This is a genomic window from Fusibacter tunisiensis (assembly GCF_016908355.1).
Taxonomy (GTDB): domain Bacteria; phylum Bacillota; class Clostridia; order Peptostreptococcales; family Acidaminobacteraceae; genus Fusibacter_D; species Fusibacter_D tunisiensis.
Window position 1 is genome coordinate 1 of sequence record NZ_JAFBDT010000010.1, and the last position, 57,671, is coordinate 57,671.

Below are 57,671 nucleotides of genomic sequence, written 5' to 3' on the forward strand. Positions count from 1 at the left end.
ATGTTAAAATGTAGGAGTAACTACTTGAATTCTTCGTAGGTTCAGCGAAAATATCGATTTTTAATGGTTTTCGTAAAACGACGTAGAATTTAGGGTATACTAAATGAAACGGAGATAAAGGCATGAATAGGGGTGACAAACTGGTACTTTGGGGCAACTATTTTGGTTTTGTGGTAATGGGAATGATTGTTGTGTCATTTGGGGCAACAATGCCCTTTATACGTGAGTCTTTTAATTTAGATTACGAACAAGGGGGAACCATGTTGGCCCTGTTTTCAGCCAGTTATCTTGTCAATGGGTTTTTAGGCGGAACACTATCGGATCGTTTCGGTATTCAAAAAACCATAGTACTGGGCAATCTTTTGTATGTGATGGGCTTATTAACCATGGCTTTTACACCTTATGCAATGGGACTCTTTATTGGTGTGGTAATTACTGGAATGGGATGGGGATTTTGCAACACAGGAATCAATGTGCGGGTTGCCCTTGAAACAAATGGAGATGGAAATGCAATGAGCTTATTGCATATGAGTTATGGCATTGGTGCATTTATCATACCACTTGTATTTAGCGGTTTCACAAAATGGGGATTGACCTGGCAACATACACTCGTCTTTTTAGGTGGGCTTGCAACGATTTCCCTAATACTGTCCATTAAAATGAAAGCCCCTCTTAGAATAGAAAAGAAAAAACAAAAAAATAAACCGATTCAGAGACGTCGGTTTATTGTAATCCTTACAGTTGCCTTAATTTTGTTTTTTTATGTTGGGTCTGAAAATAGTTTTAGCAATTGGTTGGTAACTTATTTAATTGATGAACTGGCATTTTCAGAATCATTTTCACAAAATGTCCTATCCACCTTGTGGTTGACAGTAATTGTCAGTCGATTTTTTGTAGGCAGAATCAGTCGGTTTATTAAGCCTTCTAAATTGATTTTTATAATGGGTCTGGGTGGCATAATAGGTCTGGCAGCTTTCAACGCAGCTGGAACACCCGTAACCGTTGTGGGGGCTGTTGTAATTATTGGCCTAATGTTTGCGGGCATTTATCCGATGACAATGACTGCTGCCCAACCTTCAATAGCTGGATCGGCAACGATAAGTGCCATTATTATATCTGGTGGTGGACTCGGGTCTACAATTCTACCGTATGTTACTGGTATTTTAGCGGGTCGATATGGAACGCCAATTATATTTACAACGGTTTGGATTACAATTGCAGCAATGAGTGTGTTTGCTGGCTTACATTATTTACTCGTTAAAAATCAAGACGCATGAAAGATTGCATTAATATAGGTTGAAAGTTCATGATACATGGGATGGTCTTTAATGGGTTCAAGTGCTTGTAAGACGGATTCATAGTACCATTTTTGCTGGTCATAACCCGCGTTAAACTGGTCCCAAATGGCCGCATTTAAATTTCTATAAATGGTTTTAATGTTTGAAATTTTGTCGGCACATATAATGTAGAGTACTTCTAAAGGGGATTCTTTCATCGCCTCTAAATAATTGACCTTCCGCTCTTTCCACGAAAGGGACTTGTTGGACTCGGAACACATAAACACATACTGGGCAACACGATTTCCAAAAACCTGCTCAATCTCGCTAAAAGTAGTAGACGTATCTTCTAAAGTATCATGCAAAATTCCCGCGATTATAACGGAATCGTCAAAGCCATTTTTGGCAAGCAATAGACCAACCTCCAATGGGTGGGTTGCATAGATAGCGTTGTCAATTTTACGTCGTTGTTGGTCATGTGCTTCTATAGCCATATGTATGGCGTGATATAAGTCCATAAGCGCCTCCTTTTGTATATAGATTTATTGTATCAAAACATGAATCGGATTTACAGATTAGTTTTTCCAATCTATAATGAGAATAGCATGAGTTTAGGAGGCCTTAAATGTTGGAATCGGGTGTCGATATTCTGGAAATTGCACGAATTGATGCGCTAATTCAGAAAAATCCAAGGTTTTTACAGCGTTTTTTTACTGAAAATGAACGCGAATTGTTTGAAAAAAGGCAGAATCGGGTTGAGACAATTGCAGGGAGTTTTGCTGTGAAGGAAGCGGTTTCAAAAGTTTTTGGGACTGGCATTCGAGGCTTTGAATTCCGGGATATTGAAGTGCTTAGAGATGCACTTGGAAAACCATATGTGGTTTTACACAATGACGCATTGGCACTTTTTAATTCAAAAGGGTTTGGAGCGCTTTCTGTTTCAATTTCACATTCTAAAAATTTGGCAATTGCCTTTGCAGTTGCATTGAAGGGGTGACTTTATGCAGTTCGACGGCAGTACAAGACCTGTATGGGCAGAAGTCAATCTAGATCATCTGGCCCACAATATACGCGAAGTGAAACGCAGTGTTCTTGAAACAACACTTGTAACAGCTGTAATTAAAGCAGATGGTTATGGGCACGGCGCAGTAGAGATTGGTCAAACTTTGCTGGACAATGGGGCAGACCGATTTGCTGTGGCAACTTTATCTGAAGCAATTCAATTAAGACATCACTTTAGAGATGTTCCAATCATGGTTTTGGGGTACACTCCTATAACTCTACATAAGCAGATTTTAGACCACCAAATTATTCAGACGATATATGCCTATGAACAAGCGGAATCTTTGAATAAAGTGGCAACGGCCTTAAAGTCTCTGGCACGGGTTCATATAAAGATTGATACAGGGATGCGTCGCCTTGGGATGCCTGTTGATGAGACGACTGTGAAAACGATTTTAAAAATGAATGCGTTAAAGAATCTTGAAATTGAAGGTATTTTTACCCATTTTGCAGTTGCGGATGAAAGGGATAAATCTTTTACAAACCTTCAGGTAAGCCGCTTTATGGAAGTTGTATCTGAACTTGAAAAAGCAGGCCTTGCAATCCCAATTAAGCATGTATCCAATAGTGCTGGTATTATAGACTGTCCAGAATATCAATTTGATATGGTTAGAGCTGGTATTATGTTATATGGACTCTATCCATCCAAGGAAGTGGACCACACACGCATTCGGCTGAAGGAAGTGATGTCTCTAAAAGCAGAAATCGCTCAAGTTAAGTGGGTTGAGTCTGGTGAAGGGATAAGTTATGGGTTGAAGTATAAGGTCGGGGGGCCGTCACAAATTGCAACCCTGCCACTGGGTTATGCAGATGGTTACAGCAGGCTTTTGTCGTTTAAGGCTCAGGCAATTGTCAAAGGACAGGTAAAACCTATTGTAGGTAGAATTTGCATGGATCAATGTATGATGGAAGTAAATGGACTTGATGTGGCTTCTGGCGATTGTGTCACCTTGTTTGGAAAAGTAGGCGCTCTTGAAATTTCAATAGATACTGTGGCTCAATGGCTTGGAACAATTAATTATGAAGTGGTGTGCATGATAGGAAAGCGTGTTCCAAGAAGGTATATTTCGCAAGGTCAAGTTGTTCATAACGTGGATTATAATTTAAAGAATATGGTATGATTACAGTGTAGAGAATTTGATCATGAGAAGTGGGGGATTTCTATGAAAAATCATTCTCGTTATTTGAATTCCATAACGAAAGCGTATGCCAATGCGTTTAAAACACATGGTGTTTCAAATCATGTCAAGGAATCCATAAATGTGTATCGGGCAGAAGATGTTATGAGAAGAGGATACGAAATCATGGCACAAATTAATTTGGACTTTTGTGAATTTGGACTGGTGGACTGTCTTTCGTCCATTGATCTGGCTGAAAAAAAATTGAATGGAGATGATAATTGAAGTGACTATTAAAAGAGGTGACGTTTATTTTGCGGATCTATCACCTGTTAGGGGGTCGGAACAAGGTGGGCAAAGACCGGTTCTGATCATACAAAATGATGTTGGAAACAAGTACAGTCCTACGGTTATAATTGCTGCTATTACGGCTAAAATAGATAAGGCGAAGTTGCCAACACACGTTGAAATTGAAGCATCCAAGGTGGGCTTGCTTCGAGATTCGGTTGTTTTGTTGGAGCAAGTTCGAACAATAGACAAAACGCGTTTGATTCAGAGGTTGGGAAACCTTGAGAAAGAAGATATGGTTTTAGTAGACAAAGCTTTAATGATAAGTCTCGGCCTTTATGACGAAGCGCAGTGAGGTGGCTATGATGAAATTAAAAAAACTGATTTATTTGGCTTTGATCGTGTTGGGGTTATGGATGGCTGTGTCCTTTATGATTCAAGGCATTTGGTCGCTTGTGCTGCCAGGACATGAAGTGCTTAAAAGTGTGGACTGGATGGGCATTAGTTTGGTGATTTTAACAGTTGTTTTAATGAAAGTAGCATTTGACCCTTCATTAAAGGTGGAACTTTTTATTTTGATATCCGGATTGATTGGACATGTGATTTTATTTTTGCTTGAGTCACAGATCTTAACCCAAATAAATTGGTACCTGTTGCATATGATTTTTGTATTGGGTGTCGTTGGTGTTTATATTGAGTTTTTAAAGGACCTGCTTTCAAGCGATTGGGTTTTTACGATTCGAAGTATTGTTTTAAAGGGAATTGGCTTTATAATAACATTTTCAATCCTACTGGGCATTGGACTTGTTTATCGATACGCTTTTATTGCATCTGTTGAAAGTCAATTGCCAAACCCTTTCGAACTGTGGACTTTTTTAGTTTATGTCCCAATGGTAGGCTTTATATATCTCCATAAATTAGGATTTAGAAGGTCAATTAGAGACCTTCAAGAAAAAGGTTATTTTATTGATGACTTAAGGGCAGCCTTTAAAAGTCAATTCCGTCATGGGGATTTGATGCTTTACGCCCTTTATGGTATGATTATATTTGGTTTTTTGTCAAATAGGATTTCTTATTTGATGTTGTACCCAATCATGGTAGCAGGTATATATTTTGCTGCTAGAGGGTATAAAAATTGGATGTTTCCTTTTGTATTTGCCGTTGCTTTTGCAGCTATGGCATATCTGAATGAAATGCATTTGATACTTTTTAGTTTAGAACATGCCCTAAATGAACTGGGATGGTTTGTTTTAAAGTGTTTTGCAGTAAGTTTTGCATTTCCATATGTGTTGGATATTGTGACACGTTTTGGAGTTGCAACATTCAGTAGCACAAATGGAGACTGATAATGGAGGGTCTATGGAGAGCAATCAAGAGAGTCGTATCGTTAAAATTTTTGGTGTTAAATTTGATCAACTGACTTTTGACGAAGCTTATGCTAAGTTTGTTCAGTATATGGCGGATGATACGACGCAGTCAATTTTTACACCGAATTCTGAAATTGTTATGAAAGCAGATGAAGATTCTGAGTTCAAAGCGGTTTTAAATTCAGGTGATTTGGTCATACCAGATGGCATTGGTGTCATTTTGGCGTCGAAAATTAATGGATTGGGATTGACAGAAAGAGTTCCGGGCATTGAAATGATGGGCCGAATATTAGAATATTGCAATTTGGCAGGAAAGTCTATTTACTTATTTGGTGGGAAACCAGGTGTTGCAGAAATTGCAGCAGAGAACATTCAAAAGAGTTTTCCAAATTTAAAAGTAGTGGGTTACAGGGATGGCTATTTTGAGGCTAAAGAGTCACCTAAAATATTGGATGCGATTAATGAAGTGAAACCAGATGTTTTATTTGTCGCTTTAGGCGCTCCAAAGCAAGAACTGTGGATTCATAAAAATCAGAAACTGCTAAATACCAAGGTGGCCATGGGTGTTGGTGGTGCTTTAGATGTATACGCCGGTGTTGTGAAACGTGCACCTGCAGTTTTTAGAAAAATTGGGTTGGAATGGTTTTATCGGTTGATAATTCAACCCTCGAGAATTGGAAGAATGATGGTGCTACCCAAATTTTTAATTAAAGCAATTCTCGCAAGATTTTTTAATTGAGGAGAAGTTATATGACAGATCATGTATCAATGAACGATTGGCTTGAAAAGTATGATGGTACTGAAAGAATATCCAAAGGGGATGTTCTTGAAGGCGAAGTGATTTCAGTTAATTCTGATGAAATTTTAGTCAATATTAATTTTATGGCAGATGGCATCGTTCCGAAAACAGAGATTCCTGAAGAGAACCCATTGGCTTATGCGCCTGGTCAAAAAGTATCCGTTTATGTTATAAAGGTTGATGACGGAGAGGGTAATGTGAGATTGTCTTTAACAAGGGCAGAAGGCTTGATTGTTTGGGATGAACTTTTAGAAATATTTAATCAAAATAAAACTTTTGAAATTAAAATTAAAGAAGCCGTAAAAGGTGGTGTTATTGCCATCTATAAAACAGCACGGATTTTCGTTCCTGCATCTCAATTGAGCATTGCTTATGTGTCTGACTTGAGTGATTATGTGGGCAGTAAACTTAAGGTTCGGTTGGTGGAATGCGTACCGGGCGATAAAAAAGCCGTGGCGTCTCATAAAGTTATTGAACTTGAAACCCGTCAAGTGGCGCGAAAAGATTTTTTATCGAGGGTATCTATTGGCGATCAATTAAGTGGCAAGGTTGTACGCCTTGCATCCTATGGTGCCTTTGTTGATTTAGGGGAGATAGACGGTTTAATCCATGTTTCTCAAATGTCATGGCGGCATGTAAAGCACCCTTCAGAAGTTATGAAGGAAGGCGATGTGGTGGATGTAATTGTGGTTCAAGTGGATCGCGATTCTGAACGTGTTGGCTTAAAGTTGGCTAAAGTGATGGAAAATCCTTGGGACACGATTTACACCATTTATCAAGTGGACGATGTTGTACCTGCTAAAATTACGCGGGTGACTCAGTTTGGTGCATTTGCAGAGTTGGAAGAAGGTATTGAAGGCTTGATTCACATTTCAGAATTGTCTGAATCTCATGTTTCTAGTGTTTCTGAGGTTGTAAAGGTTGGCGATTCGGTTGAAGTCTTAATTTTGGACATTGATGCTGACGCTCAAAAAATTGCACTAAGTCTTAAGGCGGTAGATTCTGAGCCGGAGACAGATTTTGCGGAATTTGTAGACGAAACAGATACAAAAGCGACTTTAAGTGATTTGTTTGCAGATAAATTAAAAAACTTAAAATTGTAATTTGAATCCAGAGTGTGCACACTCTGGATTTTTTTTGCTTGATTCAGTGACTATTCGGGTATTAAATGCGTATAAAGATTATACTAAAATAGGTACTTGTGGAGGCGGCATATGGAAAATTTAAAATTAAAATCGGACCAATTGATTAATCGATGTAATGAAAATAAGTTTCTATTTAAAACCACTGAAGAATTAGTGCCTATAAGGGGCATTATTGGACAAGAGCGGGCTAAGAAAGCCATGCAATTTGGGCTTACAGTGCCACAAAAAGGCTATAATATTTATGTTGCAGGTCAGTGGGGGTCAGGACGTAATAGCTTTGTAAATATGCTGACTGAAGAACAGGCAATCAAGCGACCAGCCCCTAGCGACTGGGTGTATGTCAATAATTTTAATGACCCTTATCAACCCATTGCAATAAAAGTTGAAAATGGCCAAGGCAAAAACTTCATCAGTCAAGTGGAGCGTGCAATCCGGTTTTTAAGACGGGGAATTGTTGAAATTTTTTCCAGCCGTGACTATGAAAATGCACGTCAAAAATTGGTTGACGCTTACAATGAAAAGTCTAACACGATCGTTGAGATGCTAAATCAACTGGGGGAAAAATTCGGGTTCGTATTTTCTTTAACTGAAAAAGGCATTGTCAGCATCCCTTTGAAGGATGGACAACCCATGAGTGAAGAAGCTTATAATGCCATTTCACAAGAAGAATATGAAATTTTGGTTGAGAATTCTCAAAAATTAAGTCTTGAGACAATTGATTTGTTCAACAAGTTGAGAATTGAAGAAGAAAATTTAAGACTCCGCCTTAAAAGTTTGGATGAACAAATGGGGCGTCACTTGGTAAAGTTTCATTTGGACAGCATTAAAGAAAAACACAAGGACAATGATGAAATCAAAGGGTACATTGAATTGCTTGAAAACGATATTGTTGAAAATTTGGATCAATTTAAGGATACTGAAGAAGAAGAGGATACAGCCAATCCACTTGCAATGTTTGCCCTTAAAGCAGAAAATCCAGAGTCATTTTTTGAACGCTATCGAATTAACCTTCTTGTGGACAATAGTTCTGTAAAAAGTGCCCCAGTTGTTTTTGAGTCAAACCCGACGTATTATAACTTGGCAGGGAGCATTGAATACGTCAATGAAATGGGCGTTATGAAAACCGATTTTACGATGATTAAGCCCGGTGCTTTGCATAAGGCCAACGGTGGGTACTTAATTTTATTGGCAAAAGATATTTTGATGAACTCTTTTTCTTGGAAAAGTTTAAAGAGAAGTTTGCTGGATGAAGCGGTAAGTATTGACTCAAAAGCTACTTTTTCAGGAGCCTTAATTTCTCAAACATTGAAACCGGAGCCGATCCCGCTGGATGTTAAAGTCATAATTATTGGTGATTATTATACGTATTCAATTTTAAGTGAATACGATGAGGAGTTTCAGAAACTTTTTAAGGTTATGGCAGATTTTGATGGGGAACTTATTCGAAATGAGGATACGTTAAATCACTTTTCAAGATTTGTTTCAACAAAGTGTCAGATGGAAGGCCTCAATCATTTTGAACCCGGTGCCGTGGCAAAGTTGGTGGATTATGCAACGCGTTTATCAGATGATCAAGGAAAATTAACTGCCCATCTGAAAACCATTGGCGATATTATCATAGAATCCGATACGTGGGCCAGATATTACAAAAGCCAAGTGGTAACACGTAGCCATGTTCAAAAAGCTTTGGATGAACGTATATCCAGATCAGATAAATACGAAAGACAGACTTTAGAATTGTTTGAGGAGGGTGTCTACCTTATTGATTTAGAAGGCTTTAAAATTGGAGAAATTAATGGACTCGCTGTCGTTGGTATGGGCCAGTATGCCTTTGGCAAGCCAAGTAAAATTACGGTTTCCACTTATCAAGGGCGTCAGGGCATTATTAACATCGAAAGAGAGGCCAGAACAAGCGGTAAAATCCACGATAAAGGGGTTATGATTCTAACGGGGTACTTAGGGCGCATGTTTGCACAAGACAAGCCTTTGGCTTTAACAGCCAGTATTGTTTTTGAGCAACTCTACTCTGGTGTGGATGGTGACAGTGCTTCAAGTACGGAACTTTATGCATTAATTTCCGATTTGTCCGGCGTCCCAATAAATCAAGCGATTGCTGTAACGGGCTCCATTAACCAACGTGGTTTTATCCAACCGATAGGGGGCGTCAATGAAAAGATTGAAGGGTATTTTAAAGTGTGCCATCAAAGAGGCCTGACAGGTGATCAGGGGGTTATTATTCCAAAGCAAAATATGAAGAATCTCATGTTGGATGAAAAGGTCATAGAAGCGGTTAAATCTGATAAGTTTCACATTTGGGCTATAGACCATGTGGACCAGGGACTCGAAATACTAACAGGAAGGAAATCTGGGAAACGCATGAAAAACGGTAAATTTGAAGCGGGCTCTATCTATGCTTTAGTTGATGAACGGTTGAGCAAACTCGCTAAAGAAGCTCAAAAAGAATAGGGGAAACCCCCATTGCATCTTGTTTTTTAAAGAGATGCAGTGGGGGTTTTAAAGTTTTTAAGTCCGTTTTCTGTAACTAAGGCATGCACGGGCTGATCATAGGTGTCTGTTGGTATATTCGGAACGCTTTGAATGGCAAATGCGACGCCAATTCTAGGCACTTTTTCAGATATTGAAGCAAACAAGCGATCGTAATACCCACCTCCGTAGCCAATTCGATAACCAGAATTGTCAAAGGCCACACCAGGTGTTAAGACCAAATCAATTGCATGTGAGGGGTGGTGTGGGTGAATTAACGGGTTTGGTTCTCTTATGCCGTACGGACTTACAATCAATTGGTTTAAATCTGTTACTTGATAAAATTGCATTATTTTACGAGAGGGATCAATTCTAGGCAGTAATAGAATTTTATTTAAGTCTAATAGCCATTGATTTATGGCATCTGTTTGAACTTCACTTTTGAAGTTAACAAATGAAGCCACACAGGTTGTTTCTTTTATGAAAGCTAGATTTTTAATGCTTTCAAAGATTGCCTCACTTTTAAGACATTGGGCTTCATGGCTTAAATTATTTCTTTTTCCTAGAACGCTTTTTCGGATTTCATTTTTTTCCATCGTATACACTCCAGATGTAATATTCTTTTAATAATTATACACTTAAAAAGCATGAAATGTACAGGTATAATAAGGAATAGGGTTTACGGTTTACGCCCAATTATATATAATTAGGAAAACACTTTGAATGGGAGAGTTTTATGATAGAATTTAGCAACGTCTCGAAAAGATATGACAACGGTGTTATGGCGTTGGATAATGTGAGTGTACAAATTGAAAAAGGCGAATTTGTCTTTCTTGTAGGACCAAGTGGCGCAGGAAAATCCACTTTTATTAAGGCCATTTTAAAAGAAGTTGAAATTACAACTGGAAAAGTTTTTGTAGATGATTTGCACGTTACGCGATTGCACCGAAGGCGCGTTCCTTTTTTAAGGCGAAAAGTTGGTGTGGTTTTTCAAGATTTTAGACTTTTACCCAATAAAACGGTTTATGAAAATATTGCTTTTGCAATGGAAATTGTTGGGACACCTCAGAGAAATATTCGTAAGCAAGTGCCCCTAATCCTTGCCTTAGTAGGCTTGTCTGGAAAGGGCAATTTTTATCCGAATCAATTATCAGGTGGCGAACAACAACGTGTATCCATAGCGCGGTCTATGATTAACAATCCGCCAATACTAATCGCAGATGAGCCAACAGGAAATTTAGATCCAGACACGTCGTGGGAAATCATGAAGGTCTTAAGAACCATTAACAGACGTGGAACAACAATTTTAATGGCGACACATGACCGAGAAATAGTAGACATTATGAAAAAACGCGTAATTGCACTTGAAGCGGGTAAAGTTGCGCGGGATGACAAAGTGGGAGTATATAGCTATGACGATTAAACCAATTTTTACATTAAAGGAAGCGATCAAAGGACTTTGGCGAAATCGTATGATGAGTGTTGCCTCTGTATCATCTGTTGCTGCGACGCTTATAATATTGGGGATTATTTTTGCACTGATTATAAATATTAATTCTGTCTCACAATCTGCAAAAGATCAGTTTGATTCCATACAAGCTTACCTTGATGATTCTGTGGAAGCGGCGCAAATAGAGGGTTTGAAAGAAGAACTTGAAGCGATAGAAGGTGTGTCACGTGTCCTTTATGAAAGTAAGACGGATGCCTTAAATCGAATGATGGAATCTTGGGATGAAAATGCCTATCTACTTGAGGGGTTGGAAGAAAACCCACTTCCCAATTCTCTAATTGTTTATTTGACAGATATTTACTATGCGGAATCTGTCCTTGAACTGATGGCTTCTCTTGAAGGGATAGAAGAAATAAAATCCTATCAGGATATAGTGGAAACCTTGCTATCTGTCACCGAGATGGTGCGCAAAGCAGGCATGCTTGTTATTTTTGTTTTAATTGCCATTTCCACATTTATCATTCACAATACGATTAAGTTAACGGTGAACAGCCGAAAAAGAGAAATCAATATAATGAAATACGTTGGCGCTACGAATTGGTTTATTAGATGGCCATTCTTGATGGAAGGGACTCTCCTCGGCCTTTTGGGGGCAGGTGTAGCAGCCGGTATTGTGAAATTGGGCTACGATTACCTATATCAAATTTTAGGCACTGATTTCTACGCCATTATTTCAGTATATATTATAAGACCAGAAGTGATGATGCCGGACGTGATTTTTCTGTTTGTGGTGATTGGTGCTGGTATCGGTGCCCTTGGAAGTATTTGGTCAATGAGAAAGTACTTGAATGTTTAGGGGGCGAAGGATGAAACAAATAAAAATATACAGTGTGTTTCTATTGATTGTAACCCTACTGTTTTCAGGCACGGTTTTTGCCAATGATGAATTAAAGCGTAGGGAACGTGAACTGGAAGAGTTGAAAGAGAAGATGGAAGCTTTAGATGCTGAATTGGACGCCAACGAATCCATGCAATCTGAAACCAATCGAAAAATAAAAAATCTTAATGTTGAAATTAAAGGACTGGAAAAAGAAATAGATGGTCTAGATGCAGAAATTGCCCTAACAGAAGATCGAATTGTTGAAAAAACAGGTGAAATTGAAGTTGCGGAAGATAAGATTTCTGACAAGAACATTTTATTAAACGAGAGACTACGGGTTATGTATAAAACTGGGTCAATCGGGTATTTGGAAGTTCTTTTTGGTGCGGAAGATTTTAATGACCTTTTGTCACGCATTGACATGATTCAAAAAGTTTTAATGCATGATCAGAATTTAATTCAGACATTAAAAGCCCAGCGAGATGATCTGGCTCAAAAAAAGTTAGACCTTGAGCACGTTAAAGATGAACTCTTGTCCTTGTTTCAAGATAAAGTTTCTAAACAAGACAGTTTGGAAATCGCCCTCAACAATTTGGTTGGCTATAAGGCGCAATTGCTTGAAGATGAAGTTGCCATGAAAGAAGTAGAAGAACAATTTCTAAAAGAGGCTAACGATCTTACTGAAATTATTAAAAATTTGGAACTTGCACCTGTCTATGTAGGTGGTGAAATGCTCTGGCCGGTACCGGGTGAGTACACCATTACATCCCCATTTGGGAATAGACTTCACCCTATAACCAAGCAATATAAAATGCACACTGGAATCGATATAGGTGCACCTATGAACACATCTATTGTGGCCGCCCAGACAGGTACCATTGTTTATGCCAATTGGTATGGTGGGTATGGAAAAACAATTATTGTAGATCATGGTGGGGGACACACAACACTGTATGCCCATTTGAATCAAATTTTAGGCGATGTTGGTTCTGTGGTGAAAAAAGGTGATATGATTGGAAAAATGGGAACTACAGGTGTTTCAACAGGATCCCATTTGCATTTTGAAGTGCGGATTAATGGGGACTACGTGGATCCGTATCCCTATATAACTGGAAATTGAGGTGTGAGATTTGAAAAAAAAGACGGCAATTTTAATAGGGTTGTTATTGGTAATAACAACGGCAGCAACAACATTTTTCGTAACAACATTTATACAAATTGACCTTGGAGATAAAGTCGTTATTAGTCGCAAGGATTTGGAAGATTTTCGAAGTTTTTATGGCACTTATGAATCTGTTGAGGATTTAAAGTCTTATATTGAAGAAAATTATTATTTGGAAGTAGAAGAATCCCTTTTAATCGATGGGATGAAGCAAGGGCTTTTTGACGTTTTAGAAGATCCTTATTCGCTTTATATGGATTCAGAAGAATTCCAAAGTTATATGGAGTCCAGCACTGGAGAATATGCTGGAATAGGTTTGTATTTGACGCCAAATGATAAAGATCAAATTGAAGTTGTATCCCCAATTGAAGACACACCTGCGGATTCTGTGGGTTTGTTGGCAAAAGATGTAATTACAGGGGTTAACGGGGTTTCCTATACCGCTGAACAAATGGATGAAGCCATCAAACAAATCAAAGGGGAGCCTGGAACTTCAATCACGTTAACGATTTATAGACCAAGTCAAAATAAATCTTTTGATGTGGAAATTGAACGGGCATGGATAGACATTAAGGTGGTTAAAGCTAGAATGCTCGATTCGGAGATTGGTTACTTAAGATTGACGACATTTGACGAAAATTCTGCCAGGGAATTTGATGAGAATGCCAAGGATTTAATTTCTCAAGGTGCAAAAGGAATTGTTTTAGACTTGAGGCAGAATCCGGGTGGCTATTTGAGCCAGACTGTAAAAATTGCCGATGCCATGTTGGGAAAGGCTTTAATTGTCTATACTGAAGGGCGTAATGGCGACAATGGAACATATGAGTCAGATGCAAGAAAATATGATGTTAATTGGGTGGTTCTAATTGATCAAGGGTCAGCGAGTGCTTCTGAAATATTAACAGGTGCCCTTAAAGATCATGGTCAAGCGACAATTGTTGGAACGACAACTTTTGGTAAAGGTGTTGTTCAAGTGGTTGTACCCCATGAAGGCGATTCTGGATTTAAACTTACAACATCCCAGTATTTTACCCCAAGTGGCGCCTATATTCACGGTGTGGGAATTGAACCAGATGTGTTTATTGAGTTGGATGAAGGGTATTATGAGATAGAAGAACCGACAGACGAAGATGACAATCAATTGATGAAGGCACTTGAAATCATAAAAGAGCAACTGGAATAGATCGGGGGAACTATGGATGTTGATCACTTAAAAAAGGAAGCTGAATCCATTCAGGAAAAGATGACAAAGCTACAAGAATATAAATTTGATTTTGACCTACCAAATGGCCTACAAGGTGCTTTTGCAGTAACGACATTTGTTGTAATTGCTGTTATTATTGGGTTGATTGGCTATATAACATGGTGGGGATTAAATTAATACTAGGGGAGAGGATGTTGAATTTGCATCGTTCTCCTTTTTTATTGACGGTTCTTTAAGGAAAAGATATAATAGAAACCGAACAAGTGTTTGGAGGTGGCTATGGAACGCTTCAAAGTAGTGTCGGAATTTAGCCCAACAGGCGATCAACCCAAGGCGATTGATCAGCTTGCAAGGGCCATAGAATCCGAAAAAAAACACAATATTTTGTTGGGCGTGACTGGATCTGGAAAAACGTATTCAGTTGCAAAGATTATTGAAAGGGTCCAAAAACCCACATTGGTAATTGCACATAATAAAACTTTGGCGGCTCAATTGGCTTCAGAGTTTAGGGAGTTTTTCCCTGAAAATGCTGTGGAATTTTTTGTGAGTTATTACGATTATTATCAACCGGAAGCTTATGTGGCGCATTCTGATACGTACATAGAGAAGGACGCGGCCATTAATGATGAATTGGATAAATTAAGACACTCTGCAACTTCAGCATTATTTGAACGCAAAGATGTCATTATTGTGGCCTCTGTTTCGTGTATTTATGGTCTAGGTGACCCTATTGATTATGCCAATATGACACTTACTGTGCGCCCGGGGATGACCAAGAGCAGAGATGAAATTTTGAAACGGTTGGTGGACATTCAATACCTTCGAAATGACATTAATTTTACACGCAATACATTTCGCGTACGTGGCGATGTGGTGGAAATTATGCCAGCTTATGAATACGAGCGTGCTTATAGAATTGAGCTTTTTGGAGATGAAGTGGATCGGATTGCAGAAGTAAATGCGCTGACAGGAGAGATTTTGGGGTATCGAAATCACTTAACTGTTTATCCAGCGTCACATTATGTGACACCTAAAGATAAATTGGAAAGTGCCATAGTTGCAATTGAATCCGAGCTGGAAGAACAAGTTAAATATTTTAGAGATAACAATAAATTGATTGAAGCTCAGAGAATTGAACAACGTACGAAGTATGATATAGAGATGCTAAGAGAGATGGGATTTTGCCAAGGTATTGAAAATTACGCACGTGTGCTATCAGGGAGACCACCTGGGAGTAGGCCATATACTTTGCTAGATTATTTTCCGAATGATTTTCTTGTGGTAATTGATGAATCTCATGTGAGTATTCCTCAAATCAGAGCTATGTATGGTGGCGATAGAAGTCGTAAACAAGCATTGGTAGATTATGGATTTAGACTGCCTTCTGCTATGGACAATAGACCTCTTAATTTTGATGAGTTTGAAGCTTTGGCCCATCAACTGCTTTATGTTTCAGCGACCCCGGGCCCATATGAGTATGAAAATGCTGGCGCAGGTGTTGAACAAATTATTAGACCTACAGGGTTATTGGACCCTGAGATTGAAGTAAGGCCGATTAAAGGCCAGATTGATGACCTGTATTCAGAGATTATAAAGCGTGTTGAAGTCAATGAACGGGTTTTGGTAACCACATTAACGAAAAAAATGGCAGAGGATTTAACAGATTATTTTAAGAGGATGGATGTAAAGGTACGTTACATGCATTCTGATATAAAAACCATTGAACGCATGGGCATTATTAGAGATTTTAGAAAAGGTGATTTTGATGTCCTTGTTGGGATTAATCTTTTAAGAGAAGGGCTTGATTTGCCAGAAGTGTCCCTCGTTGCAATTTTAGATGCAGATAAGGAAGGTTTTTTACGTTCAGAGACCTCATTGGTACAAACGGTGGGGCGTGCAGCCCGAAACGTAAAGGGGCGTGTCATCATGTATGCGGATCGAATTACAAAATCTATGAAGTATGCAATAGATGAAACCAATCGTAGAAGAGGGATTCAAGAGGCATATAATATTGAAAACGGCATTGAACCAAAGAGCATTGTGAAAGGCATACGGGATGTAATTGAGGCAACTGTTGCAGCGGAAGAAGAATCGTCCTATGAAATAGAAAAAATTCAGAGCATGAATCGTAAGGAACGGTTGTCTTATATTGAAACTTTGGAGAAAGAAATGTACGAAGCGTCAAAATTATTACAATTTGAACGGGCCGCAGAACTAAGAGATATGATTGTCGACTTGAAAACTATGAAACAGAAATAGATGAGGCGAGTATGAGTTTAAATGAAATTATTGTAAAAGGTGCCAAGGAGCACAATTTAAAAAACATCGATGTAAGGATTCCTAGGGACGAATTGATTGTCATTACAGGATTGAGTGGGTCAGGGAAATCTTCATTGGCTTTTGATACCATTTATGCAGAAGGGCAGAGACGGTATGTAGAGAGTTTGTCTTCCTATGCCAGACAATTTTTAGGGCAGATGGAAAAGCCCAATGTCGAGTATATTGAAGGTTTATCGCCTGCAATTTCAATTGATCAGAAAACAACGAGTAAAAATCCAAGGTCTAGTGTGGGAACCGTTACGGAAATTTACGATTATCTAAGACTTCTGTATGCACGTGTGGGGACGCCACACTGTACAGTCTGTGGCAGAGAAATTGCACCACAATCAGTGGATCAAATTGTAGATAAGGTTTTTGAGTTGCCCGAAGGGACGCGAATTCAGATTTTGGCACCTGTTATTGTTGGAAAGAAGGGTCAGCATCAAAAGGTATTTGAAACACTTAGAAAAGAAGGCTACGTGCGTGCACGTGTTAATGGTGAAACCGTTGATTTAAGTGACTCTATTGATCTCAATAAAAATAAAAAGCATACGATAGAAGTGGTCGTAGACCGGTTGATTATTAAGGATGGCATTCAGAAAAGACTGACAGATTCTATTGAAACTGTATTGAAATTAACAGATGATATCATTGTGGTTCAAGTTTTAGAGGGTGAAGATTTAACATTTAGCACACAGTTTTCATGTCCAGAACACGGACAAGGTATTATGGAGATGGAACCAAGAATGTTTTCGTTTAATGCGCCTTATGGTGCTTGTCCAGACTGTAATGGTCTGGGGTTTATGAAAACTGTTGACCCGGATTTAATGGTACCGGACCCCAAATTATCTATTAGCGAAGGTGCGCTTTTGCCGATTGCCAACAGTGGCGATGGCACATTTTATGTGTCTGTGATTCAAGCGCTGCTGGAGACGTCAGGTGTATCATTAGACACACCATTTAAAGACATACCTGAAGACGTGAAACATGAAATTTTTTATGGGACAGGAGATCGGAGTATAACTTTTTCTTTTGACAGTCGGTACGTGGGAGAATCTGAATTCAATAGACCATTTGAGGGGCTAGTGGTCAATTATGAAAGAAGGTATCAGTCTACAAACTCAGAGTATATGCGAGAGAAAATTGAAGAATTTATGAGTATGACTGCGTGTGGTACTTGTCATGGGAAGAGACTTAAAGAGGATGTTTTAGCCGTTACAGTTGGAGGACTCAATATTTGGGAAGTTACTTGTCTGCCCGTACGAGATTCTTTAAGTTTTTTTGAAAAATTAAACCTCGAAGGTTCAAAACGTCACATTGCGGATCAAATTTTAAAAGAGATTGTCTCAAGACTGCAATTTTTAAAAGATGTTGGCTTGGATTATTTGACTTTATCCAGAGCGGCGGCAACATTGTCTGGTGGTGAAGCACAACGTATTCGACTAGCGACCCAAATTGGTTCAGGACTTGTTGGAGTGCTCTACATTTTAGATGAACCAAGTATTGGCTTGCATCAGAAAGACAATGAAAAGTTACTTAAAACACTTAGAAACTTAACCGATCTTGGCAATACACTTATTGTTGTTGAACACGATGAAGACACCATTCGCCAAGCGGACTACATTTTAGACTTGGGACCCGGTGCAGGTGAACATGGTGGGCACATCATTGCTGAAGGTCGAATTGATGCTATTTTGGCTTCTGAAGATTCCATTACAGGCCAGTATTTGTCTGGAAAGAAAAAAATAGAAGTGCCAGATAAGCGTCGGGAAGGGACAGGGAATTCAATTCGCGTTGTTGGGGCTTTTGAGAATAATCTTAAGCACATTGATGTAGATTTTCCGATTGGCCTTTTGACAGCGGTAACAGGTGTATCTGGATCAGGAAAGAGTACCCTTGTTAATGAAATTCTTTATAAGTCATGTGCAATCAAAGTAAATAAAAGCCGAATCAAAGCAGGCAAACATGAAGATTTACTAGGACTTGACCACATTGACAAGGTGATTGAAATCGATCAAACACCAATTGGAAGAACTCCAAGGTCAAATCCAGCGACCTATACAGGTGTTTTTGATCATATTCGTGATTTGTTTGCTCAAACACCTGAATCAAAAATGCGCGGTTATCAAAAAGGGCGTTTTAGCTTTAATGTCAATGGTGGTAGGTGTGATCATTGTAAGGGCGATGGGATCATAAAAATAGAAATGCATTTCCTTTCTGATGTTTATGTTCAATGCGATGTCTGTAAAGGCAAGCGGTATAATCGTGAAACGTTGGAAGTTAAATATAAGGGCAAAAGTATTGCAGATGTTCTTGATATGACAGTTGAAGAAGCTTTGGCTTTTTTTGACAGTATTCCAAGAATTAAGCGTAAGTTAAAAACGCTACATGAAGTTGGCCTGGATTATATAAAATTGGGTCAACCCTCAACGCAACTTTCTGGGGGTGAAGCACAACGCATTAAGTTGGCAACAGAACTCAGTAAAATTAGTACAGGTAAAACCATTTATATTTTAGATGAACCAACCACAGGGCTCCACACGGCTGATGTACACAATTTAATTCATGTCCTCCAACGTCTTGTGGATGCTGGGAATACTGTTGTTGTTATAGAACATAATCTAGACGTTATAAAATGTGCGGATTATATTATAGACCTTGGACCAGATGGCGGAGACGCTGGTGGAACTCTAGTTGCAACTGGGACACCAGAAAAGATTGCACAAGTTAAAAACTCCTATACCGGACACTTCTTGAAGAAAATTTTGAAGGGGTAAGTGATGCAAACCTTTGTTGTCAAAGAGAGTATTAAAACACAATTAAAAACAGTACCACATGCACCAGGCGTCTATCTTATGCGGGATTCAGAGGGAACAATTATTTATGTTGGGAAGTCAAAGAATCTTAAGAATAGAGTACGTTCTTATTTTAGTGGCTTTGATAAGCATGCGCCAAAAGTTCAGACGATGGTTGTAAATGTTGCTCAATTTGAGTACATCATTACAGATAATGAAGTGGAAGCCTTGATCTTGGAATCCAATTTAATTAAAAAAAATCAACCGAGATTCAATATTTTACTCAAAGATGATAAGATGTATCCTTATATCGTTGTAACGCTTGGGGAAGACTTCCCACGCGTTTATATGACACGTACTTACGCCAAGGGATCACACCGTTATTATGGACCTTATACCAGTGCTGAAAATGTACGAATAGCCTTGGAAGTTATTCAAAATATCTTTCCAATTCGAGAATGCAGCCGAAAAATAACAGAGAAAATAGACCGGCCATGCTTAAACTATCATATTGGTAGATGTGCCGGTGCTTGTAATCACAAAATAACCAAGGAAGCATATGGGAAATATATTGAGGACATTATTCGATTTTTAAATGGGGACAAGGAATGGTTGATTCGAGAAATTAAGAGCAGAATGGAAAAAGCTGCTGAAGAGATGCGATTTGAAGAGGCAGCGGTTTTACGTGATCAAATTATGGCCCTTCAAGCCCTTAATGAACGTCAAAAGGCACTTGTGACAAGTGATCGCAATGAAGATTATATTGCACATTATAGCTTTGAAGAAAAAACTTGCGTGATGCTCTTTCAAATGCGAAACGGAAAAATTGAAGGGCGGGAATCGTTTAATTTATCTGGTGGCCAACATGAATCCGCTTCAGACTTGCTCGCATCCTTTTTGGGACAGTATTATTCTGGAAGCACTGAAATTCCAAGAGAAATTTATATTTCTGATGAACTGGATGGCATGGATTTATATATGCAGTGGTTAAGTAAATTAAGTGGGCATAAAGTAACCATTGGCGTACCCAAAAGAGGCGAAAAAAAGAAGACTATTGAATGGGTTGCGAAAAATGCTAAGGAATATATTGTCAAATTTCAAACGAGAATTGAAAAAGAAATGTCTCTAAAGGCCCAGGCAGAAAAAGAGTTGCGGCTACTATTGGAATTTCCTGATAACCTTTCAATGAAACGCATAGAAGCTTATGACATTTCAAATACATCTGGTGTTTACTCTGTTGGAAGCATGGTTGTTTATGATGATGGCCTTAAAAAGCGCAGTGATTATAGGCGATATCGGGTAAAGACAATTGAAGGGTCCAATGATTATGGATCTATGCAAGAAATTATTTACAGACGATTTAAGAGAGGACTCGAAGAGCAGAAAATAGCCAATGAATCTGGGCACAAATTTTCTGTTTTCCCAGACTTGCTCTTGATTGATGGTGGCAAAGGCCATGTGAATGCCGTTCAAGAGATTCTAAATGCCATGCAAATTCATATACCTGTTGCGGGTATGGTTAAAGATGATTTTCACAAAACACATGATTTAATTTATAATGGTGACCTTAAAGGGCTCAAAAATTATAACAGTGCTTTTAGGTTAGTCAGTGAAATTCAGGAAGAAGTCCACCGATTTGCAATAGAATACCATAAATCATTAAGGTCCAAAGAAATGACGCATTCTATTTTAGATGAAATTCCAGGTGTGGGCGGTAAACGGAGAATTTTATTGCTTAAACATTTTAAATCTATTGACGCCATTCAACAGGCCCCAATAGAAGAAATTGAGGCGGTTGAAAACATACCTAAAAATGTTGCTATTAGCATCTATAAATATTTCCACAAAAAGAGTGAAAATTCTGAAAATTAAAGGGTTTTCACTCTTTTTTCTGACCTGTATTTGTTACGGAAATTTATCAAAAAGAATAGATTGTTAAACTCTATACAATCATTGTGAAGTATGTTATAATCTCAAAAGATAAAGTTAATTTATTCACAAACGATAAGCAACTTATGTTGCAAATTGGCAGTGTATGGCGAAAGACTGTCGTGAAGTATGTATAAGGAGGAAACATTGATGGCCAAGAATTATCTAACCAAAGAGAATTTCGAAAAATTGGATCAAGTAATTGAATCACACAAAGACATGCAAGGTCCTTTAATGCCGATTTTGCATGAAGCACAACATATTTTTGGTGCGATTCCAATTGAGGTTCAGAAAGTGATTTCTGAAAAATTAAATGTACCGATGGCTGAAATTTATGGTGTGGTTACTTTCTACTCTCAATTCACGTTGGAACCAAAAGGTGAGTACTTAATCAGTGTTTGTTTGGGAACAGCATGTTATGTAAGAGGGGCTCAACAAATTGTTGACAAGATTGCCGACATAACTGGGGTTGCTGTTGGAAAAACATCTGCTGATGGTAAATTTTCATTAGAAGCAACGCGATGCATTGGTGCATGTGGTTTGGCACCAGTTTTAACTGTAAATGAAGACGTTTATGGGCGTTTAACACTAGATGATGTTCCGGGAATCATTGCGAAATATAAGGGTTAGATAGGGAGGCTGAAATGAAATCTTTAGAAGAATTAAAAGCGCTTAGAGATCAGGCGATTAAAAAAGTTGATATCCGAAAAGAAAAAAATGGCACCCGAATTGTAGTTGGTATGGCAACTTGTGGAATTGCAGCAGGTGCACGTGTAATTATGAGTGCTTTAATGGACGAAGTTGCTAAAAGAGAACTCCAAGATGTTACTATTACGCAAACTGGTTGTATTGGCGTATGTCGACTTGAACCGTTAATTGAAGTCTATAGAGCAGGTGAGGAAAAAGTCACCTATGTGGAATTGACGGAAGAAAAGGCAAGAAGAATTGTGGCAGAACATATTGTTAATGGCAATATTGTGAAGGAATACACAATCGGGTCAGTTGAATAGTAAACATATTTCAGGAGGTAGACAAATGGATTTTTATAGAGCGCATGTGTTGGTCTGTGGGGGAACCGGTTGTGTTTCATCAGGATCATTAACAATAGAAGAAATGTTTAATAAAGCCCTTGAAGAAAAGGGATTGGAAAAAGAAGTGAAAGTTGTTCGCACTGGTTGTTTTGGCCTTTGTGAAGCTGGACCAATATGTATTGTTTATCCAGAAGGTTCATTTTATTCTCATGTAAAACAAGATGATGTTAACAGAATTGTAGAAGAGCATTTGTTAAAAGGTCGAATTGTTAAAGACTTGCTTTACATTGACAAAGCGGCACCTGTAACAGAGATAGAAACGTCTATAAATAACGTTGGTTTTTATAAAAAGCAAAAAAGAGTTGCACTTAAGAACTGTGGTGTAATTAATCCAGAAATCATAGATGAATATATTGCATTTGATGGGTATCAAGCTTTAGGAAAAGCTTTGATAACTATGTCACCTGAAGATGTTATAAACGAAATTAAAAAATCTGGACTTCGTGGCAGAGGCGGCGGTGGTTTCCCAACTGGATTGAAATGGGAATTTACAAGGGCTTCTGAAGGGGACATTAAGTATGTCGCTTGTAATGCCGATGAGGGCGATCCAGGTGCTTTTATGGACAGATCTGTATTGGAAGGCGATCCACACAGTATTATTGAAGCAATGGCGCTTGCTGCTTATGCAGTTGGGGCACAAAAGGGATACGTTTATATTCGTGCAGAATATCCAATAGCAGTTAAAAGACTTGGAATTGCAATTGCACAGGCAAAAGAAATGGGACTTTTAGGCGACCAAATTTTTGGAACAGATTTCAGTTTTGATATGGAAATTAGATTAGGAGCAGGTGCATTTGTTTGTGGTGAAGAAACAGCCTTAATTGCATCAATTGAAGGTGAGCGTGGGATGCCAAGACCAAAGCCACCATTTCCAGCTCAAAAAGGTATCTTTGGCAAACCAACTGTCATTAATAATGTTGAAACGTATGCAGTTGTTCCTCAAATTATACTCAACGGTTCAGAATGGTTTACATCATTTGGAACTGAAAGATCACCAGGAACAAAAGTCTTTGCACTTGGTGGAAAAATTAACAACACTGGTCTTGTTGAAATTCCAATGGGAACAACTTTAAAAGAAGTTATTTTTGACATCGGTGGTGGCATTCCAAATGGACGTAAATTTAAAGCTGTACAAACGGGTGGTCCATCAGGTGGTTGCTTAACAGAAGAACACTTGGATACACCAATTGATTTTGATACATTGACTGCTTTAGGATCTATGATGGGATCTGGTGGTATGATTGTAGTTGATGATACAAACTGTATGGTTGACTTTGCTAGATTCTTCCTTGATTTTACAGTTGAAGAGTCTTGCGGAAAATGTGTGCCATGTCGAGAAGGTACAAAGCGTATGCTTGAAATCTTAGAAAGAATCACATCTGGTAATGGCACAATGGAAGATTTAGATCAACTTGAGGAATTGGCGTATTCAATTAAAGATTCTTCACTTTGCGGATTGGGTCAAACAGCACCAAATCCAGTACTTTCAACACTTAAGTATTTTAGAGATGAGTATATTGCTCACGTTGTCGATAAAAAATGTCCTGCTGGACAATGTCAAGATCTGTTGTCAATTGTAATTACTGAGGATTGTATTGGATGTACCGCATGTAAGCGTGTTTGTCCGGTAGATGCAATATCTGGGGAAGTTAAGCAACTGCATACCATTGATCAAGCGATTTGTATCAAGTGTGGTGCATGTATTCCTAAGTGTCCGAAGAAAGCAATTATTAAACAGTAGTGGGTCAGTTCACTAGATTAAGAGAAAGAGGTGTGCGAATCGTGAGGAATGTATCAGTTACTATAAACGGCAATCAATATGAAGTGCCATCTAATTTGACAGTTTTGGAAGCTGCCAGAACTGTAGGCATTGATATCCCAACTTTATGTTTTCTAAAAGATATCAACGAAGTTGGCGCATGTAGGGTTTGTGTGGTGGAAGTTGAAGGCGCAAGAGCGCTTCAAGCTTCTTGTGTGCTCCCAGTACGTGAGGGTATGGTTATTAACACAAATAATAATCGCGTAAGAAAAGCGAGAAAAAATACCGTAGAATTAATTTTAGCAAATCACAATAGAGAATGTACAACATGTGTAAGAAGTAAAAATTGTGAACTTCAAAGTATTTCTGAAGAACTTGGCATTAGAGATATTCGATATACAGGTGCTAAGCGTGAAGGGACTTATGATGATTTATCACCTTCCATTATTAGGGACACCAGCAAATGTATCTTATGCGGACGTTGTGTAAGTATGTGTAAAGAAGTTCAAGGAATTGGCATATTAGACTTTACCAATAGAGGTTTTGAAACAGCAGTTGGGCCTGCCTTTAACATGAGTATGAAAGATGCACCTTGTATTTATTGCGGTCAATGTATGACTGTATGTCCAGTTGGTGCATTAACAGAAAAGCCTGCTAAAGATATTGTTTGGAATTATCTTGAAGATCCAACCAAACATGTAATTGTACAATCTGCGCCGGCAGTTCGCGCTGCTTTGGGTGAGGAATTTGGATATCCTATTGGAACGAATGTTACAGGTAAACTTGCTACTGCTCTTAGAAAACTTGGTTTTGCAAAGATTTTTGATACAAACTGGGCGGCAGATGTTACGATAATGGAAGAGGGCACTGAGTTAATTGGAAGAATTAAAAATGGTGGCGTATTGCCAATGATTACGTCTTGTTCACCAGGCTGGGTGCGATATATTGAGTTCCAATATCCAGAATTGTTACCACATTTATCATCTTGCAAATCGCCACAAAATATGTTCGGTGCACTTGCTAAAAGTTATTATGCGGAGAAAAATGGATTGGATCCAAAAGACATCATTGTTGTATCCGTAATGCCATGTACATCAAAAAAATCAGAAATTATCCGTCCTGAATTGGCTGTAAATGGGGTTCCAGATGTGGATGTGTCCATTACGACACGTGAATTGGCGCTTATGATAAAAGAAGCAAGGTTAGAATTTGATAAGTTGGAAGAAGGCACATTCGACGCATTTATGGGAGACTACTCAGGTGCAGGCGTTATCTTTGGTGCAACAGGCGGTGTTATGGAAGCTGCGCTTAGAACGGTTGCTGATGTGTTAACTGGCACTGAAGTCGAGCAAGTTGAATATACTGCTGTAAGAGGACTTGAAGGCATCAAGGAAGCAACTGTGAACATCGGTGGTATGGATGTTAAAATTGCAGTGGCTCATAACACAACAAATGCAGGTATTATCTTAGATAAAATCAAATCTGGGGAAGCGGATTACCACTTTGTTGAAGTGATGGCTTGTCCAGGTGGCTGTGTCAATGGGGGTGGACAACCAATCGTTCCTGCCAACATTAGAAATGTCATTGACATTCGTCAGGAAAGAGCTAAAGCACTTTATGATGAAGATGCATCAAAATCGGTTAGAAAGTCCCATAAGAATCCAGAAATAAAGAGACTTTACGATGAGTACTTGGGAGAACCAAATAGCCATAAGGCGCATGAGCTTCTCCACACACATTATGTTGCTAGAGAGAAATTTCCTCTTTAAGCCATACATTAACTTTTCAAAGAAATCCACCCTAGGGTGGGTTTCTTTGTTTATTTAAGCAGTAAAATAGTTTAAAATAGAAGATAGTAACTTAAGGAGGCTTATTGAATGACAAAAATAATATCCCTAGAAGGCGGAGAAGGGGCTGGAAAAACCTCTGTAATTGAAGCCTTAAAACAGCATTTTGAGGCCATGAATAAGTCGGTTCTTTTTACACGAGAACCAGGAGGGGTACCGATATCAGAACGTATACGTGCGATTATTTTGGATGCCCAGGCTCAGGAAATGGATCATCGAACAGAGGCCCTACTTTTTGCAGCGGCAAGACGGCAGCATCTGGTTGAAAAGGTATTACCGGCCATTAAATCTGGTGTTGATGTTGTTGTATTTGATCGCTATGTTGATTCTTCTATGGTTTATCAGGGATTTGTGCGTGGAATTGGGGTTGATGAGGTTTATGACATGAATCTATTTGCTACAGAGGGATTTTTACCAGACTTGACCTTGTATTTGGATGTTGATCCCCAAATTGGCCTACAGCGGATTAATTCAAATCCTAATCGTGAAATCAATAAATTAGATCTGGAGCATGAAGAGTTTCATGAAAAAGTAAGAGAAGGCTATTTGGCATTATTGGAACGGTTTCCTGAGCGCATTCGAAAAGTGGATGCCAACCAAGGGATAGAGTTTGTTATAAAAGATATCTTAAAAGAAATTGAAGTCCTGATTTAAAAATGCTATAATGAGAGTGATTATTGTTAAAATAATAACTTAACAAGAAAGCTCTGTATTCAGCATAGGAGGTAATATGCAGATAAAAAACATTGCGGAGATTATCAAAGCAGATGTCATAGCATATGAAACGGGAATTGAACATGAAGTGCACGTTGCATTTGGTTCGGATTTAATGAGTGATGTATTGGCATATGTAGAAGGGGACACACTTTTGATAACCGGACTGGTAAACCATCAAGTAATTCGAACGGCGGAAATGTTGGATATAAAGGTCATTCTTTTTGTTAGGGGTAAAAGGCCTACAGAAGATGTTATCGCATTGGCCAATGAGAAAAAAATTACTTTAATGGTAACTCAGAAACCCATGTTTACTGTTTCAGGTCTACTGTACCAAGAAGGACTTCGTGGAATAGAACTGTAAGGAGCGTTTATGGGTTCGATTATAAAAAATGAAGAAAATGTTGCGATGCGGCTAAACTATACTGTTGACAATGACGATTTTACACGAGCAGGAGAGGCGTCAAGTAAAATCAAGCAAATGCTTAAACAATTAGCGATTGATGCGAATATCGTTAGAAGAGTTGCAATTGCAACTTATGAAGCTGAAATTAATTTGGTGATTCACTCAAATGGAGGCACCATAGAAGTTTTTATTAAGCAAGATTGTATTGAACTCTATGTCGAGGATAATGGTCCGGGAATTAAAGATGTGTCGCTTGCCATGACTAAAGGTTTTTCAACCGCTACAGCAGTAGCAAGAGAAATGGGATTTGGAGCTGGAATGGGTCTCCCTAATATGGAGAAAGTAAGTGATACATTTGAAATCGAATCCGAAGTGGGGGTTGGAACACGTATAAAAATGGTTGTTTTTTACAATACAAAGTAAATAAATTGAGTTTTTGGAGGCTTTCATGGATAAGAAGTATTGGCATTCGGTTATTTTGGAAAAAGATTACTGCAATGGCTGTACACAGTGTTTAAGCAGGTGCCCAACTCAAGCGATCCGGATCATAGACCATAAGGCCAAGATTATAGAATCCAGGTGCATTGATTGTGGTGAATGTTTGAAAGTTTGCCCTTATCATGCAAAAGGGGCGTTGGTAAGCGAGTTGAGTGTCTTAAATAAATTCAAATATACAATTGCGTTACCGGCAATCTCTTTCTATGGTCAATTTCCAGAACAGTATGATATGAATACCGTTTATAATGCACTTTTAGAATTGGGGTTTGATGAAGTATATGATGTGGCACATGCTGCAGAACTTTTATCTGTGTATGAAAATAGAATATTGGATAAGGCATCGGTTAATAAACCTTTAATTTCAACGTATTGTCCTGTGATTACACGATTAATTCAAATAAGGTTTCCCACCCTTATTGATAATATCATAAAATTGGAATCGCCTATGGAAATTGCAGCAAGAGCCGTAAAAAGAAGATTGGTCTCTGAGGGTATGCGCATGGATGACATTGGGGTTGTATACATTACACCGTGTCCAGCAAAAATAACAAGCATAAAAAATCCTATAGGACTAGACCGATCGTATTTAGATGAAGCTGTATCCACAGAAGAAGTCTATTATAAAGTGATGAAAATAATTGATCATGTGAAACCAACAAAGCAGCTTCAAAGAGCGACAGGAAAAGGCATCGGTTGGGGACGCGTTGGCGGACAGAGTTATGCTATGGGCATTGAAGATTATATTGCTGTCGATGGCATAGAAGAAGTTATTAAAGTTCTTGAATCGATGGAGCTTGGCAAACTCAATAAACTGGATTTTTTTGAAGGGTATGCCTGTGTTAATGGGTGCGTTGGGGGACCCCTTAATGTTGAAAATACATTTATAGGGAAAAATCGGATTCGTAAACTTAGTAAAAAATATGGCATGGATCTTCCTGTTGACGTTGATATTGACCTAAATGCCGATAATATGGAGTGGGATTTACCGATAAAGCCCATGCCAATTTTTAAACTGGATCAGGATTTTTCAAAAGCGCTTGAGAAGATGGCGCGTATAGAAGCGTTGACACAAAATCTTCCGGGGGTAAATTGTGGTGCTTGTGGCGCACCAACATGTAGGGTGTTGGCAGAAGACATTGTCAATGGACATGCAAAATTAGAGGATTGTATATTTATTAAAATGGGAATTGGAGGCAATGAAGATGATTGTTAAAGACCTTATTGAATCACATGCGTTTAAACTCATGGCGGGAACGGATATAGACCGTGAGATTAAAAATGTTTATTCTTGCGATTTGTTGAGTTGGGTAATGGCAAAAGGAAAATTCGATACAGCTTGGATTACTGTCCAAACACATAGCAACATCTTGGCAGTTGCATCTTTGCTTGATTTTGCATGTATTATTATTCCTGAAGGCATTGAAATTGACAAGGATACAATTGAAAAAGCCAACGCAGAATCAGTTGTTATTCTTTCGACGCAACTTGAAACTTTTGAAATATTTAAAATCCTTTATAAAGAAGGCGTTCAATAGTGAAAATTAGTTATGACTTGCACATACATTCCTGTTTATCGCCATGTGGCTCTGATGACATGACGCCGAACAACATCATGAATATGGCTTGGATTAAAGGCTTGGATGTTGTGGCCATAACAGACCATAACAGCGGGAAAAATGTTTCGGCATGCGTTGGTATTGGAAATGATTTGGGCGTTCTCGTTTTGCCGGGAATGGAAGTTCAGACGCGAGAAGAAGTTCATGTATTGTGCTATTTTCCTCATGTCAAGAATTTAGAAACTTTTGAAACTGAATTGGACCTATATAGAATGCAGATCCCCAATAGACCAGATCGCTTTGGAAATCAATGGATTATGAATGACAAGGATGAAGTGGTGGGTGAGATGCCACTGGCTTTGATTCTTTCCATAGACTTGTCCATAGATGACTTGTATGCCCTTGTTGAACGGTATGAAGGCATCATGATTCCGGCCCATGTCAATAAAGACAGCAACAGCATTTTGTACAATCTTGGTTTTATACCTCCTCACTTGGCTTTTACAACACTTGAAGTGATGAAAAACAAAGAAATTTCAGATGTGCTTAAAAATAATTTTGCTTACATTTACAATTCAGATGCCCATTATTTGGAAGATATAAGTGAGCCAGAAAATTTTTTAGAGGTTGAATCCAAAACGATTGGTTCTGTGATTAAGGCTTTGAAAAGAAAGGAACTAAAATGAAAGAACTCTCTTTGCATATATTGGACATTGCTCAAAATTCAATAGCCGCAGAGGCTGAAACTTTACGAATTGCTATAATTGAGGACTTAGAAAGCGATTTGTTGACCATAAAAATAAAAGATGATGGACATGGAATGGACTCGGAAACGGTAAAAAAGGTTGTAGATCCTTTTTATACCACGAGAACAACCCGTAAGGTTGGCTTAGGGATACCCTTATTTAAACTTTCAGCTGAACAGTGCGCTGGCAGATTTGAGATTAATTCACATTTAGGAAATGGTACAGAAATCATTGCGATTTTTAAGCACAGTCATATTGATCGAGTTCCGCTTGGAAATATGACAGATACCCTTCTAACCATAATTAATGCTTCAGAGAAAATGGATTTGATTTATACACATTCCTATAATGGGAATTGTTTTTCATTAAATACAAGAGAAATTAAAAAACTCTTGGATGGTGTTTCTATAACAGCCATCGATGTTATGCGGTGGCTTAAATCCTATATTTCGGAAGGTCTTCAAGAGATAATAAAAACGGAGGCATTATGAGAAAACTTGGCATCAAAATTATACTGTTTACAGTTTTACTTTTAATTTTGAGTGGTTACTTTGAGTGGGTTAATTTTTATGTGCGGTTGACTTTGGGTGTTTTTTTTATTGGAACTGGTATTACACTTATTTTCGTTGGTGGCATGACTAAATTTAAAGACTTAGATTTATAGAAAATTGTAAGAAGCACATGCACAGTAGACGTGTAGCGTGCTTTTTTTTGGGGTATAAAAAAGAAAAATAGTATGTGTGAGGTGACCATGAGAAATAAAATTGCCATCGGCTTAATTGTTTTGGGTGTTTTAGTTGCTGCATATCCTTTAGTGGACACAATATATGGGATTTATTGGGAAAAACGATTGCTGGCTCAGTTCGAAGATCAAATTGCACTTGGAATTGGTGTAGAGGATGTGGTGGCATCAGATTACATTGCACTAGATGAAATTTTTGTCGAAGGCGAACCAGAAGAATTTGAAACGGAAAGTGAGGCATATCCAGTTGTAGAAGAGTTTACGGTTCCTGAAATTGAGTTGCCTTCTGAGAATGCAACGACAGAGCCGGAAACAACACCGCCAACCACTGCAGCCCCCGCACCTAAATGGGATATAATCGGCAAGCTTATTATTCCTAAAATCGAAGTAGAAATGGCCCTTTTAAAGGGTGCAACAGATTTAAATTTAAGTCGTGGAGCTGCTACTATTGAAGGAACTTCTCAAATAGGTGAGATTGGAAACGCAGGTATTGCAGGTCATAGAGGGCGGACATATGGGCGAAAACTCAATCGCTTAGATGAACTCGAAGTTGGAGATTTAATCGAAATACAAACGGCTTCAGAAAATTATAAATTTAGAGTTTATAAGACGCATATTGTTGAACCTACGGATGTATCTGTATTGTATCGTAATGATACGGATAGAATCATAACTTTGGTTACATGTGATCCAGTAATTAACCCGACGCATCGGCTGATTGTTCATGCGGTACTGGAGCCGTAACAGACTGTTCATATTATTGAAATCCTTTTATCATTGAGTGCTATATATGACTTATGATATACTGTAAACAGGTAAAGTTATTTGGAACTTCACCGATAAAGGCAAACCATTGGAAACGATGGGACGCAAAGCCATAGGGCCTTTCCTATAAGGAATGGCAGCCGTGCTACCGAAGGGAGTTTTTTGTTATGAAAAAAATACTGGTGTCAATTGTGATTTTGAGTGTCCTTGTATTTAGTGGCACACCTGATTATGCAATTTCTAAATTAAAACTGGCGCATGAAAATGACCGCCCAGAAATTGTTACACTGAGCCAAGGGGCTGTTGGCGAATCAGACATGCTGCTTTTAGTAGAGAAAGATGGCGTGCGTTACCAATATGCTGTTCCAAAAGATGAGATTTCACAGTATCCTTTGCAAATGGGATCAGGTGTTTATACGGTTCGTCTTATGGCACACATACAAGGCAATCGGTATAAAGAAGTAGAGTCTTTAAAGATAGATGTTGAGGCAATCGAAAATGACAAGCTCTATACACAGTCGATTTCTGAAATCAATTGGTCAAGTCAAAGTGATGCTGTTATTAAAGCAAAGCAATTAACGGACAAGTTGGATCATGATTTGGACCAGATTCAAGCAATTTATACATTTGTAACACAAAACATAGCGTATGATTATGAGAAAGCATCTACTGTGAAGAGTGGCTATATTCCAGATATTGACGAGATTTATAAAGCATCTACTGGTATCTGTTATGATTATTCTGCCTTGTTTGCATCCATGACAAGAAGCCTAGGAATACCCACAAAAATGGTCAAGGGGTATTCAGAAGCAGTTGGCGGACAATACCATGCTTGGAATGAAGTTTATGTAAATGGCGCGTGGCATGTTGTAGACACAACTATTGACGCAGCATATAGCCAAGCCGGCTATAACACAGAACTGTTCAAGTTAGCGTCTAAATATACGGCTGCTAAAGTCTATTGAATAAGAAATCAACACGTTTTCACGTAAAGATGTGGAAACGTGTTTTTTTTATGAGATGTTAATTTTTAGAAATCAGACACATTTCTATATATTTTTCAAGCCAAATGGTATAAAATGGTATAGTTGTTTATAGAATCGAAATGAAGTGGAGAAATGAATGAAAATTGAAGGTATTATTAATATTGCAGTAATTGCACACGTTGATGCAGGCAAATCAACACTGGTAGATGCTTTTCTTAATCAGAGCAACGTTTTTAGAGCAAACGAAGTTGTGCCAGACTGTGTAATGGACAGCAATGATTTGGAACGTGAAAGAGGCATTACAATATATTCTAAAAATTGTTCTATTTTATATAAAAATCACAAAATAAATATTGTGGATACACCGGGCCATGCTGATTTCTCATCAGAAGTAGAGCGTATTATGAAAACGGTTGATACCGTTATTTTGTTAGTAGATTCCAGTGAAGGTCCTATGCCTCAGACACGATTTGTCTTGCAGAAATCTTTGGAGGCTGGCCATAGACCGATTTTATTTATAAATAAAATTGACAAAAAAGACCAACGTGCTGAAGAAGTTGTCAACTTGGCTTTTGATTTGTTTGTGGAACTTGGCGCAACAGATGAACAACTTGATTTTCCAATTTTATACGGCGTTGCAAAAGCGGGCATTGCTCAGAAAGAATTAAGTGATGAAGGAAAAGACCTATCGCCTCTTTTTGAGACAATTCTAGAACATGTAGACCCATATGGTGCCAGTAGTACAGACCCTCTCCAACTCCAAATTTCGTCATTGGATTATGATGATTATATTGGCAGACTTGGGATTGGCCGTGTTATAAGAGGTACGCTGTCACAAGGTGATCAGGTAGGTATTTCAAAAAGAGATGGCAAACTTGAAAAAGGTCGTGTTGGAAAAGTTTTTGTTTATGAAGGTCTACAACGTAAAGAGGTTGCTAAAGCACAAGCTGGTGACATGGTAATTGTATCGGGACTTAATGATATCTCTATAGGAGAAACTTTGTGTCATCCAGATCATATGGAACCCCTTCCAATCCATAAAATTGAAGAACCAACCTTGTCGATGAACTTCCTAATAAATGACTCGCCGTTTTGTGGAAAAAGTGGAAAATTCGTTACCAATCGTCATTTAAAGAACCGATTGGATAAAGAACTCGAAGTAAATGTAGGGTTAAAAGTTGAGCCATTGGACTCGGTACAAGATGGATTCAAAGTTTCAGGTCGTGGTGAGTTACACTTATCAATTTTACTTGAAAATATGAGACGCGAAGGCTATGAAGTCGCAGTTTCAAAGCCACAAGTATTGTTTCGAATGGTTGATGGCATTCGTATGGAACCAATAGAAAAAGTTGTTGCCATCACACCGGACGATTATTCAGGAACAGTAATTTCCGAACTCAGCATCCGCAAAGGGACACTTGAAACGATGCAGTCAGAAGATGGGTATACCCGAATGGAGTTTAAAGTACCTACACGGGGGCTTTTGGGGTATAGGAGTGAATTTGTAAATGTTACACGTGGCGAAGGTATTTTACTAAGATCTTTTTATGGTTATGAGCCATATCGTGGTGATATTCCGCGAAGAAATAATGGTGTCCTAATTTCTCAACAAGGTGGAACTGCCATGGCTTATTCTATTTTCAATTTATCAGATCGGGCAGTTATGATGATTGATCCGGGTACTGATGTATATGAAGGTATGATTGTGGGGATTAATTCAAGAAAAGAGGATATGACAGTAAATCCGACTAAAAATAAAAAATTGACAAATACACGTGCTTCAGGATCAGACGATGCTATAAAACTTAACGCTGCTAAAGCATTTAATTTAGAAGAAGCACTCACTTTTATAGAAGACGATGAGTTGCTTGAAATCACACCAGATGCGCTTAGGTTGAGAAAAAGAATTTTAAATGAAACAGACCGTGTAAGAGAAAGAAACCGTTTGGGCAAAATGGCATCAGGAGATTAATTTATATAAAATCAATTAAATGAGAGGGAACTCTCATTTTTTTTACGCTAGAATTGACAATAAATGTAAAATATTATATTATATGGTATAAGATGGTGTGAAAGGAGTTCAAATGCTTACAAGTGAGATTGCAGTTATTCTACCCATTGTACTGATTTTGTTAATTTTTTCTATGGCCCTTGGGGTGTATGTCAGTGTTGAAACCTGGCATATTTTATATTATGAACTTGATTTTTTAGGTGCTGTATATGCGCCAATGAATTGGCAAGTAATCTCAGAAAACAAACCTTTATCTTTACATGTTGATGTGTATCCAACACATGAAATGTACCTATATTCAGCAGAGCGAAATCTTGACAACCCTTTTTATAAAGTTACATCAAGGAAAACGATTGATGTTCAGGCCTCGTTTGAGAAAAAAATTGAGAACCGGTTGGTGAGACGGTTGTTGTTAAAAAGGGGGCGTATATATGTTGAAGAATAATCGCGGAAGTGTATCCATATTGATGATAATTCTTGTGCCTTTTTTAGTCCTTGGTTTTTTGGGGGTTTTTATAACGCTCAACAAACAACAAGAAAAACAAGAAATTTTAAAGACAGCAATTCAAATTAGCGAGGCTCGTTTAGATCTGTCCAATAAGTATTTGATGGAAGCCTATGGCATATTGGCTTATGTGAATCAACCAATGTTACAAGACTTGCTTGAAAATTATTCCAGCAAAACAGATTTTAAAGTGGAACATATGTCTTTGGCAGCGCCAACTTACTTATTAAAATCCACACACCAAGCTGGTCAATATATTTTGGGGGATGTTGGATTAGAAGCAGTAGAAGATTTTGTGAATTTGCACTTGGATTTTTCTGCGGCTGAAAATTTAACCGTTCAGCTTAATCAACTGGAAAAAGCACTTCAAGCACTCAGTGATATTAATGAAATACGTACAGCGATTTTTGAACTTTCTGGTCAAGATTTTTCTCAAGCTCAATTTACAAAAGTAGCACATTTGGTTGTTGAGAAAATTGAGGGGAATAAGTCGTTTTTAAAATCATTTATGGATTCTAGGAAAAAAAGTAATGTAAGTAGTGAAATTTTGGACCTTTTGGGACAAGACTTGGACGAAGCAATGCTTAAGATGGAAAAGCAATTAATTGCGCTACAAGACAATCTAAGAGAACTTAAAATTTCAAAAAATAATCTTAACCAAGTAACAAATGCTATTCATTCTATAAAAGAAGAGATTCAAAATGAAGATGAGAACACGTCCACAGAGGCGCTTGAACATGAACTCTATCGGCTCAGATTACGCCGTAATTATATAAAAAGAGAGATGGATGCACGGTTGTCAAATGCAATCGGAAATACGGGAATTGGAAAACCAAACCTTGTATCAACCATCAATCTTTTAATTCAAAGGGTATCTCAATTTGATTTTCAACTTTCTGAAGTGGATTCTGAATGTTTTACACTTGATAAACCGGATATGAAATGGGGGGAAACCCCTAAAATTAGCAGTTTAGATCGCTTTTTTTTAAATGAATATGCCTTAGCCATTTTTAAGAGTGGTGATTTTGAATCTCCAAGAAGTTTTAACCCGCTTAATAAAGACTTACGTGATTCTGTATTAATGTACGAAGCCGAGTTTTTGATAGGGGGTAAAGCGACAGATGCTGATAATAAAAGAACCGTACGCCAGCAGATTATAGGCATTAGAACGCTTGCGAATATGACACAGATTCTAAAAGACCCACAGACGATGTCAGAGATTAATGCGCTTGTACTATCGATACCGGCACCTTGGAACATCATATCAAAAATTGGGGTTATAACACTTTGGTCAACCACAGAAGCGTATTTAGACCTAGTCGGCCTTGAATCCGGTAGAGGTTATCACCTGTTTAAACCCAAAACGGAATGGCATTTGAGTTTAAATCAATTACTGGCTGGGGAGTGGCAAAGCAACACACACTCTAAATCAATGGGGGTTACAGATCCTAAACTGTATTATCAAGATTACCTAAGGTTACTGCTTATAAAAACACGATTGGAAGACCTAACAAATCGACTGTTGACTCTTTTGGATGCTAATGTTATGCAGGCATCAGAAGCAAAGTTTGGGTTGAATGATTTTTCTGTTGGGCACACTGTTGAGATAAATTGGGATCAAGAGGAGCTATATTTTAGGAGGGCCTATTGGACTTTGAGCAACTGAAACAAAAAATAAGTCGAACTAAAGGCAGTACCAGTATTGAAGCGGTGATTGTATTTAGTTTGGCCCTGGCTTTGGTGATTATGTCCATAGGCACAATTTTTACACTATATGTCGACACACAAATGGACTGGACATTAACCAATAGCTGTGATGATTTTAAATGGGTACCTGAGCTCTTGAATCCGTATGAAAAATTAACAGAATCCATAATGGCGCAAAAGATTTTGAAAGATTTACACAACACACAATTGAAATCAATGGTTTCCAATGTTGACGTTTCATTTCAGTCGACTGAACACACCAACTTAATCATCGTATATTTAACGTATGATTATAAGTTTCCCACCTACAAAAAGAGCCATATAGCGGATTATTTTATGGTGGACAGTACTTCTGATGATGGGCTATCTTTTGAATCGAGCACGGTATTTATTACAAATACAGGTGTAAAATATCATCTCGAGTCTTGCTTTCATCTCAGAAAAAGTAAAATTCCCATTGATCTCCAAGAGGCTGTGAATAGAGGGTACACATCGTGTAAAAATTGCTATGGAAATGTGGAGGTAAACTAATGTATCAAATTCAACTTCAGTGTAAACCAGTTAAGGAAGGAACTAATATATATTATGATGTAAAAACGGGGATGCAAATCATAAAAGAGACATTTGATTTAGATACGGGGCTAATTGTTATTGAAGTGATGAAAAGGCTTAGAGGCGGACCTTGTATGGATCTTATTGATTATCAAGTGGAATCTGGCCAACTGAACATTGCGTCATGTGGGGTGGAAGCTAGAACAATCGGAAATTATGTCAAAGAGGATATCTCATTTGTCGATTTTAAACGCCTTGTGATTGTTTTATTAAATGCACTTGTATATGTCCATTCAAAGTCTGTGGCAATAGGTGCATTAACACCCGAAACTATATTTATAACACCAAATGAACGTGTGATTTTTATGGATTTTTCTCAATCCAGATTACAAGATGTGGCCTATACGTGCATCAAGTCAATGCCAGTTGATGTCTATAGATCTCCAGAAAGTGTATATGAGCCTTGGATGGTTTCTGAATTAAGTGATGTTTTTTCCATGGGTATGATATTAAAGCGACTTATTGACACAACGCATTTAACGATACAGTTTCATTATGCAGAAATTATAGAGAAAATGACACGCGTTAGAATGCAAGATCGGCCAAAACTTCAAGACGTACTTAACTGGATAAACACATAAAATGCAAGTCGGAAAGACAAAAAATTCATATATGCCAATTATTTTTGAGTTTTATCTTGATTTATGAATTATTTTAGAGTACAATATTCACAAAGGGATAATTGTATACAATAATACTTAAATTAGGAGGCAAGTTTATGAAAGATGTTGTAAGAGGCAATCAATTTGAAGTGAAATTTTGTAAACGATGTGGTGATGAGAAAAAAGTAAACAAGTGGAATCTTTGTAAAACTTGTCAGTCAGAAGTAGACCACGAATATGCTATGATGTATGAAACGAAAACACGTGAATACTAATTAAAGACAACAAAATGTGTGTGAATGTCCAAGTTAAGGACATTCTTTTTTTATTAACAAAAATATCACATATTTTTTTTAGGGAATCACTGACTCTGTGATATAATAGATTTGATGGTACCGGTAGGACCATACATTATTTTTTTTTAGTTTGACACAATACGGCTCTGAGCCTCTGGCCCGAGACTGAAAGATATAAGTTGTAAACCAACTCTTTTTGTCTTGCGCAGAAAGAGTTTTTTAGTGTTTGAAAGGATTTGTTTATGAAAGTCGGAATTATTGGAACTGGTGCAGTAGGGAAGTCAATGGCGGCCTATTTTTTAAGCAAAAAAGTTCAAATGACTGGATTTTATGGCAAGACACCCAAACATGTACAAGACACTGCAAACGCATATAATACAATCGCTTTTGAAAATATGTCTCAAGTGATTCAAAATAATGATTTTGTTTTAGTAGCTGTAAACGATGATGCCATTACTGAAGTTGTATCTGAAATGGAAGACCTTCAAGGAATGCTCAATGAGAAGATTATAGTCCACACAAGTGGTGTGCATGCATCAAATATTTTGAGTCCCTTAAAACAGTATGGTGCAAAAACTTTAAGTTTACATCCGCTGCAATCTTTTTCAGACGTAGAATCAGCTCAAAATAGAATTCCCAATACAGTGTTTAGTATTGAAGGGGACGTAGAAGAATCAGTTGTCGAATGGTTAGATTTAATTGGCATTCAAACATTTGAAATTCCAAGTGCCTATAAAGCCAATTATCACATGGGGGCATCTATTGTTTCCAATTTTTTAGTGACAGTCTTGGATTTTGGCTTTATGCAGTTTGAAAAATTGGGTTATGATAAAACTTTTGCTAAAAAAGCACTTATGCCTTTAATTGATGGTACTCTTGAAAACATAAAGCAAAATGGAACGACAGAAGCATTAACGGGACCAATTTCCAGAGGAGATGTACAGACTGTAAAGAAACATCTTGAAGCTTTGGACGAAACATACATGTCATTGTATTTGGAATTGGCACACCAGACATTGGAAATCGCTAAACGTAAAAATTTGGCAATAGAAAAGTATGATGAAATGCTTAAATTGCTAGAGGAGGCAAAAAATGGCTAAGAAAACAGTTGCAACGTTTTTAGAAATGAAGCAAAAAGGTGAAAAGATTACCATGTTGACTGCGTATGACTATTCCATGGCAAAAGTGTTAGATCGAGCAGGTGTGGATTCCATTTTAGTTGGCGATTCACTTGGGATGACCATGCTTGGATATGAAAATACCCTTGCTGTTACCATTGAAGACATGATACATCATACGAAAGCTGTTAAAAGGGGCACAGAAGAAGCTCTTGTTGTTTGTGACATGCCGTTTATGTCGTATCATATTAGCGCCGAAGACGCTGTTGCAAATGCCGGACGAATCATTAAGGAAACTGGCGCACATGCTGTAAAAGTTGAAGGTGGAAGTGTTGTTGAAAAACAAATTCGTGCAATTGTAAATGCTCAAATTCCTGTGATGGGACATTTGGGTTTGACGCCACAATCTGTTAATGCAATGGGGGGCTTTTTAGTTCAAGGCAAGTCAGAGGAACAAGCCAAATTGCTCATAGAAGAAGCAAAATTATTAGAAAAAATAGGCTGTTTTTCAATTGTGCTGGAATGTATCCCTGAAAAACTTGCGCGTATTATATCTGAACACGTTTCAATTCCTACTATTGGCATCGGGGCAGGCGCTGGATGTGATGGCCAAGTTTTGGTAATTCAAGATATGCTGGGCTTAACAAGTGATTTTAGTCCAAAATTTGTAAAACACTATGCAGAATTGGGCGTCTCTATTGATGAGGCTGTAAGAACCTATTGTTCCGAGGTTAAGTCGGGTGTTTTTCCGGCGCTTACGCATACTTTTAAAATAAGTGATGCCGTATTGGAAAAATTATATTAAATTGAGGTGTATATGAAAATCATACATGAAATTGGTGCGTTGAAGTCGGTATTAAAACACCATAAAATGAATGGGAAAACAGTTGGATTTGTGCCAACAATGGGTTTTTTTCATGAGGGACATTTGTCGCTTATGAAGTATGCGCGCAAAAAAAGTGACGTTGTCGTTGTGAGTTTGTTTGTTAATCCAACACAATTTGGACCTAGTGAAGATTTTGACGCCTATCCGCGAAATTTGGATAGGGATATGGACCTTTGTAACAGTGTTGGTGTGGATTATATGTTTGTTCCAGAGGTTTTGGAAATGTATCCAGAGGGGTATGCGACTTACGTTACAGTTGAAAGTGACATGACCAATCAACTGTGTGGTGCAAGCAGACCAGGACATTTTAAAGGTGTAGCAACTGTAGTGACCAAACTTTTTAATATAGTAGAGCCAGATTTTGCTTTTTTTGGTCAGAAAGATGCACAGCAGGTTTCTGTTTTGAAGCGTATGTGCAAGGATCTAAACAGTTCAGTAGAGATCATTGCTTGTCCAATTGTAAGGGAGTCTGATGGCCTGGCAATGAGTTCTAGAAATGTGTATTTATCTCAAAGCGAAAGACAAGATGCATTGGTACTTTATAAAGCTTTATCTGAAGCAGAGCGATTGATTCGCAAGGGACAAAGGGAAGCAATAAGTGTTAAAAATACAATGGTTGAAATAATAGAATCTGTTTCAACGTCTAAAATAGATTATGTTGAAATTGTTTCTGCAACAACATTAAAACCTGTTGAAACCATTACTGAGGATACATTAATTGCTTTAGCTGTAAAAATTGGTAAAACGCGTTTAATTGATAACTTAAATGTAGATTTTTTGTAATTTGGAGGAAATTATGTTTTTGACAATGTATAAAAGTAAAATCCATAGAGCAACTGTTACTGAAGCAAACCTGAATTATGTGGGCAGTATTACCATAGATCAGGATCTTTTGGACGCGGCAGGAATTTTACCAGGTGAAAAAGTTCAGATTGTGAACAATAATAATGGTGCGAGATTAGAAACTTATACCATCTCTGGAGAAAGAGGGAGTGGTGTTATTTGTTTGAATGGTGCTGCGGCAAGATTGGTCCAACCCGGTGATGTTGTGATTATTATTGCCTATTGTATGATGACTGAAGCAGAAGCGAAAGTCTTTCAGCCCAATGTGGTCTTTGTCGATGATGCGAATCGGATTGTAGAAATATCTCATGAAGAAAAGCATGGCGAAATCAAATAAAAGATATTTGTCAGCATCAAGGTTTTGTGTTAGAATATTTTAGGATTTACACAAGACAATTGATTGGAGTAATTTTAATGATTTTTGAAGTGTTGGGCGGGATATTTTCCGATAATCAAATTAAGAAGAACGATCCGATGTCAAATCACACCTCTTTTAAAATCGGAGGGCCTGCTAAGGCTATTTTGTTACCAGAAACTCCAGATCAGATTTTAAAAGCTATTGAGGTTTTGAAGGCTCATGATGCGCCCTATTTGATTATGGGGAATGGATCAAACATCCTTGTTGAGGATGAGGGCATTGACGCTTTTGTTATAAAAATTTCTGATCAGATGAGTTCGGTTTCTATTGAAGACACTGTAGTTGTTGCAGAAGCAGGTGTTTTACTGTCTACTTTATCGAAAAAAATTCAATCTGCTGCGTTAAAAGGATTTGAGTTTGCTTCAGGCATTCCTGGAACACTTGGTGGTGCAGTGTTTATGAATGCAGGTGCTTATGATGGCGAAATGAAAGATGTTGTTAAATGGGTTGATGTCATAACGCCAGAAGGCATAATTAAGCGAATTGAAGGAAAAGAGATGCAATTTGCTTACCGTAATAGCATTGTTCGTGAAAAAGGATACATTATTTTAAGGTGTGCACTTGAATTTGAATATGGTGACCCCCTCATTATTAAAGAAATAACAGATGAATTAACACATAAACGCGTTTCAAGGCAACCCCTTGAATACCCAAGTGCAGGGAGTGTTTTCAAGCGTCCTCCTGGATTTTTTGCGGGCAAACTTATTGAAGATGCAGGACTTAGAGGGCTTAGACATGGTGATGCTCAAGTGTCAGATAAACATTGTGGGTTTGTGGTCAATCGAGGGAAAGCGACTTTTTCTGAGGTAATGGAATTGATTAAAGTCGTTCAAAAAGTAGTTAAGGATACTTTTGATGTTGAATTGGAACGAGAAGTTCGCATTTTTGGAAAAGAATAAAGTAAGCGAAATAGCATTCATTGGGGTGCTATTTTTTTATTTGTCTGATTTTCAAGGCGCAAAACTGGTATAATAAAAATGAGAAGGTAGGTGATTTGATGAAACTTAGAGGCGATTATCATATGCATTCAAAATATAGTGGTGACAGTAAAAACGAATTGGAAGGTATCGTTTTGAAGGCGATTGAATTAGGACTTGAGGAAATCGCAATTACGGATCATGGGCCTGCACACACAGGGTATGGCATAAAAAAAGAAGACTATCCTGAATTACGGGCTCAGATTGATGCTTTAAATCAAAAATATCCTGAAATAAAAATTCTTTTAGGACTTGAAGCCAATATTTTAGGGCTGGATGGTGCAATTGATTTGGATGAAGAAATGCGTCAGTATAATGATTGGGTAAATGCCGGTTATCATTTTGGAAGTCGACTTTCAAAAGATTATAAGATACATTTTATTAATTTTATGGCTAAATTTTCGAAGGTATTTCATAAGAAGGCTGTTAAAATAAACACAAAAGCCATGACTGCAGCGATGCGCCGTAATAAAATACACATGATCACACACCCTGGGGCTAAAGGCCCAGTGGATATGGATGAAGTGGCTAAAGTGGCTGCAGAAACAGGGACAATGCTTGAAATAAATAACAGTCATGGACATTTGTCGGTGGCAGAAATTAAAATTGCCATGCAGTATCCTGTTGTTTTTGTTGTGAACAGTGATGCGCATCAATTGGATCGAATTGGATCTGTAGAAGCATCCCTTCAACGTGCAAAAGAGGCGGGACTTGATTTTTCGAGAATTTACAATGTAATAGTGGAGGCATAGTGTTATGAGTTTTATTATAATTTCAGGACAGTCAGGTGCGGGCAAAAGTCAGGCAAAAAAAGTGTTTGAAGATTTGGGATTTTATTGTGTGGATAATTTACCCCCTTCACTGATTCCCAATTTTCTTGAGCTCATTGAACAAAGTAATGAAAATTTAAGTCATGTTGCTCTGGTAATGGACATTCGTGGCGGCAAATTTTTTAAAGATCTTGAAAAAAACTTGGTGTTAATGGACGAAAAAAAATACAAGTATCAAATCTTTTATTTTGAAGCAGATGATGACGTTCTTTTGAAACGATTTAAAGAAACAAGGCGAACACATCCGGTGGATCCAAGTGCCCGTATTGAAGATGCACTTGAGAAAGAAAAGAAAATGTTAAATGCTTTAAGAGAACAAGCAAATATTGTAATTAATACAAGCAATTTAAATCATGCAGAACTGAAACAGGAAATTTCAAAACATCTTGAAATGGACGTGAGCAAGAGCCCGATGGCACTAACCTTGATTTCTTTTGGATTTAAACGCGGAATTCCTTTAGATTCTGATTTTGTTTTTGATGTGCGGTTTTTACCAAATCCGTTTTATGTGGAAGCTTTGAGGCTTTATACCGGTAACGATCTGCAAGTATCTGATTATGTGATGGGATTTGAGGAAAGTCAGTTGTTTTTCAATCACATTGTAACTTTACTGGATTTTGCCTTTTCTAAATTTCAGCAAGATGGTCGAATGCAATTGGTTGTTTCTGTGGGATGCACAGGGGGACAACATAGGTCAGTGACCTTTATTAATCGATTGGCAGACTATTATCAACAAAAAGGCCATCCTGTGCAAAAAGTTCACCGAGAAATCAAAGGAGCGTCTAATGATTAACATAGTTGCGCTTGGTGGTGGAACGGGTCTTTCAGTTATTCTTCGAGGACTTAAAGAAATCTCAAACCAAATTACAGCCGTTGTGACGGTTGCCGATGATGGGGGCGGTTCAGGTGTTTTGAGAGAGGACTTGGGCATGTTACCGCCCGGAGATGTTAGAAACTGTATATTAGCCTTGGCCAATAAAGAACCAATTTTACAGGATCTATTTCAATACAGATTTTCAGAAGGACGATTAAAAGGACAAAATTTTGGGAACTTAATGATCGCTGCAATGGTGGGGATTTCAGATAATTTTGAAACCGCGATTAAAAAAATTGCAGATATATTTGCCATCACAGGAAAGGTGTTACCTGTGTCTGAGGAAGACATCACCCTGTATTCAAAATTGGAGGATGGTACAATTGTTGCTGGGGAATCCAATATTCCTTTTGAATCAATTAAGCGAAAATCTAGAATTGCATCTATATGGATAGAGCCAGAAGATGCACGAACTGGAAATCAAGTTGTGAATCGACTAAAAGAAGCGGATATGATTGTTTTGGGGCCTGGAAGCTTGTTTACAAGTATTATTCCGAATTTATTGATTCATCAAGTTGTGTCTGCCATAAATGAAAGTCCTGCAAAGATCTTTTATATTTCAAATGTGATGACACAGCCTGGGGAAACCGATGGTTTATCGGCAGGTAAGCATGCTGAGTTGGTTTTAAAGCATACACAATTAAATCGTATAGACTACTTGGTAGCAAATGACGGCAAATTGCCTAAGGACGTTGAAAAAAGATATCAAAATGAATCAGCAGAACCTGTTCTTATAACAGAACTGGACTGTCAGTATTTGAAAGAAAAGGGCATAGAATTAATACGCGGTAATTTCGTAGAGGTTAAAAAAGGCTATGTAAGACATGATGCAACTGAAATTAGCAATAAGCTATTGGAACATATCGAACGTGTTTATAACCGGTAGGGCGTCAATATTTAATTTTTAGTTTTTCTTTAACAGCAGATTGATGTATAATTAAAGAGACAAAAAAATTAGCAGCCATATTATTTTTTTGTAAGACTCAGTAGAAATGACAGTGTGATTTGCAAAGGTAATGCTCTTATCTTTTAAAAAATTCACCTTTATAAAAATTAAAGGAGGTTTTTTTATGGCTAAAAGAGTACCAGAACCATTTAAAATTAAAATGGTAGAGAAAATTAGTATTATCCCAAAAGAGGAACGTGAAAAGCGTCTTGTTGAAGCTGGATACAACCCATTTTCACTTCGTGCTGAAGATATTTACATTGATCTTTTAACCGATAGTGGTACAGGTGCTATGAGTGACCGCCAATGGGCTGCAATTATGATTGGAGACGAATCTTACGCAGGTAGCCGTTCTTTTTATGCATTGGAAGAAGTGGTTCAAAAAATCACAGGGTATAAATACGTTATTCCGTCACATCAAGGACGTGGTGCGGAGCAGGTAGTCCTTCCAAATTTAATTCAGCATAAGGGTCAAATTGTACTGAACAATATGCACTTTGATACGACTATGGGGCATGTATTGTTAGCAGGTGGAAAGCCGGTTAATCTAATTGACGCAAAAGCATTTGATACAGAAACTTATGATGATTTTAAAGGAGATTTTGATTTGCCGGCATTAGAGTCTTATATTGACACACATGGTGTCGAAAATATAGCAGCTCTAATTATTACTGTTACGTGTAATTCATCTGGCGGACAACCTATTTCTATGGCGAATATCAAGGCGGCAAGTGAGATTGCACACAAAAAAGGATTGCCAGTATGGATTGATGCAGCTAGATATGCCGAAAATGCTTATTTCATTAAAACGCGTGAAAAGGGTTATGAAGACAAAACGATTCTTGAAATTTCTCAAGAGATGTTTGGTTATGCAGATGGCATGATGATGAGCGCAAAAAAAGATGGCATTGTGAATATGGGTGGCTTAATTGCCATTAAAGAGGATGAAGAATTCTACAACATTTGCAGATCTACAGTTGTGCCAATGGAAGGATTTCCAACTTATGGTGGATTGGCTGGAAGAGACATGCAGGCTTTGGCTGTTGGTCTTGAAGAAGCGCTGGAGTATAGCTATCTTGACTATAGAATTAGTCAAGTTAAGTACTTAGGAGATCGACTTAGAGAAGCCGGTGTTCCGATTCAATATCCAACTGGAGGCCACGCTGTGTTTGTGGACTGTAAAAAATTATGTCCTCAGATCCCGTATTATGAATTTCCGGCTCAGGCTGTGTGTAATGCAGTATATATTGAAAGTGGTGTAAGACCTGTTGAAATCGGTTCGTTTTTATTGGGAAGAGACGATGAAACGGGAGAGCCTCTTGAATCTCCACTTGAATTGATGCGACTTACGATTCCAAGAAGAGTCTATACAAATGATCATATGGATTATATTGCAGAGGCTGTTATTAAAGTTGCAAAATATGCGCATACCTTAAAAGGTTTTGAATTTGATTATGAGCCAAAAGTATTGAGACATTTTACAGCTAAATTAAAGCCTGTAAAGTAAGTCAAATAAATAAAGAGATGTATTGCCAAAATCAGTGGATGGAAACGCTGACAGGTTTGGTAATACATCTTTTTTTATGGTATACTTATAGTGAATTACTTTGTGTGGGAAGGTGATGATTTGAAAAGAGTATACAGTGCTGGAGGTGTTGTTGTTCTTGGGAACAGCATTCTTATGCTCCAAAAAATAAACGGTGATTGGGTGTTGCCTAAAGGAAAAATTGAAAAAAATGAGTCTACGGAAGAAGCAGCTAGCCGGGAGGTTCGTGAAGAAGCCGGAATTAAAACAAAAATACTCAGTCCAATAGGTGAAACGTCTTACCGTTTTAAGAATTATTGGTCGAATAACCATGTTATTGAAAAAAAGGTTGTTTGGTATCTTATGAGAGCTTTAAACTCCAACACACATCCACAGAGAGAAGAAGGATTTGTAGACGCTAAATTTATTCACGTGGACAACGTTATTGCCCTTGCTAAATATGATGATGAACGCGACATACTGATTCGCGCGCTGGAGATTATTGAAACGATGGAAGGTGAATAAATGTCATTCTCATCAAAAGCCAAAAATGAACTGGCATTGATACGTACTGAAGCAAAGTGTTGTAATCGGGCTGAACTTTCAGGTATTATCCGGGTTAGTGGTGCTTTGGAATTCGGTGGATTAACGGTTATAAATCTTCGCATTACAACAGAAAACCCTGCTGTTGCACGATTGGTATTTATCTTGCTGAAAAAAGTATATAAATTGCATTCAGGGTTGGTAATGAAGGAAAATAAGATGCTGAATAAGCATCATCTGTACGAGATTTATATTGAAAAAGCAAATGATATTTTGTTGGATTTGGATTTACTCAGATTAGAGGGAGATAGTATTTTACTGAATGATGCTTTTCCTGAAAAACTTGTCTCAAAAAAGTGTTGTAAAAAAGCATATTTGAGGGGTGTTTTTTTAGGTGGTGGTTCTATAAGTGCGCCAGAAAAAAGTTATCATATGGAGTTGATTACCCATAATCAAACCTACGCAGAGCAATTGGCTGACTTTATGAACAGTCAATTTAATCTTGGAGCAAAAACCACGCTTAGAAAGAAAAATTATATTGTTTACTTGAAAGAGAGCGAGAAAATAGTCGATTTTCTAAATGTAATTGGTGCCCATAAAACGCTTTTGGATTATGAAAATGTTCGAATTATTAAACAAATGCGAAACAATGTAAATCGAGTTGTAAATTGTGAAACTGCAAATTTAAGCAAGACCATTGATGCCGCTTATGAACAAATAGCGGCTATCCGAATTTTAGACGATCATATTGGACTTGAAGCCCTTCCTGAAAGGCTAAGGGAAATTGCAAGAATAAGAGTGGATAATCCTGAAGCATCATTGAAAGAATTAGGAGAATTGGTATCGCCACCAATTGGAAAATCCGGCGTTAATCATCGATTAAAAAAAATATTGGAAATGGCAGAAAAATATAATATTGGAAGAGGTATGGTATGAGAAAGTTTAACGTTATTCTATTGATTCTAGTTGGCGTTCTGTTTTTGGCGGGTTGTGAATTGCCTGATGATATTTCTAAAGGGAATGATCCAAATCTCAAAAACTGGGAACTTTTGGCCGAAAGTGCTGAAAACACAAGTGTTACTCTAGTGACAGATTATGAAGATCCTGTTGTTTTAGAGTGGTTAAAGAAAGAATATGCAGATTTTCTGAAAGCGGAATATGACATTGAACTTAATGTTGTGGTTCAATCTTATCAAAGGATGTTAGAAATCCTGTCAGAAGATCAAGCACTTGAAAACAATGAAGGACGTTATGACTTAATCTTGCTTCGTGAAGAGGGTTTTTCTGAACTTCATAACAAGCAATTGTTATATGGCCCCTTTTATGACAGCATGCCCAATTTCAGTACGTATGTAGATACAAATCTGTTTGAATTTAAGTATAAAGAAGGGCTTTTGGTTGAGGGATATCTGGTGCCTATCGGTCGAAAGCAATTGTCTATGATTTATAATCAAGATATTTTTTATGAGCCACCTGCAGACTATGATGATTTGATGACTTTTGTCAAAGAATACAAGCGATCTTTTGTTTATCCAGACCCAAGAGCATCTGAAGTAGGTATGAATTTTGTCGTAGGATTAGCCGTAAGAAATGCAAACTACGAGAAGCTTTTGGTGGCTAAAACAGATCAAGAAGTTGCCCAATTAATTGGAGATGGACTTGAACTTTTAAACGATATTGAGCCCTATCTGTATGAAACTGGGGAATGGTACCCAGAATCCATAAGTGATATAGAAGACCTCTTTATTGAGGGAGAATTGGTATTTTCTATGAGTATGAACTATGATTATGCCACTCAAATGGCGAGAGATTATATTTTTCCAGAGGGTTCTGCTTCTTTTATATTTGAAGGTGGAACGACTGGTCCGGTTGAATGGGCAGGAATCCCATTTAACGCACCAAATAAATCAGGTGCAATTGTTGCCATTGAAGCTTTTCTTTCACCAGAAATACAAGGATCAAGATACGATGAAAAGCACGGTGGATACTTGCCAATTTATACAGTAGGCCATACGCCAGAAGAGGCGTTTTCAGAATTAGACACTGTACGGGTACGGTCCACGTCTGTTAAGTACGAGACGTTTTTAAATTCGAGAATTGGCGACTTGCCAAAGCCAGTGAAAGAGATGATTATAGATCTTTGGGAAGAAAACGTATTGGATGATCATTCCGAATCTCCCGAGTTATAAGGAGCCTTTATGGACAAATCAAAATTCGTGCACCTTCATTTGCATACGGAATACAGTTTGCTTGATGGATTTGCAAGAATAGATAAACTGTTCCAGCGTGTTAAGGAATTAAATATGGACACGGTTGCTATTACAGATCATGGCGTGATGTTTGGCGCAGTGGAATTTTATAAAGCTGCTAAAAAACATGGGGTTAAACCTATTATTGGCTGTGAAGTTTATGTGGCGTCCAGAAGTCGATTTGATAAAGTGCCTACTGTGGATAAGAACAGTGGGCATTTAATCCTACTTGCACAAAACAAAACAGGGTATCAAAACCTAATTGAATTGGTGTCCAAAGGGTATACTGAAGGTTTCTATTATAAACCGAGAATTGATTATGAGTTGTTGGAGGCCCATGCAGAAGGCTTGATTGGTCTAAGTGCATGTTTGGCTGGTGATATCCCGAGGCTTATTTTGAATGGAGATGAAAAGGGCGCAGAGCAGTTGGCTTTGAGACTTAAAGCCTGTTTTGCACCGGGAAATTTTTATTTAGAATTACAAGACCATGGTTTAAGGGAACAACACCTTGTAAATCAGAAATTAATAGCCTTTTCCAATCGACTAACCATTCCACTGGTGGCTACCAATGATGTCCATTACTTAAATCAGGAAGACGTCGAAACACATGATATTTTACTTTGTATTCAAACGGGTAAAACCCTATCGGATCGTGACCGTATACGATTCCCAAGTGATGCTTTTTACCTCAAAAGTCCTGAAGAAATGAGATCAATTTTTGGATCACATCCTGAGGCACTTGAAAACACATTAAAAATAGCTGAAAAATGTAACTTTGATTTTGATTTCGATGCCATGCACTTGCCGGCATATCAATTGAATGGCGGAGAAACCGCACAAGAGAAGTTAATAACTTTATGTACCGAAGGACTCTATCAAAAGTATTCTGTTACAAGTATGCACTTGGAACGTATGCAGTATGAATTGGATACAATCCATGCAATGGGTTATGATGATTATTTTCTTATTGTTTGGGATTTTATTAAATATGCTAAAGAACTTGGTATTTTTGTTGGACCTGGACGTGGTAGTTGTGGTGGCAGTTTAGTTGCTTATATATTGGATATTACTGAAGTGGATCCTTTGAAATACGATTTGATTTTTGAACGGTTTTTAAATCCTGAACGTGTTACAATGCCTGATATTGATATTGACTTTGAAGACGATAGACGGGGAGAAGTAATTGACTATGTGATACAAAAGTATGGGAAAGAGCGTGTCGCTCAAATTATAACTTTTGGAACAATGGCGGCGCGTGCTGCCATAAGAGACGTGGGCAGGGTAATGGATATTCCTTATCAAGAAGTTGACCGTTTGGCCAAAGAAATTCCCATGGAAATTGGAATGACATTGGAACGTGCATTGCATAAAAGTCCAAAGTTAAATACTCTGCTGGCGTCAAATGTGACTTATCAGCACCTAATGAAATCTGCAATTAAGTTGGAAGGGATTCCGCGTCACGCATCTACGCATGCAGCGGGAATTGTAATTTCCAAAGAATCTATTGACCATTATGTCCCCTTATATGTTCAGGATGATAATGTTACAACACAGTTCAACATGAATCTTATTGAAGAGCTTGGATTGTTAAAAATGGATTTTTTAGGTCTTAGAACATTGACAGTTATCAAAAATGCTTTAAAATTAATTGAAGAGACTCAATCGGTTAAATTGGATCTTTCATGTATACCGTATGATGATGCGGGGGTTTATCAAATGATTGGAAAAGGAGATACTTTAGGCCTTTTTCAACTTGAATCTGCTGGATTTAGAAGATTCATGCGTGACTTAAAACCCACCGTTTTTGAAGATATCATTGCCGGGATATCTTTGTACCGGCCGGGACCGATGGATTCAATACCAATGTACATCCGCAATAAAAATGACCATTCTTTGATTCAGTACAAAACCGAACGCCTTAAATCTATTTTAGATGTAACTTATGGGTGCCTGGTCTACCAAGAACAGGTTATGCGAATTGTTAGAGAACTGGCAGGGTATAGCTATGGGCGTAGTGATATTGTAAGACGTGCAATGAGCAAAAAGAAAATGGATGTTATGGCACGTGAGCGACAGTATTTTGTTCAAGGCTTGACAGATGAATCTGGAGAAATATTAATTCAAGGCTGCAAACGAAATGGCATTGATGAAAACACAGCCAATTCTATTTTTGATGAGATGATTGATTTTGCAAAGTACGCTTTTAATAAGTCTCATGCAGCTGGCTACGCCATTATTGCCTACCAGACAGCATATCTTAAATACCATTGGCCTACTGAATTTATGGCCGCTTTGATGACGAGTATAATGGGGAATCATTCGAAGTTGGCAGCTTATATCCAAGATGCAAAAGACCATCAGATTAAGGTGTTACCGCCTTCTGTAAATCATAGTATGGCTGGATTTTCTGTTGAAAATGGGACGATTCGATATGGCTTAAATGCAATAAAGAATGTTGGTCGTGGTGTGATCGAAGCCATTATAAAAGGGAGAACCGGAGAGCCCTTTAAAGGATTTTATGATTTTTGTGAACGCGTCGATGTATCAGAACTCAATAAAAAAGCGGTTGAAAGTCTGATTAAGTCAGGAGCTTTTGATGAATTAGGCCACAAAAGGTCACAAATGCTGGCAATATTTGAACGGGTTGTAGATGGCATGCACGCTTTAAATCGTAGAGGTGCTCAAGGACAAGTTTCCATATTTAATATGGAAAATGCGGCATTTACAAGTGAAGACGTTGGAAATGAAATGCCAGATATTCCAGAATTAAGACAATCAACATATTTACAGTTTGAAAAGGAAATGTTGGGTATTTATTTGACAGGTCATCCATTAGAGCCTTACAAACTATATTTGGAACAAACGGTTAATGCAAATCTACTTGAAATAAAGGAATCCATAAAAGAAGAAACGCCTATTGTCAGGGATGGCGACCGGATTGTAGTGGGGGGCTTGATTGCGGATTTAACAACAAAGCTGACCAAACACAGTCAATACATGGCTTTTTTGACACTTGAAGATTTGTATGAGCAAATGGAAATAATTGTTTTCCCGAAAGTTTATGACCGTACACGAGACTTTTTAAAGAAAGAAGCAACGGTACTTATTCATGGTAGAGTCACTGTGAAAGAAGATGAAGATCCCAAATTGGTTGCTGAACAAATTGTTATGTTGGATGAACTTAAGTTGAAGGAAAAACCCAAAAAGGTGTATGTTAAAATTTCAGGTAATAAACAGACGCTACTAACGCGGTTGAATGATGTTTTGGCACAAGAGACAACTACTGGAAAACCTATGGAAGTGATTTTTTATGTGGCAGAGACAGGTGAAAAGCTTAGGTATAAATCGAAAGTCAAAGTGTCACGAAAATTATTGGAACAGATTCAAGCAATTGTAGGTGAAAAAAACATTAAGATTCAGTAAGTAAGCAAGGAGTGATGGAATGAAACGAATCGCAGTATTGACCAGCGGTGGAGATGCACCGGGCATGAACGCTGCCATCCGTTCGGTTGTTCGCACGGGAATATATCATGGCTTGGAAGTGGCCGGCATTTATCAAGGATACCGTGGACTGATAGCTGGGGATATAGAGATGCTTAAAATTACCTCTGTTGGGGATATTATCCACAGAGGTGGAACGATGCTTAGAACTGCAAGATGTGAGGAATTTAAAACAGATGCAGGATTTGAGCGTGGTTTAAATATGCTAAAAATGTATAATATTGAAGGACTTGTTGTTATTGGTGGTGATGGCTCTTTTCAAGGTGCGAGACGGCTTTCAGACGCAGGTTTTCCAACAATTGGAATTCCCGGGACCATTGACAATGACCTTGCATACACAGATTTTACACTGGGATTTGATACAGCTTTAAATACGGTGGTAAATGCAATTGGTCATATTCGAGACACATCGTCGTCACATGGGACTGTTAATGTTATAGAAGTCATGGGCAGGGACTGTGGTGATATTGCGCTATATGCTGGTCTTGCAGGGGGCGCAGAAGCAGTAATCATACCGGAATTGGATTATGATATAGATGCACTCTGTCGCACAATTATTCATGGTAAAAAACGGGGAAAACTACACAGTATTATTCTATTGGCAGAAGGGGTTGGAAAACCGTATGAATTGGCTGAAGAAATCCATCGTAAGACCAGTTCAGATGTAAAAGTGAGTGTAATAGGCTATTTACAACGTGGGGGTACACCAACGCCAAGCGACCGAATTCTTGGAAGCCGTATGGGTGCACATGCAGTGGATCTTTTGAGAACAGGCTCTGAGGGACGTGCTGTTGGTATTAAAGGTAATGAAATGATAGATATTCCTTTGGAAGAAGCAATTATGATGAAAAAGGATTATGATAAGGGTATTTATGAACTTGCGAGAATATTGGCCATTTAGTGTCAATTCACAAAATTAGGAGGATTATATGTTAAGAAAAACAAAAATAGTGTGTACAATCGGACCAGCGAGTGAGCGTAAGGAAGTATTTAAGGAACTTGTAAACAGCGGATTAAATGTAGCCCGTCTAAACTTTTCGCATGGTGATCATGAAGAACATTTGGGACGCATGAACACCATTAAGGAAGTTAGGAGAGAATTGGGCAAACCTGTTGCAATTTTATTGGACACCAAGGGGCCTGAAATTAGGACTGGAAAATTTGAAGAGCCAGTATATACATTGGTTGAAGGACAAGAATTTACATTGACCACTGACTCTTTTTTGGGCACTCAAAACAAGTGTCAGATTTCATATAAGGGGTTGCCGGATGATGTCGTTGTTGGCGATAAAATCCTTATTGATGATGGTTTGATTGAACTTGAAGTGCTTTCAAAATCTGAAACAGAAATTCTTACAAAAGTTCTAAATGGTGGTGATGTTAAGAATAACAAGGGTGTAAATGTACCTGGTGTAAGCATTAAGCTCCCTGCAATTACAGAAAAAGACATCAATGACATTAAATTTGGAATTTCACAAGGGATTGATTTTATTGCAGCCAGCTTTATTCGTAAGGCAGCAGATGTTATGGAAATTCGAAAGGTTTTGGAAGAAAACAATGGCCACGGCATACACATTATTTCTAAAATTGAAAATCAAGAAGGTGTGGATAATTTAGAGGAAATCTTGGAAGTATCAGATGGGCTTATGGTAGCTCGAGGAGATTTAGGGGTTGAGATTCCCACTGAAATGGTTCCAATTGTTCAGAAAAAAATGATTGAACTATGTAATAAAGAAGGTAAACCGGTTATTACAGCAACACAAATGCTAGATTCTATGATTCGCAATCCAAGACCGACAAGAGCTGAAGCGACAGATGTTGCCAATGCTATTTTTGATGGGACAGATGCTGTTATGCTATCTGGTGAAACAGCTGCTGGAAAATACCCAATTGAAGCGGTACAAACCATGGCAAAGATTGCAATTGAAGCAGAACGTGCTTTGAACTACAAAGAAGTCCTCCAAAAGAGAATTCAACTATCTGATGAATACGGGGTTACGTATGCGGTAAGCCATTCTACTGCCACATCTGCTTTAGATTTGGATGCATCTGCAATTATTACTGCAACTTCTTCAGGGTACACGGCTCGAAAAGTTTCTATGTTAAAACCAAAGGCGCCAGTTATAGCGTGTACGGTTTCAGATGAAGTGTGCCGAAAATTGGCACTTGTATGGGGCGTATTTCCGCTTGTCATTGGGGATGCGGATTCAACGGATTTGATTTTTGATTTGTCTGTTCAAAAAGCAAAAGCTCATGGTTTTGTAACAGAGGGCGATTTGGTCATTATCACAGCAGGGGTTCCTGTAGGTGTATCAGGGGCTACCAATATTATGAAAATTCATTTGGTAGGTGAAGTCTTAATCAAAGGGACTGGACTTGTGAGAAGTCGTATTAGAGGAAATGTTTGTGTTGGCAGTACTGCAGACCAACTAAAGGATAAGTTTAAAGATGGTGATATTATTGTGGCTTCTTACACAGACAAAGATATGGTCCCATATTTAGAGAAGGCATCTGGTTTTGTTGTTGAAGAGGGTGGCTATACGTCACATGGTGCAATTGTAGCCTTAAGTTTAAAGAAACCTTGTGTTGTAGGCGCTTCAAATGCCACAGAATTGCTAAAAGACGGAATGGAAGTCACCTTAGACTCTGTTAAGGGGATTGTATATGCTGGTAAAGCCAGAATGTTATAAGTGAGGTTTTTATGAAAACCAGAAAACTTGGCAACACGACTATGGAAGTTTTCCCTGTTGGATTTGGTGGTATTCCCATTCAACGAATTGACTCAACTGAAGTAGGTCCAATTGTAGATGAAATGATTTTAAATGGCATAAATTTCATTGATACGGCAAGGGGTTATACAGTAAGTGAATCCTATTTGGGAGAAGCACTTTCTAGTGGGAAGCGCAAACACTTTTTTTTGGCCACTAAATCTCCTGCAAAGGATTATGAGACGATGAAGGCGGATATTGCCACAAGTTTAGCTGCTTTAAAAACGGACAATATTGACTTGTATCAGTGTCATTTGGTAAAAAATCGTGAAGAATACGATAAAATTGTTTCGGAAGATGGGGCTTATAGAGCACTTGTTGAAGCGCGAGATGAAGGTAAAATTAAACACATTGGTATCACAGCTCATAGCGTAGACTTACTTATGGAAGTTGTTGACCATATGCCGTTTGAAACGCTTCAGTTTCCATACAATATTATTGAACGTCAAGCTGAGATTCTTTTTGAGAGAGCCAAAGCGCGAGACATTGGGGTAATTGTTATGAAACCTTTAGCAGGTGGTGCAATTGACAATGCCCAACTCAGTTTAAAATTCATATTGAATAATCCAAATGTTTCTGTGGTCATTCCGGGGATGGATCATGTTAATCAAGTTAAGCAAAATTCTGAAGTGGCGTCGATGTCATTAGAATTGACTCAGGACGAGAGAGATGAAATTGAAGTGATCAGAAGTTCGCTTGGTGAAACCTTTTGCAGAAGATGTGGCTATTGTCTTCCTTGTGTTCAGGGGATTGATATTCCAACTCAGTTTATCTTAGAAGGCTACTTAACGCGATACAACTTAAAGGAGTGGGCGCAAATCCGATATGACAGTCAATCTGTAAAAGCGGATGCTTGTATTGACTGCGGTGCATGTGAACCCAGATGTCCATATCACTTGCCAATTCGAAAAATGCTGAAAAATGTTTCAGCACAGTTTAAGGCAAACGCAGCATTATAATTTTGGGTAAAAAAAACCCCCGATGAATAGCATTTTACACCTTGTGTGATAGGCTAAGCATCGGGGGTTTTCAGTTTAGTATGCATTCAAATACTTGTAGGCAGTACCGCTGGAAATTTCAGTACCATCAATTTTGATAATGACTTTAGTCACTTCTTTTAAAGAAGTGAATGTTTGAATGAGACTGTCCGTTAAGAGGTCTTGAAATTTTAGATAGACATCACTGAGTTCTATATTAAAATCAAGAATCAGTGTTTCGTTTTCCAACGTATAAGCCATCAAACTTGTATTGGATGGTAACATTTGAATCCATGATTTTTCAAGTGTAACAGGAAGTGCCGTAAAACTTAACCCATCAACAAGTGCGTTTAATCGATCTTCAAATGGCGCATCTTGAGTTTGATTAAGGGGAATTGGCATTAAATAAACAGCTTCAAAATTAGATCTTGTTCCAACAAAAACTGACAGCTCATTTTCATAGCTGTAGACGGTTTCAAGATTAACGTCTTCATAACGACCAGTTGTTTTATCATTGATGACAAATTTGACACCTTCAATATAGCCAAGTGACAAAAGAGATTTAGATACGGATTCTGTTATTAATGGAAATTTTCCGTCAAACCCTTGGAGTTCGTCATCAAAAATATAGACGGAAGCAATACGGTCTCGAATGCGCATTTTAGGCGCGTATGGAACGATAGGAAGTTCACTGTTTAAGCCATATGAAACGCTATCAAAAGCATGAAGTGCGTTATAGAGTGAACGCCAACGATTGTCACCAGGATCAAAGCTGAGGCTAATAGGTACAACTCTTGAGTAGCTTTCATTTGGTACGTAGAGTGTCATATAAGACCCATCTGTATTTGTGGCGCCAGGATAAGTGCCTTTTTCTTTGTAAGTGCTAAGCTGGAGAGTAATAGGATCAACTGGATACAGTTCATTTTGCGACTCAATACGAACTGTGTAGTAGTCTTCAATGTCCAAAGGTAACAGTTCATTTAGTGGAAGTGTTACGTGTAAACCATCATTTGCAATTGAACTATTTGAAAGGGCATTAAGAAGTGGTATATTTTCAATAGATGACTTCTGGCCCTTGTATTCAACGGTAAAGA

At 38.0% G+C, this 57,671-nt stretch carries 56 protein-coding genes and 1 riboswitch (1 of these 57 running past the window's edge); of the genes, 53 read left to right on the plus strand and 3 right to left on the minus strand.

What is annotated here, in order from left to right; genetic code table 11:
• The first annotated feature begins 122 nt into the window (after positions 1-122).
• A complete protein-coding gene (locus JOC49_RS07300; protein WP_204663893.1) occupies positions 123-1,277 on the plus strand; it encodes an MFS transporter in 1,155 nt (384 codons plus the stop codon).
• On the opposite strand, the gene JOC49_RS07305 is transcribed toward JOC49_RS07300, so the two are convergent.
• Positions 1,265-1,795, minus strand: a complete 531-nt coding sequence (locus tag JOC49_RS07305; RefSeq protein ID WP_204663894.1) for an HD domain-containing protein — start codon at positions 1,793-1,795, stop codon at positions 1,265-1,267. The two genes, JOC49_RS07300 and JOC49_RS07305, sit on opposite strands and share 13 nt — an antisense overlap.
• Before the next feature lie 107 nt (positions 1,796-1,902).
• Here JOC49_RS07305 and acpS point away from each other — a divergent pair, with 107 nt between their 5' ends.
• The 8 genes from acpS (at position 1,903) to JOC49_RS07345 (ending at position 9,522) form a co-directional block, all read left to right on the plus strand.
• Positions 1,903-2,274: a holo-ACP synthase gene (gene acpS, locus JOC49_RS07310; protein ID WP_204663895.1), complete on the plus strand. Its 372-nt coding sequence runs from the start codon at positions 1,903-1,905 to the stop codon at positions 2,272-2,274.
• A 4-nt stretch (positions 2,275-2,278) separates the two neighbouring features.
• On the plus strand, positions 2,279-3,460 hold the full coding sequence (alr, locus tag JOC49_RS07315; protein ID WP_204663896.1) for an alanine racemase: 1,182 nt from the start codon (positions 2,279-2,281) through the stop codon (positions 3,458-3,460).
• 42 nt (positions 3,461-3,502) lie between these two features.
• Positions 3,503-3,742 carry a hypothetical protein gene (locus tag JOC49_RS07320; protein WP_204663897.1) on the plus strand — a complete coding sequence of 80 codons (240 nt, stop codon included), beginning with the start codon at positions 3,503-3,505 and terminating at the stop codon, positions 3,740-3,742.
• Positions 3,726-4,100, plus strand: a complete 375-nt coding sequence (locus tag JOC49_RS07325) for a type II toxin-antitoxin system PemK/MazF family toxin (RefSeq protein ID WP_459251390.1) — start codon at positions 3,726-3,728, stop codon at positions 4,098-4,100. The genes JOC49_RS07320 and JOC49_RS07325 overlap by 17 nt, the downstream gene beginning before the upstream one ends.
• 10 nt (positions 4,101-4,110) lie before the next feature.
• Entirely contained in the window at positions 4,111-5,091 is a 981-nt protein-coding gene (locus JOC49_RS07330) for a hypothetical protein (protein ID WP_204663898.1), read from the plus strand.
• Positions 5,081-5,851: a WecB/TagA/CpsF family glycosyltransferase gene (locus JOC49_RS07335; protein WP_243423636.1), complete on the plus strand. Its 771-nt coding sequence runs from the start codon at positions 5,081-5,083 to the stop codon at positions 5,849-5,851. Before JOC49_RS07330 ends, JOC49_RS07335 begins: the two co-directional genes overlap by 11 nt.
• A gap of 11 nt (positions 5,852-5,862) precedes the next feature.
• Positions 5,863-7,014, plus strand: a complete 1,152-nt coding sequence (locus JOC49_RS07340) for a 30S ribosomal protein S1 (protein WP_204663899.1) — start codon at positions 5,863-5,865, stop codon at positions 7,012-7,014.
• 111 nt (positions 7,015-7,125) lie between these two features.
• Positions 7,126-9,522 carry an ATP-binding protein gene (locus tag JOC49_RS07345; RefSeq protein WP_204663900.1) on the plus strand — a complete coding sequence of 799 codons (2,397 nt, stop codon included), beginning with the start codon at positions 7,126-7,128 and terminating at the stop codon, positions 9,520-9,522.
• Between the two features lie 26 nt (positions 9,523-9,548).
• On the opposite strand, the gene JOC49_RS07350 is transcribed toward JOC49_RS07345, so the two are convergent.
• Complete coding sequence (locus tag JOC49_RS07350) at positions 9,549-10,136, minus strand: 5-formyltetrahydrofolate cyclo-ligase (RefSeq protein ID WP_204663902.1); 588 nt, start codon at positions 10,134-10,136, stop codon at positions 9,549-9,551.
• 140 nt (positions 10,137-10,276) lie between these two features.
• Here JOC49_RS07350 and ftsE point away from each other — a divergent pair, with 140 nt between their 5' ends.
• From ftsE to JOC49_RS07570, 44 genes are all read left to right on the plus strand, one after another.
• Positions 10,277-10,963, plus strand: a complete 687-nt coding sequence (ftsE, locus tag JOC49_RS07355) for a cell division ATP-binding protein FtsE (RefSeq protein ID WP_204663904.1) — start codon at positions 10,277-10,279, stop codon at positions 10,961-10,963.
• Complete coding sequence (gene ftsX / locus JOC49_RS07360) at positions 10,953-11,846, plus strand: permease-like cell division protein FtsX (protein WP_204663906.1); 894 nt, start codon at positions 10,953-10,955, stop codon at positions 11,844-11,846. Before ftsE ends, ftsX begins: the two co-directional genes overlap by 11 nt.
• A gap of 10 nt (positions 11,847-11,856) precedes the next feature.
• Entirely contained in the window at positions 11,857-12,990 is a 1,134-nt protein-coding gene (locus JOC49_RS07365) for a murein hydrolase activator EnvC family protein (protein WP_204663908.1), read from the plus strand.
• Positions 12,991-13,000: 10 nt separating this feature from the next.
• Positions 13,001-14,215, plus strand: a complete 1,215-nt coding sequence (locus tag JOC49_RS07370; protein ID WP_204663909.1) for a S41 family peptidase — start codon at positions 13,001-13,003, stop codon at positions 14,213-14,215.
• 12 nt (positions 14,216-14,227) lie between these two features.
• Positions 14,228-14,413: a hypothetical protein gene (locus JOC49_RS07375; RefSeq protein WP_204663910.1), complete on the plus strand. Its 186-nt coding sequence runs from the start codon at positions 14,228-14,230 to the stop codon at positions 14,411-14,413.
• Between the two features lie 102 nt (positions 14,414-14,515).
• On the plus strand, positions 14,516-16,495 hold the full coding sequence (gene uvrB / locus JOC49_RS07380) for an excinuclease ABC subunit UvrB (RefSeq protein WP_204663911.1): 1,980 nt from the start codon (positions 14,516-14,518) through the stop codon (positions 16,493-16,495).
• A gap of 11 nt (positions 16,496-16,506) precedes the next feature.
• Positions 16,507-19,332, plus strand: coding sequence for an excinuclease ABC subunit UvrA (gene uvrA, locus JOC49_RS07385; protein ID WP_204663912.1), 2,826 nt, complete (start codon positions 16,507-16,509; stop codon positions 19,330-19,332).
• A 3-nt stretch (positions 19,333-19,335) separates the two neighbouring features.
• Positions 19,336-21,222 (plus strand): excinuclease ABC subunit UvrC, encoded by a 1,887-nt coding sequence (gene uvrC, locus JOC49_RS07390; RefSeq protein ID WP_204663913.1) that lies wholly within the window; start codon positions 19,336-19,338, stop codon positions 21,220-21,222.
• 207 nt (positions 21,223-21,429) lie between these two features.
• Positions 21,430-21,909, plus strand: a complete 480-nt coding sequence (locus tag JOC49_RS07395) for an NADH-quinone oxidoreductase subunit NuoE family protein (protein WP_204663914.1) — start codon at positions 21,430-21,432, stop codon at positions 21,907-21,909.
• 14 nt (positions 21,910-21,923) lie between these two features.
• Positions 21,924-22,289, plus strand: coding sequence for a (2Fe-2S) ferredoxin domain-containing protein (locus JOC49_RS07400; protein WP_204663915.1), 366 nt, complete (start codon positions 21,924-21,926; stop codon positions 22,287-22,289).
• A 25-nt stretch (positions 22,290-22,314) separates the two neighbouring features.
• Positions 22,315-24,111: an NADH-quinone oxidoreductase subunit NuoF gene (gene nuoF, locus JOC49_RS07405; RefSeq protein ID WP_204663917.1), complete on the plus strand. Its 1,797-nt coding sequence runs from the start codon at positions 22,315-22,317 to the stop codon at positions 24,109-24,111.
• Between the two features lie 41 nt (positions 24,112-24,152).
• Positions 24,153-25,898: an NADH-dependent [FeFe] hydrogenase, group A6 gene (locus tag JOC49_RS07410; RefSeq protein WP_204663919.1), complete on the plus strand. Its 1,746-nt coding sequence runs from the start codon at positions 24,153-24,155 to the stop codon at positions 25,896-25,898.
• A gap of 108 nt (positions 25,899-26,006) precedes the next feature.
• Positions 26,007-26,630, plus strand: a complete 624-nt coding sequence (gene tmk, locus JOC49_RS07415; protein WP_204663921.1) for a dTMP kinase — start codon at positions 26,007-26,009, stop codon at positions 26,628-26,630.
• A 76-nt stretch (positions 26,631-26,706) separates the two neighbouring features.
• The gene (locus tag JOC49_RS07420) at positions 26,707-27,054 is read left to right on the plus strand and encodes a DRTGG domain-containing protein (RefSeq protein ID WP_204663923.1); all 348 of its coding nucleotides are present in this window, start codon (positions 26,707-26,709) and stop codon (positions 27,052-27,054) included.
• A 9-nt stretch (positions 27,055-27,063) separates the two neighbouring features.
• A complete protein-coding gene (locus JOC49_RS07425; RefSeq protein WP_243423637.1) occupies positions 27,064-27,519 on the plus strand; it encodes an ATP-binding protein in 456 nt (151 codons plus the stop codon).
• Positions 27,520-27,544: 25 nt separating this feature from the next.
• Complete coding sequence (locus JOC49_RS07430; RefSeq protein WP_204663925.1) at positions 27,545-28,807, plus strand: [Fe-Fe] hydrogenase large subunit C-terminal domain-containing protein; 1,263 nt, start codon at positions 27,545-27,547, stop codon at positions 28,805-28,807.
• On the plus strand, positions 28,797-29,129 hold the full coding sequence (locus tag JOC49_RS07435; RefSeq protein ID WP_204663927.1) for an AraC family transcriptional regulator: 333 nt from the start codon (positions 28,797-28,799) through the stop codon (positions 29,127-29,129). Before JOC49_RS07430 ends, JOC49_RS07435 begins: the two co-directional genes overlap by 11 nt.
• Positions 29,129-29,836, plus strand: coding sequence for a phosphoesterase (locus JOC49_RS07440; RefSeq protein WP_207754701.1), 708 nt, complete (start codon positions 29,129-29,131; stop codon positions 29,834-29,836). The genes JOC49_RS07435 and JOC49_RS07440 overlap by 1 nt, the downstream gene beginning before the upstream one ends.
• The gene (locus tag JOC49_RS07445) at positions 29,833-30,387 is read left to right on the plus strand and encodes an ATP-binding protein (RefSeq protein WP_204663929.1); all 555 of its coding nucleotides are present in this window, start codon (positions 29,833-29,835) and stop codon (positions 30,385-30,387) included. Before JOC49_RS07440 ends, JOC49_RS07445 begins: the two co-directional genes overlap by 4 nt.
• Positions 30,384-30,560: a hypothetical protein gene (locus JOC49_RS07450; protein ID WP_204663931.1), complete on the plus strand. Its 177-nt coding sequence runs from the start codon at positions 30,384-30,386 to the stop codon at positions 30,558-30,560. The genes JOC49_RS07445 and JOC49_RS07450 overlap by 4 nt, the downstream gene beginning before the upstream one ends.
• 87 nt (positions 30,561-30,647) lie before the next feature.
• Positions 30,648-31,382, plus strand: a complete 735-nt coding sequence (locus JOC49_RS07455; RefSeq protein WP_204663933.1) for a class D sortase — start codon at positions 30,648-30,650, stop codon at positions 31,380-31,382.
• A gap of 90 nt (positions 31,383-31,472) precedes the next feature.
• Positions 31,473-31,556, plus strand: a riboswitch (cyclic di-GMP riboswitch).
• A 14-nt stretch (positions 31,557-31,570) separates the two neighbouring features.
• Entirely contained in the window at positions 31,571-32,368 is a 798-nt protein-coding gene (locus JOC49_RS07460) for a transglutaminase-like domain-containing protein (RefSeq protein ID WP_204663935.1), read from the plus strand.
• 157 nt (positions 32,369-32,525) lie between these two features.
• Entirely contained in the window at positions 32,526-34,361 is a 1,836-nt protein-coding gene (gene typA, locus JOC49_RS07465) for a translational GTPase TypA (protein WP_204663937.1), read from the plus strand.
• Positions 34,362-34,473: 112 nt separating this feature from the next.
• Complete coding sequence (locus JOC49_RS07470; protein ID WP_204663939.1) at positions 34,474-34,845, plus strand: hypothetical protein; 372 nt, start codon at positions 34,474-34,476, stop codon at positions 34,843-34,845.
• On the plus strand, positions 34,832-36,571 hold the full coding sequence (locus tag JOC49_RS07475) for a DUF5702 domain-containing protein (protein ID WP_204663941.1): 1,740 nt from the start codon (positions 34,832-34,834) through the stop codon (positions 36,569-36,571). Before JOC49_RS07470 ends, JOC49_RS07475 begins: the two co-directional genes overlap by 14 nt.
• The gene (locus JOC49_RS07480; RefSeq protein WP_204663943.1) at positions 36,553-37,143 is read left to right on the plus strand and encodes a hypothetical protein; all 591 of its coding nucleotides are present in this window, start codon (positions 36,553-36,555) and stop codon (positions 37,141-37,143) included. The genes JOC49_RS07475 and JOC49_RS07480 overlap by 19 nt, the downstream gene beginning before the upstream one ends.
• Positions 37,143-37,805 carry a protein kinase domain-containing protein gene (locus JOC49_RS07485; RefSeq protein WP_204663945.1) on the plus strand — a complete coding sequence of 221 codons (663 nt, stop codon included), beginning with the start codon at positions 37,143-37,145 and terminating at the stop codon, positions 37,803-37,805. Before JOC49_RS07480 ends, JOC49_RS07485 begins: the two co-directional genes overlap by 1 nt.
• A gap of 137 nt (positions 37,806-37,942) precedes the next feature.
• On the plus strand, positions 37,943-38,101 hold the full coding sequence (locus JOC49_RS07490) for a hypothetical protein (protein WP_204663947.1): 159 nt from the start codon (positions 37,943-37,945) through the stop codon (positions 38,099-38,101).
• Between the two features lie 263 nt (positions 38,102-38,364).
• Positions 38,365-39,222: a Rossmann-like and DUF2520 domain-containing protein gene (locus JOC49_RS07495; protein WP_204663949.1), complete on the plus strand. Its 858-nt coding sequence runs from the start codon at positions 38,365-38,367 to the stop codon at positions 39,220-39,222.
• Entirely contained in the window at positions 39,215-40,045 is an 831-nt protein-coding gene (gene panB, locus JOC49_RS07500; RefSeq protein WP_204663951.1) for a 3-methyl-2-oxobutanoate hydroxymethyltransferase, read from the plus strand. The genes JOC49_RS07495 and panB overlap by 8 nt, the downstream gene beginning before the upstream one ends.
• A 12-nt stretch (positions 40,046-40,057) precedes the next feature.
• Positions 40,058-40,909: a pantoate--beta-alanine ligase gene (gene panC / locus JOC49_RS07505; RefSeq protein ID WP_204663953.1), complete on the plus strand. Its 852-nt coding sequence runs from the start codon at positions 40,058-40,060 to the stop codon at positions 40,907-40,909.
• Between the two features lie 13 nt (positions 40,910-40,922).
• Positions 40,923-41,306 (plus strand): aspartate 1-decarboxylase, encoded by a 384-nt coding sequence (gene panD / locus JOC49_RS07510; RefSeq protein ID WP_204663955.1) that lies wholly within the window; start codon positions 40,923-40,925, stop codon positions 41,304-41,306.
• 77 nt (positions 41,307-41,383) lie between these two features.
• On the plus strand, positions 41,384-42,286 hold the full coding sequence (gene murB, locus JOC49_RS07515; RefSeq protein WP_204663957.1) for a UDP-N-acetylmuramate dehydrogenase: 903 nt from the start codon (positions 41,384-41,386) through the stop codon (positions 42,284-42,286).
• Between the two features lie 98 nt (positions 42,287-42,384).
• A complete protein-coding gene (locus JOC49_RS07520; protein ID WP_204663959.1) occupies positions 42,385-43,116 on the plus strand; it encodes a PHP domain-containing protein in 732 nt (243 codons plus the stop codon).
• Between the two features lie 4 nt (positions 43,117-43,120).
• A complete protein-coding gene (gene rapZ, locus JOC49_RS07525; protein WP_204663961.1) occupies positions 43,121-43,987 on the plus strand; it encodes an RNase adapter RapZ in 867 nt (288 codons plus the stop codon).
• A complete protein-coding gene (locus JOC49_RS07530; RefSeq protein WP_204663963.1) occupies positions 43,980-44,954 on the plus strand; it encodes a gluconeogenesis factor YvcK family protein in 975 nt (324 codons plus the stop codon). The genes rapZ and JOC49_RS07530 overlap by 8 nt, the downstream gene beginning before the upstream one ends.
• A 184-nt stretch (positions 44,955-45,138) precedes the next feature.
• On the plus strand, positions 45,139-46,521 hold the full coding sequence (locus tag JOC49_RS07535) for a tryptophanase (RefSeq protein WP_204663965.1): 1,383 nt from the start codon (positions 45,139-45,141) through the stop codon (positions 46,519-46,521).
• A 120-nt stretch (positions 46,522-46,641) separates the two neighbouring features.
• Complete coding sequence (locus JOC49_RS07540; RefSeq protein WP_204663967.1) at positions 46,642-47,064, plus strand: NUDIX hydrolase; 423 nt, start codon at positions 46,642-46,644, stop codon at positions 47,062-47,064.
• Positions 47,065-48,018 (plus strand): DNA-binding protein WhiA, encoded by a 954-nt coding sequence (whiA, locus tag JOC49_RS07545; RefSeq protein ID WP_204663968.1) that lies wholly within the window; start codon positions 47,065-47,067, stop codon positions 48,016-48,018.
• A complete protein-coding gene (locus tag JOC49_RS07550) occupies positions 48,015-49,271 on the plus strand; it encodes an extracellular solute-binding protein (protein WP_204663969.1) in 1,257 nt (418 codons plus the stop codon). Before whiA ends, JOC49_RS07550 begins: the two co-directional genes overlap by 4 nt.
• Before the next feature lie 9 nt (positions 49,272-49,280).
• On the plus strand, positions 49,281-52,754 hold the full coding sequence (locus JOC49_RS07555) for a DNA polymerase III subunit alpha (RefSeq protein ID WP_204663970.1): 3,474 nt from the start codon (positions 49,281-49,283) through the stop codon (positions 52,752-52,754).
• 19 nt (positions 52,755-52,773) lie between these two features.
• Positions 52,774-53,733 carry a 6-phosphofructokinase gene (pfkA, locus tag JOC49_RS07560; protein WP_204663971.1) on the plus strand — a complete coding sequence of 320 codons (960 nt, stop codon included), beginning with the start codon at positions 52,774-52,776 and terminating at the stop codon, positions 53,731-53,733.
• A gap of 28 nt (positions 53,734-53,761) precedes the next feature.
• On the plus strand, positions 53,762-55,522 hold the full coding sequence (gene pyk / locus JOC49_RS07565) for a pyruvate kinase (RefSeq protein ID WP_204663972.1): 1,761 nt from the start codon (positions 53,762-53,764) through the stop codon (positions 55,520-55,522).
• A gap of 11 nt (positions 55,523-55,533) precedes the next feature.
• Positions 55,534-56,559 carry an aldo/keto reductase gene (locus JOC49_RS07570; RefSeq protein ID WP_204663973.1) on the plus strand — a complete coding sequence of 342 codons (1,026 nt, stop codon included), beginning with the start codon at positions 55,534-55,536 and terminating at the stop codon, positions 56,557-56,559.
• A gap of 75 nt (positions 56,560-56,634) precedes the next feature.
• Here the strand turns inward: JOC49_RS07570 and JOC49_RS07575 are convergent, their stop codons facing one another.
• Positions 56,635-57,671, minus strand: the 3' portion of a protein-coding gene (locus JOC49_RS07575; protein ID WP_204663974.1) for a GerMN domain-containing protein. It continues 247 nt past the right edge of the window; 1,037 of the gene's 1,284 nt are visible here — the last part of the coding sequence; the start codon falls outside the window, past its right edge; its stop codon occupies positions 56,635-56,637.

Coding starts and splice junctions, on each gene's coding strand:
- JOC49_RS07300 (WP_204663893.1), top strand. CDS start 123: ATGAATAGGGGTGACAAACTGGTACTTTGGGGCAACTATTTTGGTTTT.
- JOC49_RS07305 (WP_204663894.1), bottom strand. CDS start 1,795: ATGGACTTATATCACGCCATACATATGGCTATAGAAGCACATGACCAA.
- acpS (WP_204663895.1), top strand. CDS start 1,903: ATGTTGGAATCGGGTGTCGATATTCTGGAAATTGCACGAATTGATGCG.
- alr (WP_204663896.1), top strand. CDS start 2,279: ATGCAGTTCGACGGCAGTACAAGACCTGTATGGGCAGAAGTCAATCTA.
- JOC49_RS07320 (WP_204663897.1), top strand. CDS start 3,503: ATGAAAAATCATTCTCGTTATTTGAATTCCATAACGAAAGCGTATGCC.
- JOC49_RS07325 (WP_459251390.1), top strand. CDS start 3,726: ATGGAGATGATAATTGAAGTGACTATTAAAAGAGGTGACGTTTATTTT.
- JOC49_RS07330 (WP_204663898.1), top strand. CDS start 4,111: ATGAAATTAAAAAAACTGATTTATTTGGCTTTGATCGTGTTGGGGTTA.
- JOC49_RS07335 (WP_243423636.1), top strand. CDS start 5,081: ATGGAGACTGATAATGGAGGGTCTATGGAGAGCAATCAAGAGAGTCGT.
- JOC49_RS07340 (WP_204663899.1), top strand. CDS start 5,863: ATGACAGATCATGTATCAATGAACGATTGGCTTGAAAAGTATGATGGT.
- JOC49_RS07345 (WP_204663900.1), top strand. CDS start 7,126: ATGGAAAATTTAAAATTAAAATCGGACCAATTGATTAATCGATGTAAT.
- JOC49_RS07350 (WP_204663902.1), bottom strand. CDS start 10,136: ATGGAAAAAAATGAAATCCGAAAAAGCGTTCTAGGAAAAAGAAATAAT.
- ftsE (WP_204663904.1), top strand. CDS start 10,277: ATGATAGAATTTAGCAACGTCTCGAAAAGATATGACAACGGTGTTATG.
- ftsX (WP_204663906.1), top strand. CDS start 10,953: ATGACGATTAAACCAATTTTTACATTAAAGGAAGCGATCAAAGGACTT.
- JOC49_RS07365 (WP_204663908.1), top strand. CDS start 11,857: ATGAAACAAATAAAAATATACAGTGTGTTTCTATTGATTGTAACCCTA.
- JOC49_RS07375 (WP_204663910.1), top strand. CDS start 14,228: ATGGATGTTGATCACTTAAAAAAGGAAGCTGAATCCATTCAGGAAAAG.
- uvrB (WP_204663911.1), top strand. CDS start 14,516: ATGGAACGCTTCAAAGTAGTGTCGGAATTTAGCCCAACAGGCGATCAA.
- uvrA (WP_204663912.1), top strand. CDS start 16,507: ATGAGTTTAAATGAAATTATTGTAAAAGGTGCCAAGGAGCACAATTTA.
- uvrC (WP_204663913.1), top strand. CDS start 19,336: ATGCAAACCTTTGTTGTCAAAGAGAGTATTAAAACACAATTAAAAACA.
- JOC49_RS07395 (WP_204663914.1), top strand. CDS start 21,430: ATGGCCAAGAATTATCTAACCAAAGAGAATTTCGAAAAATTGGATCAA.
- JOC49_RS07400 (WP_204663915.1), top strand. CDS start 21,924: ATGAAATCTTTAGAAGAATTAAAAGCGCTTAGAGATCAGGCGATTAAA.
- nuoF (WP_204663917.1), top strand. CDS start 22,315: ATGGATTTTTATAGAGCGCATGTGTTGGTCTGTGGGGGAACCGGTTGT.
- tmk (WP_204663921.1), top strand. CDS start 26,007: ATGACAAAAATAATATCCCTAGAAGGCGGAGAAGGGGCTGGAAAAACC.
- JOC49_RS07420 (WP_204663923.1), top strand. CDS start 26,707: ATGCAGATAAAAAACATTGCGGAGATTATCAAAGCAGATGTCATAGCA.
- JOC49_RS07425 (WP_243423637.1), top strand. CDS start 27,064: ATGGGTTCGATTATAAAAAATGAAGAAAATGTTGCGATGCGGCTAAAC.
- JOC49_RS07430 (WP_204663925.1), top strand. CDS start 27,545: ATGGATAAGAAGTATTGGCATTCGGTTATTTTGGAAAAAGATTACTGC.
- JOC49_RS07435 (WP_204663927.1), top strand. CDS start 28,797: ATGATTGTTAAAGACCTTATTGAATCACATGCGTTTAAACTCATGGCG.
- JOC49_RS07445 (WP_204663929.1), top strand. CDS start 29,833: ATGAAAGAACTCTCTTTGCATATATTGGACATTGCTCAAAATTCAATA.
- JOC49_RS07450 (WP_204663931.1), top strand. CDS start 30,384: ATGAGAAAACTTGGCATCAAAATTATACTGTTTACAGTTTTACTTTTA.
- JOC49_RS07455 (WP_204663933.1), top strand. CDS start 30,648: ATGAGAAATAAAATTGCCATCGGCTTAATTGTTTTGGGTGTTTTAGTT.
- JOC49_RS07460 (WP_204663935.1), top strand. CDS start 31,571: ATGAAAAAAATACTGGTGTCAATTGTGATTTTGAGTGTCCTTGTATTT.
- typA (WP_204663937.1), top strand. CDS start 32,526: ATGAAAATTGAAGGTATTATTAATATTGCAGTAATTGCACACGTTGAT.
- JOC49_RS07470 (WP_204663939.1), top strand. CDS start 34,474: ATGCTTACAAGTGAGATTGCAGTTATTCTACCCATTGTACTGATTTTG.
- JOC49_RS07475 (WP_204663941.1), top strand. CDS start 34,832: ATGTTGAAGAATAATCGCGGAAGTGTATCCATATTGATGATAATTCTT.
- JOC49_RS07485 (WP_204663945.1), top strand. CDS start 37,143: ATGTATCAAATTCAACTTCAGTGTAAACCAGTTAAGGAAGGAACTAAT.
- JOC49_RS07490 (WP_204663947.1), top strand. CDS start 37,943: ATGAAAGATGTTGTAAGAGGCAATCAATTTGAAGTGAAATTTTGTAAA.
- JOC49_RS07495 (WP_204663949.1), top strand. CDS start 38,365: ATGAAAGTCGGAATTATTGGAACTGGTGCAGTAGGGAAGTCAATGGCG.
- panB (WP_204663951.1), top strand. CDS start 39,215: ATGGCTAAGAAAACAGTTGCAACGTTTTTAGAAATGAAGCAAAAAGGT.
- panC (WP_204663953.1), top strand. CDS start 40,058: ATGAAAATCATACATGAAATTGGTGCGTTGAAGTCGGTATTAAAACAC.
- panD (WP_204663955.1), top strand. CDS start 40,923: ATGTTTTTGACAATGTATAAAAGTAAAATCCATAGAGCAACTGTTACT.
- murB (WP_204663957.1), top strand. CDS start 41,384: ATGATTTTTGAAGTGTTGGGCGGGATATTTTCCGATAATCAAATTAAG.
- JOC49_RS07520 (WP_204663959.1), top strand. CDS start 42,385: ATGAAACTTAGAGGCGATTATCATATGCATTCAAAATATAGTGGTGAC.
- rapZ (WP_204663961.1), top strand. CDS start 43,121: ATGAGTTTTATTATAATTTCAGGACAGTCAGGTGCGGGCAAAAGTCAG.
- JOC49_RS07530 (WP_204663963.1), top strand. CDS start 43,980: ATGATTAACATAGTTGCGCTTGGTGGTGGAACGGGTCTTTCAGTTATT.
- JOC49_RS07535 (WP_204663965.1), top strand. CDS start 45,139: ATGGCTAAAAGAGTACCAGAACCATTTAAAATTAAAATGGTAGAGAAA.
- whiA (WP_204663968.1), top strand. CDS start 47,065: ATGTCATTCTCATCAAAAGCCAAAAATGAACTGGCATTGATACGTACT.
- JOC49_RS07550 (WP_204663969.1), top strand. CDS start 48,015: ATGAGAAAGTTTAACGTTATTCTATTGATTCTAGTTGGCGTTCTGTTT.
- JOC49_RS07555 (WP_204663970.1), top strand. CDS start 49,281: ATGGACAAATCAAAATTCGTGCACCTTCATTTGCATACGGAATACAGT.
- pfkA (WP_204663971.1), top strand. CDS start 52,774: ATGAAACGAATCGCAGTATTGACCAGCGGTGGAGATGCACCGGGCATG.
- pyk (WP_204663972.1), top strand. CDS start 53,762: ATGTTAAGAAAAACAAAAATAGTGTGTACAATCGGACCAGCGAGTGAG.
- JOC49_RS07570 (WP_204663973.1), top strand. CDS start 55,534: ATGAAAACCAGAAAACTTGGCAACACGACTATGGAAGTTTTCCCTGTT.